Below are 56,811 nucleotides of genomic sequence, written 5' to 3'. Positions count from 1 at the left end.
TGCTCCAGCTGGGCGGAGAGGTAGAGGTGCTCCCACCCGAGCCCGGCGCTGGTGTACCTGGGCCGCACGCCGGGCAGGCGCAGCATTCCCACCGTGTCGGTCAGTCCGAGCTCTGCCACGGTGCGACCTCCTCGGGCACCATCACGCTAGTTGAATGCTCAATCATAACGCTCGCGGGCGAAGACGGGGAGCGTCGCCGTCGATGCGGGGAGGTACGTCACCATGTCATCGCCCGGTAACGCGGCCCGGGGCGCCCTTCGCGCCGCGAACTCAGGCACCCACGCTCCCGTCGACACCCTCCCGCAGGAAGTCGGCGTGCCCGTTGTGGCGGCCGTACTCCAGGAGCACGTGCACCATCACCCTCCGCAGCGACACCTCCTCGCCCCACCGGGGCTGATACCCGGCAAGGTCCAGGGACGCGGCGGCCCGCTCGATGCGACGCGAGTGTTCCACCTCCGCCTCCCATGCCGCGAACGCCTCCTCCCTTGTCGACGTGCCGGCGTCGTACGCCGCCTGGAAGTCGACCTTGTCGGACCACACCATGGGCGCGTCGTTGTCCTCGAACACCCGGCGGAACCAGGCACGTTCGACCTCCGCCAGGTGCCGTACCAGACCGAGCAGCGAGAGCGTGGACGGCGGCATCGACTGCTGCCGTAGCTCCTCGTCGGTAAGCCCTTCGCACTTCATGGCAAGGGTCGCGCGGTGGTAGTCGAGGAAGGCCCGCAGCATGTCGCGTTCACTGGCAAACATGGGCGGGCCGATGCGACTGTCGATGGCCACTGTGCTACTACCCCTCGTCCGAGCCGACGCCGAAAACCAACTATCCAGCCCCGACGGCTGATCCCGGACGCGGGCCGACCCACCGTCGGGAAGTGATCCCGGGGAAGACCCGCGTCGGCGGCGAGTGCGTGAACCACCACAAAGAGCTCAAGCGGGGTTCCCGGGCTTCCATCCCCAGACGGTGAGCATGCCGGCCGACAGTGACGCGCAGGCGTCGGAGTCCAGGTACCGCACCGCCGCGTCGACTGCCGCGTCGTCGGCGAGGCCGGTGGCGAGCATCGCCGCTCTGCTCCGCTCCCATGTGTCCACCCAGAAGCGGCTGATGGGACTGCCGGGCAGCAGCGGCGGCACATGGATCTCGGCGGCGACGTGTGCGAGCCCCGTCCCCCGCAGCAGTTGCGGGTACGACGGCACCCAGGTGACGTCGGTGCCGATGGTGGCTCGCAGGCCCTGCCACATCGCCCGCATCACCGTGGTGTACGGCGTGCCGGGTGTCCGGTCGCTCGTCAGGTCGACCGCGTCGCTGAGCACCAGCACGCCGCCGGGCGCGACGAGTTCGGCCAGTGCCGTGATCAGGCGGTCCCTTTCGGGCAGGTGCATCAGCACGAAGCGCGCGTGGACGAGCCGGAAGCGCCCGGGGGTGAAGCCCGGGGCCGTGATGTCGGCCTCCAGCACGTCGAGCCCGGGTACGGTCCGCCCGGTGAGGAAGCGTACGTCGCGGTCCACGGCGAGCACGCTCGTCACCCCGGCTTCGGCCAGCAGCCGCCGGGAGACCGTGCCGGTGCCGGCGCCTGCGTCCAGGCAGCGCCATCCCGGGCCTGCCCCGAGCGCACGCAGTCGTGCCAGGGTGATGTCGTCGTAGGCGAGGGCGCCGAAGTCGATGCGTTCGCCTTCGCCCGCCTGTTCGGGACGGAAGACGGCCTCGCCGTAGCGGCCCCCGTCCGAGGCGTCGTGGCGCGGAGCGTCGGTCACGTCGCCGCCGCCGTCACGCCGCGGGCGTCGTCGAGCCCGGCGCGCCGGGCCAGCGGCTCATCGGGACGTTCCATGGGCTGCCTCTTCCCGTGATGGGGCGGCGCCGCGTCGCGGTCCGGATGCCGTGACTCCTTGCAAGCCTATCCGCGCTACCGCCGCGACGCGGCCTCGGACAGGACTTCGGCGGCCGCGGTGAGGATCAGGTCCAGGGCCGCCGGGTAGGAACTGCGCCGCAACGTCGACCGGGCACCGGACTCCTGGCACGTCTGGGCCAACTCGATCATGCTCAGCCAGCTGCGCGGCCGTCCCGGCGGTTCGTACATGTTCACCGACCAGTGGGACGGCTTCCTCGCCGAGCGCAAGGAGGTCCTCGGGCATGTGCAGCGCGCCGGCATGGAGGACCTCGTCGTCCTCACCGGGGACTGGCACCCGGCCCTCGTCGACGACATCCGGCCCGACTTCGACGACGTCTCGTCGCCGGTGATCGGTACGGAGTTCACCGCGCACTCGGTGACCTCGGGCGCCTACTCGGCCGACTGGAACGCAAACAACCGCCCCGTCATGGGCGCGGCCAACCCGCACCTGAAGTACTTCGAGGGCAACCGCTACGGCTGCGACGTCTACGGCGGACACGCAGCCGCTGGAAGGCCTTCCGCGGTACTCGGCCGACGCCAGGGCGGCCGGTGGCCGGACCTTGTCCGGCCCGAGGGGTGGCCGGCCGCGGTCGGTGCCCGGTACGGCCGATTCCTGGTCGCTCGTCGTGAAATCCAGCTCGTCGCGAAATTCGGGAGTGGCGGCTTGTGCCCGGGGGCACACGGGGCGGTGAATCGCTCATGCGGGCAGCTGCTACAAGGGAGGCTCCCCATGCTCATGGCACATCCGGCCGTGTTGAAGAACCTGATCGAGCAGTACGAGACGCTGCGCGATCTGCGTGCCGAGGACGGCAGCGACGCAGTGCGCCGGCGTATGGACGACATCGCCTACACCCTGTGCGTGTCGACCGGCACCCGTGACGTGGACGCGGCGCTCGTCGCCGCACGCCACCAGTTGCCCGGGACCGAGACCGGGGACGACTCCCTCCTGGCCCCCTGACTGCCGCGTCGGCGCGCCCCGGCGTCAAGGTGCCTGGGCCGGGCCCATGCCGGGGACCGGCCGCGGCGGCGCGGCCCGAGCCGACCGGTCCCGGTCAGGACGGACCTTCGTCACCTTCTCCGCGACGCCCTCGTCGATCCGGGTCGGCGCCCGCAGCTCCGCCGGCGTGACGTGGTCGAGGAGCGGCACGCGGACTGCTTCGACGTGACGGGGCAGCGGCCTCGATCATCGCGCGCCCGGCGTCCGTGATCAGCACGAAGGCGCGCCGTGCCCTTCCTTGTGCCACCTTTCCCGGATGACGTGCCACTCTTCCCGGACGACGTGCCACTCTGCCGGACGACCATCCCCCGTCCGGCCCCTCCTCCGGCCCTGCCCTTTGGTTGACATATCAAATACTTTAGCTAAGTATTTGACACGTCAAGCAAATAATCTCAGGAGGGGTCCATGACGGCCACAGGGTTCCAGTTGGGGCTGAACTCGTTCGGAGAGGTCGCCACCGACGGCGACCGGCCGCTGAGCGATGCCGAGACCGTGCGCCTGTTGATCGAGGAGGCCAAGCTCGCCGAAGAGGTGGGTCTTGACGTGTTCAGTGTCGGCGAGCACTACCGAGCGGGCCACAACGACAGCGCCACCCCCGTCCTGCTCGCCGCGATCGCCACCGCGACGGAACGCATCCGGCTCGGCACCTCGGTGACCGTACTGAGCACCAACGACCCCGTACGGCTCTACCACGACTTCTCCACGCTGGACGCCGCCTCGAACGGCCGCGCCCAGCTCGTCCTGGGGCGGGCGTCGGCCACCGAGTCGTTCCCGCTGTTCGGCTACGACCTCGCCGACTACGAGGAACTGTTCGAGGAGAAGCTCGACCTGTTCATGCGCCTCCAGCGAGAGGAGACGGTGACCTGGTCGGGCCGCTTCCGGCCGCCGCTCATCGAGCAGCGACTGCGTCCCCGGATGCCGTCGGGCGGAATCCCCACCTGGATCGGCGTGGGCGGAAGCCCCCAATCCGTCGTCCGCGCGGCCCGTTACGGCCTGCCGCTCATGCTGGCCGTCATCGGTGGACGCCCTCAGCGCTTCGCCGGCCACGTCGAGCTCTACCACCGGACGCTCGAACAGTTCGGGCACTCGCTCCAACCCGTCGCCCAGCACTCGCTCGGGCTCATCGCCGACAGCGACGAGGAGGCGAGGCAGACCTGGTGGCGGTACTGGCAACCGGTCGTCGCCGCACTCGAGCAGGAGCGTGGGTTCTACAAGCCGACCCGGGAGCGCTACCTGGCGGAAGTCGGCAACGGCGCCCTCTTCGTCGGTTCCCCCGAGACCGTCGCACGCAAGATCGCCACGATGGTTCGCGAACTGCGCCTCAGCCGTTTCGATCTCAAGTACGACGTCATGCACCTCCCGCGCGAAGCGCGCGCCCGCACGATCGAGCTGCTGGGCCGCGAAGTCGCCCCGCGCGTGAGGGAACTGCTCGCGAAGGAGCCCGCCCGTGTCTGATCTCACCTTCGGTCTGGACACGTTCGGGGATGTGCCGCTGGACGACTCGGGCACTCCCGTTTCCGATGCGCGAGCCATCCGGCAGGTCCTCGACGAGGCCGTTCTCGCGGAGCAGACAGGCGTGGACGTCCTCGCGCTCGGTGAACATCACCGCCCCGAGTTCGCGATCTCCTCCCCGGAGACCGTGCTGGCCGGCATCGCCACACGTACCAGCCGCATCCGGCTCTCGTCCGGCGTGACCGTGCTGAGCTCGGACGATCCGGTCCGTGTGTTCCAGCGGTTCTCGACCGTGGACGCGCTCTCCCACGGCCGGGCCGAGGTCATCCTCGGGCGCGGTTCCTTCACCGAGTCGTTCCCGCTCTTCGGGTACGACCTGGCCGACTACGACGTGCTGTTCGAGGAGAAGATCGAGCTCTTCGCCAGGCTGCTGGAGGAGAAGCCCGTCACCTGGAGCGGCAGCAAGCGTGCTCCGCTGGACAACGCCGACGTCTTCCCCAAGACCGAGTCAGGGCGCCTGAACACCTGGGTGGGTGTCGGCGGTTCACCCCAGTCGGTCATCCGCACCGCGCGCTACGGCTTCCCTCTCATGATCGCCATCATCGGCGGCAGCCCGGAGCGCTTCGCGCCCTACATCGACCTCTACCGGCGAGCCACGGAGAAGTACGGCACGACCGCGCACCCGGTGGGAATGCACTCACCCGGTTTCATCGCCGACACGGATGAGCAGGCCCGGGAGCTGCACTGGCCGCACTACAAGGTCATCCGTGACCGTATCGGCGCGCTGCGAGGCTGGCCGCCGCTCCGCAAGGAGGAGTACGAGGCCGAGATCGAACACGGCTCGCTCTACATCGGTTCGCCCGAGACCGTCGCCCGCAAGACGGCCCGCGCCGTCAAGGCGCTCGGCGTGGGCCGTTTCGACCTGATCTACACCACGGGGGCACAGGCGATCAGCGGCCGGCTGCGCTCGGTCGAGCTGTACGGCACGCGGGTGCTCCCCATGGTCCGCGACATCCTCGCAGGCTGACGCCATGAACGGAGCAGAAGAGGACAAGACCCGTACCGTGCCTGCGATCGGCATCCTGGGCGCGGGAAAGGTCGGCACCGTGCTGGCGCGCCTCGCCCTGGCAGCCGGCCATCGCGTGCTCATCGCCGGCTCGGGGGACCCCGCCAAGATCGCTCTCACTGTCGAAGTCCTCACCCCCGGAGCCGTCCCGGTCTCCGCGGCGGCTGCCGCGGAGGCGGACGTCGTCGTACTGGCGCTTCCGCTCGGCAAGTTCCGCACGATTCCGGCCGCGGCGCTGCGGGGCAAGCTCGTCGTCGACGCCATGAACTACTGGTGGGAGGTCGACGGCGTCCGGGACGACCTCACCGATCCACTCACCTCGTCCAGCGAGATCGTGCAGGCGCATCTGCCCGGTGCGCGGGTGGTCAAGGCGTTCAACCACATGGGCTACCACGACCTCGAGGACGGCGCCCGGCCCGAGAAGACGCCAGGACGCAAGGCGATCGCGATCGCCGGTGATGCCCCCGCCGACGTCGCCACCGTCGCGCGCCTCGTCACCGCGTTCGGCTTCGACCCGGTCATGGCGGGTTCCCTCGCGGAAGGAGTGCGGCTCGAACCGGGCACCGAGCCTTTCGGCGCCAACGTCGGCGCCGGCGAGCTGCGCGCGATGCTCACCCGCTTCCCGGAGTCGGAGCGTGGACGCGCCGTGATCGGCGCGAGGGAGGCCGACGCGGCGTCGAGGGATCGAGCAGCTCGACACCATGGATTGCCGGCGCCTGCCACCGCCCTCGTGGCCTCGCGAGCCGGAGGGGAGCCGAGCATCGGCCTCGCATCGCACCACCCGTCCGGTCAGGCGCATCTCGTACACCGGGACGAGCCGCTCTTCCGGCACACCGGTACACCCGCTCCATGCGCCGACCGTGTGCCAGCCGGTGACGAACGCACCGGGGTTGAGCTCGGGCGGAACCGTTGAAGTCCGCGACGCGCGTCCCCAGCACCCGATCGATCGCGGTGCGGCGGACGTCGCGCCAGGCAGGCATGGGAGCGGCGCTCGCAGTCCGTTCCCGTCGTCCACCGGGCCCAGCGAGCACCATCAGGCGCTCGCTGGGCCCGCCCCGTACCCGGCTCACCGCTCGCTGATCGTTCCGTCGCTGTGAGGGTCACGGGACTGAAGAGCGCCACGCGGTGCAGGTCGCCCGCGTGTGCGGCGACGGGTGGTCAGCACCAGCCTCCGCCGAGGTGGGAGAACGCCTTCCAGGCGGCCTTGGTCTTGGTCCCGGCGACACCGTCGATGCCGCCCGTGTCGTACCCGATGTAGGTGAGGAAGCGCTGGAGGCCCCGGATGGTGTTGGGGCCGACGACGCCGTCCACCGTTCCCGCGTTGAATCCGCGGTCGTTGAGGAAACGCTGCCATGCCTTCCAGCTGTTGGTGCCGAGCTGGCCGTCGATCGCGCCGGGGCTGAACCCGGCGTCGCGCACGTAGCACTGGGCGCTCTTGGCTTCGGTGGTGGTGAGTCCGAGGTTGTTGTAGGCCTGGATGGCGACGGTCCGGGTGGTGACCTGCTGGGCGGGCGCGGCGCTTGCCGCGGGCGCCAAGGCGACGCCCGAGGCGAAGATCCCGGCCGCGGTCGCGGCGGCGACGACGGCGGCTTTCCAGCGTGCGTGTGTCATGTTGTCCCCCTGTGCTGTGGCGCCATCCGCCGGACGCGGATGGTCGGGTCAGGACATGCGCCATGCGCGGCGCATCTGTTGTCGGCCCGATCCTTCTCGGGAGTTGTCGGCATGGGGAAGAGCAGCGCGTGCCACACGCTTAGCGGTGCGCGCCACCGTCTTGGCGCAGGATTCCGTGGCGGTACTCGCTGGGCGTGGAGCCGTAGTGGGCGCGGAAGGCACGGGTGAAGTCCGCGGGGCGGGGAAAGCCCCAGCGGGCGGCGATCGCGTGGACAGGTCGCGTGGACAGGCGTGGGTCGGCCAGGTCGCGTTGCGCGCGGGCGAGGCGCTGCCGGCGGATGTATGCGGCGACCGTGGTGCCGTGGGTGTGATGGTGGAACAGGCGGTGCAGGGTCCGCAGCGAGATGTGGTGAGCGGCGGCGACGGTGGCGGGTGAGAGGTCCGTGTCTCCCAGATGCCGGCCGATGAAGTCCTGGATCTCCAGGAACTGCAGGTGCTGGCGGGTTTCGACGGGCGTCTGGTCCAGGGAATCGACGAGGTGGGCCAGCCATGCGGTGATCAGGCCGACGAGGACGCCGCCGAGCCTGTGACGGTCGGCGGCCCGGCAGGGCACGGTGTCGGTCGCCACGTGGGTGAGGAAGCCGGCGAGCAGACCGCCGACACCTTCGCTTCCTGACATCCGGATAGCCAGTAGTCGGTCCACGCGGTTCGACGGCACCGGGACGATCGCCCGGGGGATCTGCACCACCACGGAGGCCGCCGTCTCCCGCCCGGACTCGACGACCGCTGTGTACGGGCGGGAGGTCGAGTACACCACGAGATCGCCCGCTCCGAGGGATGTCTCACGCCGGTCCTGGGCGATGACCTGCCGCCCGCGAAGGATGAGCCCCACCGCGTACATCTCGGGATCGGACTGGCGGATCAGCTGCGTCGTCCTTCGTGACGTCATGGACGCGTAGGTCAGGGCGGTCACCTGTGCCCCACCCAGGTCCGCGGTCTTCAACGAGGCCTGGAATTCGGCCACGTGGTCGATGCTGAACTCATTGGGTATCAGAGCGCTCGCCGTGATGTCGCGCCACGCCTCCACCCGGTCCGGCACCGGCAAGCACTGACTGTCGAACACGTTCTCCAGCATTGACGACGTCCCCCTCTGTCCGGCCTGTTGTGCGGTCGCTTGCACTCTGACTGACGCGAACCTGCCAGAACAGTCGGGCGTCGGACACAGCTTCGATCCGTTCGCCGGTGGTCGAGGTGGCGCGGTCGTCTCGCGCGACCGGGTCGTCGGTGGTTCTGACGGCGGTGGACGAGGCCGGCGATGCGGCCGCGACCAGGTGGCGGGCGGGGCACGACCGGGACGTGATCGCGCGTGTGCCTGCGGCGGTGACGAACGTGGCGATCGATTGCGCTAACGCGTACCAAAGGGCGCGGTCGTGGAGCGAGGTGACCGGCCCCCCGCTGGATCCCGAGGACGAACGAGGCGACGCCGAGACCGGGATCATGCTCCCCGGCGCCCCGCTCTCCGTGCGTGCGCACGGTCAGACGACGGCTGGTCATGAGCGCCGGCGTGCTCCATCCGGACCGGTACGGGCCGATCCTGAGCGACAGCTTCACCGCGTGGACGGATCTGCTCGCGTCGGTCTTCCGCGACTTCGGCATGGACCGGGCCCGGGCCGCGACCCAGGCCACGCTCCTGACCGACGCGGTGTTCGGCCTTCCGGTCGCCCCGTTGGTGGACGACCACGGGATCGGGCCGACGCGGCCTTCGCGGCACTCCTCGACAGCCTGGAACCCGGATGGCACCCCGCGACGGCAGAACCCGTCCCGGCGCGACCGACCGCCGGCCCGCCGCCGACAGCGCGGTGACGAGGGCCCGGCACAGCAATCGGCCCGCCCGGCCGCGGCGTGACCAGGGGGATGCGGCTGCGCAGCGCCCGGCCGGCGGAGGTGACGCGGTGCCAGGGCTGCCGTCACCGCGCACGGGGGAACATCCGCGGTCGCGGCGCGGTTGTTCCGGCAGCACAGGAGGAAGGCGGAGCCGTGCACGGTGAGTACAAGGTTCCCGGCGGCAAGCTCGTCGTGGTGGACGTCGACGTGGAACACGGCGTGCTGCGGCACGTACGGGTCGCGGGCGACTTCTTCCTCGAACCGGACGAGGCGCTCGACGCCGTCAACCACGCCCTGGGCGGCGCCCCGGCCGACATCGACGCGGCCGGACTGGCGGCGCGGATCGACGCGGCGCTCCCCGAGGGGACCGTCATGTACGGGCTGACCTCGGAGGGCATCGGCATCGCGGTGCGGCGTGCCCTCGCGCACGCCACCGACTGGACCGACTACGACTGGCAGCTGATCCGCGAGGGCCCGCTGGCTCCGGCGCTGCACATGGCCCTGGACGAGGTCCTCACGGCCGAGGTCGCCGCCGGAATCCGGCCGCCGACACTCAGGGTGTGGGAGTGGGGCGCCCCCGCGGTCGTCATCGGCAGCTTCCAGTCCCTGCGCAACGAGGTCGACCCCGCGGGCGCGGACCGGCACGGCATCGAGGTGGTGCGCCGCATCTCCGGCGGCGGGGCCATGTTCGTCGAGCCCGGCAACACGATCACCTACTCGCTGTCGGTGCCGGAGGCGCTGGTGCAGGGCCTGTCCTTCCAGGACAGCTACGCCTACCTCGACGACTGGGTGCTCGGTGCCCTCGGCGACATGGGGATCAGCGCCTGGTACCAGCCGCTGAACGACATCGCCACCGACCAGGGCAAGATCACCGGCGCCGCGCAGAAGCGCGTCGTGGGTCCCGACGGCGGACCCGGTGCCGTGCTGCACCACGTGACCATGGCCTACGACATCGACGCGGACAAGATGCTCGACGTGCTGCGCATCGGGCGGGAGAAACTGTCCGGCAAGGGCACCGGCAGTGCGAAGAAGCGGGTGGACCCGCTGCGCCGGCAGACCGGTCTGGCGCGGGAGGCCGTGATCGAGCGGATGATCGACTCGTTCCGGCTCCGGTACGGACTCACCGACGGCAAAGTGACCGATGAGGAACTGGACCGGGCACGGGAGCCGGCGCGGACGAAGTTCACCTCGCCGGAGTGGACCGCCCGGGTGCCCTGACGAGGGCAGGTGACCCCGACGCCGGCCGGGGCCGGGAAACGCCCGGAAGCGAGAACCACGCCGCTGTCCCGGCCCCGACGGCCGCATGCCGGATGCGTGTTGCCTCCGCGACTGAACCGGCGGCCCCCCGACCCACCCCACGGCCGCCTGCCCCGACCACCGCGGTCCGAGGCGCCCTCAGTGCAGCACACGCAGCGCTTTGGGCAGGACCCTGGCCGTGACGGGAAGGACCGCCTCGACCTCGCCGTCCGCGCCGTAGGGGACGGGCCGGTCGGCTTCGATGCGTATCTCCTTGCCTCGGAGGACCTGCACCTGGGGCCTGTGGATGTGGGCGCCGGTGTCGAGTTCCTTCATCAGGGCGAAGAACAGCCGACGGGGCGCGTCGCGGATCAGCACGACGTCCAGCAGGCCGTCGTCGAGCCGGGCACCGGGGGCGATGTGGCGGGCGAAGCCGTAGTAGCCGGAGTTGGCGGCCACCGCGGTGTAGCCGGTGTACGTGTGTTCCTCGCCGTCGACGGTGACCCGGTAGGCGGCCGGGCGCCACGTGCTGATGGCGCGCAGGGCTCCGGCGTAGTAGGAGGCGGTGCCCCGCAGCAGCCGGGAGCGATTGGCGTGGCGGTTGGCGAGCGCGTCGACCCCGGCGTAGACGCTGCCGAGAACGACGGTGCGGTCGTGGACGGCCGAGCTGACCTCGATGGTGTCGACGGCCTGCGGCACGCCGTCGAGCAGGATCCTGGCCAGGGCGTCGGGGTCGCCCGGCAGACCCAGGGCCCGGGCGAAATCGTTGCCCCGGCCGGCCGGGATGACGCCGAACACGGCGCCGGTCCCGCTCAGCGCACCCCCGATGCCTCCGGTGATGCCGTCGCCGCCGACGGCCAGCACCACCCGGCCCTGCTCTCCGGCCCGCCGGGCGAGTTCGCAGGCGTGGGCGAGGCTGCGGCTGTACTCGGTCTCCAGTCCGGCGCCGGCCTCCCGCAGCACCCGGGCCACCCTCAGCAGCGCCGCAGCGCCCGTGGCTCCGCCGGCGGTGGGGTTGACGACGGCGGTGAACTGTCGCATCGATGTGCCTCCGGGGCTGACGGTGGTACCGGGCTGGTGTCGGGGGTTGCCCGATGAGGGTGCGGGCAGGGGGCGAAGGGGCGCGGCCGGGTCAGTCCGCCGGCAGCAGGACCCCCGGGTTCAGCAGGCCGTGCGGGTCGAGTCGCCGCTTGACGGCCCGCAGCGCCGCGACGCCCAGGTCGCCGGCCTCCCGTACGTACCACTCGCGGTGGTCGGTGCCCACTCCGTGGTGGTGCGTGATGGTGCCGCCCGCGTCGAGGATCGCGTCGTTCGCGGCGTGCTTGGCCCGCGTCCAGTGCGCCACCGGGTCCTCGCCCTGCGCGGAGACGACGGTGAAGTACAGCGAGGCGCCGTTCTCGTAGACGTGCGAGATGTGGCACATGACCAGCGCAGGAGTGCCGGCCTCGGTGAGGGTGCGGGTCAGCGCGTCGCGGACGGCGGCGTACAGACCCGGCAGCCGTGACCAGTAGGCGGCGGTTTCGAGCGTCTCGGCGAACGCGCCCGCTTCGAGGAGGGAGTCACGCAGGTACGGCGCCGAGTAGCGGCCGTGCGCCCAGCGCTCCCCGGGTTCCGGGCCCGCGAAGGTACCGCCGCACTCCGCGAGGACGGCTGCGGCGCCCTCCCGGCGCTGTGCGGTGTCGTCCTCGGTGCCCTCGAATCCGACGACGGCCAGGCACCCGGCGTTGTGCGCTTCCACGGACGAGCCGATGGCGTCCGGCTGGGCGAGGCCGATCAGCGTCTCGGTCTCGTCGGACAGGCGCAGCACCGTGGGGCGCGGCCCGTCCTGGGCCAGCCGGCGCAGGGCGGCGGCACCGGCGTCGAAGGAGGCGAAGCGCCAGCCCTCGTAGTGGCGTGTCCGCGGGGTGGGCCGGATGCGGACGGTCACGGCGGTGATGACGCCGAAGGCGCCCTCCGAGCCCAGCAGCAGCTGACGCAGGTCGGGGCCGGCGGCCGAGCGCGGTACCCGGCCGGTGTCCAGGGTGCCCTCGGGGGTGGCGAGGGTCAGGCCCAGCACCATCTCGTCGAAGCGGCCGTAGCCCGCGGAGGCCTGTCCACTGGAGCGGGTCGCGGCGAAGCCGCCGATGGTGGCCCACTCGTAGGACTGGGGGAAGTGGCCGAGGGTGAAGCCGTGTTCGGCCAGCAGTGCCTCGGCCTCGGGGGCGCGCAGGCCCGGTTCGAGCGTGGCGGTGCGGGAGACCGGATCGAGGTCGAGCAGCCGGTTCATCTGCCGCAGGTCCAGGGCGACGAACGGTGTCCGGCGGCCGGGGGCCAGCCCGCCGACCACCGAGGTGCCGCCGCCGAAGGGGACGAGGGACAGGCCGTGCTTCGCGCAGGCGCGGAGCACGGCGAGCACCTCGTCGTGGCTCTGCGCGAGGACGACGGCGGCCGGCGCGTCGGTGGTGTCGCCGGCGCGGATGCGCAGCAGATCCGGGGTGGACTTGCCGCGCGTGTGCCGCACACGGGTCTCGGTGTCGGTGCGGACCCGGTCCGTCCGGTCGCCGACCGCGGCCAGCAGTGCCCGCCGTGCCGCGTCGTCCAGCGCGGGCGCGGCGATCTCGACGTCCTCCAGCGATGCCGGGGCGGCGGGCCGCGGTGTGACGCCGAGCCAGTCGCGCAGCAGCCCGGTCACCGTCTCGGGCAGCGGCGTCGCCCTGGCCGGGTCGCCCCAGCCGTTCCACAGCATGTCCATGCCTTGTCGTCCTCACACGGGTTCGAGGGTTTGCCGCCGGAGCGGGTCCGGGCGTTACACTGTTACACATGACGCCTAATCGTCACAACAGATCGGCTCCGCAGAACTCGTCCGACAGCGACGCGGTGCTCGACGCCGTGCGGGACTGTGTCCTCGGGGTCGGCGTCCGCCGCACGACCATGACCGACGTGGCCCGCCGCGCGGGCGTCTCCCGGATGACGCTCTACCGGCGCTGGCCCGACGTGCGCTCCCTCGTCGGCGATCTGATGACCCGGGAATGGATCGCCGTGGCGATGGGTGCCATGCCGGAGAGCCGGCCCGCGGCGGGCACGCGCGCACCGCTGGTCGACGGCCTGGTGGCGGGGGTGAAGGCGTTCCGGGCCCATCCGCTCTTCCAGAAGATCGTCGACGTCGATCCCGAACTCCTCCTGCCCTACATGCTGGACCGGCGCGGCGCGAGCCAGGAGGCACTCCTCGAACTGCTCGCCGACGCGCTGCGCAAGGGGCACGCCGACGGTTCGGTGCGCCAGGCCCCCGCCGAACGCCAGGCCCGGACCGTCCTGCTGATCCTGCAGTCCTTCGCCCTGTCACTGCGCACCATGACCGACGAGGACGACGCCGATCTGACCACCGCGGCGTTCCTGGCCGAACTGCGCACCGTTCTGGAGAGGACCCTCACCCCATGAGCCCGACCAGCAGCCCCGCCGCCGGAACCTCCCTGTCCGCCGCCCGGCGCGTCCGCGATCTGGCCGAGGCAACCGACGGCCGAGTCGTGGACGTGCTCGTCGTCGGCCTCGGCGCGACCGGTGCCGGAGCGGCCCTCGACGCCGCCGCCCGCGGCCTGGACGTCGTCGCCGTCGACGCCCACGACCTGGCATTCGGCACCTCGCGCTGGAGCTCCAAGCTCATCCACGGCGGGCTGCGCTACCTGGCGTCCGGGCAACTCGACGTGGCCCACGAGAGCGCGGTCGAACGCGGCGTGCTGATGGAGCGTACGGCGCCCCACCTGGTACGCGCCCAGCCGTTCGTGCTGCCCTTGACCACCCTCGTCTCCCGAGGGCAGGCCGGTCTTGCCTGGGCCGGGCTCCGGGCAGGCGACGGCCTGCGCCTGACCGCCCGCACGGCCCGCGCCACGCTGCCCGCCCCGCGCCGGCTGACCGCGGTGGAGACCCGGCACATGGCCCCGGCCCTGCGCACCGACGGGCTGCGCGGCGGGCTGCTGTCCTGGGACGGCAAGCTCACCGACGACGCCCGCCTCGTGACCGCGCTGGCCCGCACCGCCGCCGCGCGCGGCGCCCGCGTCCTGACCCGCGTCCGGGCCGTGGAACTGACCGCGTCCGGCGCCCGGATCCGCGACGAACTCACCGGCGAGGAGGGCGAGATACGCGCCCGCGCCGTGATCAACGCCTCCGGCGTGTGGGCGGGCGATCTCGTGGACGGCATCCGCATCCGCCCCTCGCGAGGCACCCACCTCGTCCTGCGCTCCGAGCACCTGGGCCCGCTCCCCGCAGGCCTGCACGTCCCGATCCCCGGTGAGACGAACCGCTTCGTCCTCGTACTGCCCCAGGACGACGGCCGGGTCTACGTCGGCCTCACCGACGAACCCCTGGACGGCCCCGTCCCCGACGTCCCGGAGGTACCCGAGACCGACATCGGCTTCCTGCTCGACGTGCTCGGCTCGGTGCTGGACGCCCCCGTCGGGCGGGACGACGTCGTCGGCGCCTTCGCCGGGCTGCGTCCCCTGCTGGACACCTCGGCGACACCCGGCACAGCCGCACGCACGGCGGACATCTCCCGCCGGCACGCCGTACTGACCTCACCGGACGGCGTGGTCAGCGTCGTGGGCGGCAAGCTCACCACCTACCGCCGGATGGCCGAGCACGCGGTGAACGCCGCGCTCGCCGCCCGCGGTCTGTCCGCCGGCCCGTGCCCGACCCCAACACTGCCGCTCGTGGGCGCCGCCGCGCCGCGCACGCTCGCCGACCTGCGGGCGCCACGCCGCCTCGTCCAGCGGTACGGCACCGAGGCACCGGCGGTGCATGCCCTGGCCCTGGGGGATCGGCGGCTGGGCGAGCCGGTCCTGCCGGGCCACCCCGTGACCGGCGCCGAACTGCTGTGGGGACTGCGGCACGAGGGCGCCCTGGACGAGGCCGATCTGCTCGACCGGCGTACGCGCATCGGACTGGTCCCGGCAGACCGGGCCGAAGCACTGGATGCCGTGCGGGGGCTCGTCGGGGAGGCGTTGGCACTGGGCAACTGATGCCATGCGGGCGTGCCTCGCACCAGCCGGGCGGGAACCCGCGAAGGCCATGGGCCGGCCTCGGTGACGCCGAGTGCCGCCGAAACCCGCGGGCGCAGGCACGGGAGGAAGGCTGTGATCGCAGGCGGCCCCCTCCCCGGCCCGGGGAGGGGGCCGCGCTCACGGCCGCGGGTGACTCCGGACGCGGGGGTACCGGCAAGGGACTCGTCGGCATGCGGGAGCGCGTCGTCGTGTGCGGCGGCAGCCTGACGCTCGACGTCGCCGCCGGATTCACCGTACGGGTGTCGCTCCCGCTCGCGGTGGGGGCCGCGGCGTGATCCGGGTCGTGGTCGCCGACGACGAGATGCTGATCCGGCACGGGCTCGCCGCCATACTCTCCTCAGAGCCGGACATCGAGGTGGTGGCGGAGGCCGCCGACGGGGTCGAGGCACTCGGCGAGGTGCGGCGTACCGATCCCGACGTCGTGCTCTCTGCTGGAGGAGTTCCTCAGTGGCCCGCCACCGGGAGCGGCCGTTCAGCCCGCCCTGGACGACCCGACCCAGCGGGAGCTGGACGTTCTGCGTCTGGTCGGGCGGGACATGTCCAACACCGAGATCGCGACGGTGCTCTGCCTGGCCGAGAGCACCGTCAAGACCCATGTGGGCAACCTGCTCGCCGAGCGGGGGCTTCGGGACCGGGCACAACTCGTCGTCCTCGCCTACGAGTCGGGACTGCTCCGCCCGGGACGCTGACGCATCGACCCGGTTGTCCGGTTCGGATCCAAGCTGCACCTTCTAACCGGCTTACACGCGGCGCCTGTTGGACGGCGGCCGGTGAGGCCGGCCTCCTTGTGCCCCGGCGGTCGGCGCCGGAAGTCCGCCATGGAATGGGTGACTTGGGGATCGCAGCGGCGCCACCGGGCCGGTTCGCCGCATCGATCTGTCACACAGCACGAGGCTGTCTTGTCCTCGCTGGGACAGTCCCTGTTCTGGAGGACGCATGAGCGCTGAACACGCACACCTGCCCCCTGGCGTCGAGGTGATCACGACCCTGCCGGAGGCGGCGGCCCGGATCCCGGCCGGCGCCGAGGCCAGGACCATCCGGGTCACCCTGCCGCCCGGCGATCCCGGCGCGCCGCCGCACCGGCACCCCGGTCCGCTCTTCGGCTACGTGACCCAGGGCGAGATCCTCTTCGAGCTCGAGGGGCAGCCGCCGCGGGTACTCAAGGCCGGTGACGCCCTGTTCGAGCCAGGGGGCGACGTGATCCACTACCAGGGCGCCAACAACCTTCCGGACACGCAGTCACAGCTGGTGGTGACGATGTTCGCGCCGCCGGGAAGCCCGGTCCTGACCGTGGTCGGCGCCGAGGAGCTGGCCCAGCGACGGCACCTGCGGGCCGACCAGCCCTCATGACGGCCTGCACGGGAGCCGCCGCCTTCCCGAGCTGATCGGACGCCATACCGACGGGCCGCGCATGGGGCGTCCGGGCGAAAGGCCGTATCCGCACAGCCAGCAGCGCGTTGGGCAGCACAGCCGTCCAGGCGGGACGGGTGCTCCTCCCGCCGGGGCGGCACCCGGGGCCGCCGCCCGGGGGTGGTCCGCACATGGCGGTGTGGCCGGGCCGGCGCGCCCCCGTCGTCGCCGCGGTCGCGGGAGTGCGCGTATCACCTCGCGGGGAAATGGACAACACGAGGCGCAGGCGTCGCCGGGCTCGCGGTTGTCCAGGCGCACGGCAGGGCCGGGCACCCGGGTGAGGGCCGGCCGAGGTCGTCCCCCGGTGCACGAACGAGCAGAGCGCAGTTGCCCTCCACGGCCACCCGGGCTGCCCCGCCACGTGCACGGCCGCCGTTGATGCGACGCTTGCCGGCTCTCTAGGCTCGTGGGGGCCGCGTTTGCGTGAGTTGCCGGGCCGCCGTGCGAGAGGTACGCCACCGATCAAGGGGAGTGTCTGCTGTGCGTGTGCGCCAGGGGCAACAGGAGGCCGAGACCGCCGGACACCTGACCCGGCGGCCCCGGCTCGGGCGATGGCCCTTCAGCGCAGTGCGGGCAACGCGGCGGTGAGCCGCATGATCGCGCAGAGCAGAGGGGCGGAGCCGAAGGTCCCCTTTGCCGCGCCGAGTACGCGTTCGAAGCGGACCCAGCAGGAGTCCGGCATCGAGCGGGGCGAAAGCCCGCCGCAGCAACAGCAACGCGTCGAGAAGGATCAGCAGGCGACCAGGGCCACGCGCAGCGGGAAGGCCGGGACGTCGGTGAAGGGCAAGGAGAAGGCGGAGGAGCCGGAGGAGATCGGCAACCCGACCCTCCGCTTCACTTCCCGCTACGACGGTCCCACGGAGCAGTCGCTCGGCGGCAGCCAGGCGATCGGCTTCGAACAGGTGGCGACGTTGCGACGAGCGGACGGGATGACGACGCGGGCGGAGGACGCGTACGACTTCTGGCAGGAAGTCACCGACGAGAACCGTCAGATCACGCCGGAGGCGGTGAACTACCGTCCCAAGAAGTCCAAACGCCCGTGGGTCGTGGACGGCCCCTTCCGCCCGCCGTACAACGCGGACGACGGAACCGTCGTCAACGCGGCTGATCATATTTCCTTCAACGACAGCCCCGGATTCTCGGGCGGCATGAGGATGACCAACGGCTACTGGCTCTCCTCCTACGAAATCAGGTTCCGCTGGAAGGTCCGCCGCAAGCTGGGCGGCCGGTTCACCAAGAACGAACCGTTCTGGACCAGTGGCGAAATGGTCCACCGGGTGGAGTCGGTGTTCGACCCCGACAACCCCGAGGCGTCGGCGCCGATCACCGCCACCGCGGCGGGCACCCGCACCTGGAACGTCGAGCTGTCCAACTGAGCGGCCCGGCTCCCTCCTTGGTCACCTCCGGCCGTCCACCGTGCCGGCCCCGTCCGTCCGCCCCCGTCAGACGGAGTCCTGACCCGCCTCCCGCTGCAACCGCACGAGCAGAGCCATGAAGTCCAGCTCGCCCAGACCTGTGGACATACAGCGCTCCAGCAGATGGAGCACGAGGCTGGTGACCGGCAGCGGCACCTTGCCGGCTTCCGCCGCGTCGAGGGCCATGTCCAGATCCTTGTGCATCAGCCGCGCGCTGAACGTCGACGTGTAGTCGTCCTTCAGCAGGGGACCGATCTTGTACTTCACCAAGGGCGACGCGACCGCCGAGGCGCCGACGATCTCCAGAAGCCTGTCCCGCCGTACGTCGTGTGCCTCCGCCAGGGCCACGCACTCCGCGAGCAGTTCGGCCGTCCCGGCGACCATGAGGTTGAGCGCCAGCTTGATGACCCGCGCGGTCTCCGCCTCGCCGGCATGGAACACATGGGGGCCGATGTCGCGCAGCAGACTCTCGACGGATGCGAAGACGGCCTCCTCGCCCGAGGCGATGACCGTGAGGTTCCCCGCACGCACGACACCCGGATTCCCACTGACCGGAGCGCGTAGGTAGCGGATCCCGCCGGCCTCCGCCGCGGCGGCCACGTCACGGGAGACCTCGACCGAGACCGTGCTCATGTCGATCAGCGTCCGTCCCCTGCCGGACGCGGCGTGGACGAGCCCTCCGCCGGGAGTGAGGGCCAGCTCGGCCAGGGCGGGAGAGTCCGCGACCATCGTGACGCAGACCTCCGACCTCTCCCATGCCTCGGAGGGCGTGTCCAGCTCGAACGCGCCCAGGGCCACCAGATCGTCCGCCCTGCCCTTCGACCGGTTCCAGACACTGACGTCATGGCCTGCGCCGATGAGTCGTTCGGCTATGGCGGATCCCATCTGACCGAGACCCAGCACGGATACGTCCACGTTCATCTCCTGGGGACACGTTGCGCGACGTGCGCAAAGGGTTGTTGATGTCATGCGGGGCGGCCTGCGTCACGCGCCGACGCGCCGGGCCGGCCGGGCGCCTCGACCGGGCGGCCCTTCTACAGTGAGGCGGAGAGCTGCCAGTCGTAGGCGAGTCGGGCATGCGAGTCGAGATCGCAGAGGCTGCCGAACTTCCCGCCGAAGTACACGAGCGGGTCGGAGCCGACGGAGTAGCCACAACTGACCACCTCACCGATGAAGATGGTGTGGTCGCCCCCGGCGAGCTCCTGCTCCACGGTGCACGAGAAGTGCGCCACGGCGCCTTCGATGACGGGAAGGTCGAGTTCTGTCCGCAGCCCGACACCAGCGAACTTGTCCTCGCACCGGCTCGCGAACCGAAGCGCCGTCCGGTCCTGCCCCTGTGCGAGGACACTGACCGCGAAGACTCCGGAGCCGGAGATCGCTTCCCGCGTCGCGAGGGTGTTGCCCACGCACACCAGCAGCATCAGCGGGTCCAGCGAAAGAGACGCAACAGCGCTGGCGGTCATTCCCGCCGGGCCGTTGGGCGTCCTGGTGGTGATGATCGTGACACCGGTCGTGAACCGCGACATCGCCTGACGGTAGGTGGCACGCATTTCCTGCGCGGTCGATGCACCCATCATGCCCTCCGTTGCCTGTAACGAAATGGCTTGAGCGTTTGCTGAACTCAGGTGGACCGAGTGTGACCGGTTACCTGTTTACCGAGGCGAAATCGGCTCGGACCTACCGGCGCAACTGCACGACGAGACGACGTACCTCGTCGGACGGCGGCACGCCGAGATCCCGCATCCGGACCACGTAGCGCTGGTACAGCGCGAGCACGGCGTCGTCGCTGCCGCTGGCGTGGGCGAGCCGGATGGCGAGCTGCCAGGCCTGCTCGCGGTACGGATCCTCGCGAAGGACCTGGTCGACCAGTCCCTTTGCCTCGCGATAGCGGTTCATGCGATACGCGAGCCTGGCTGCGTCGATGCGAGCCGAAAGGAAGGTCTCGGCCAGGACGGCGCGCCGCTCGGTGACCCACTCACTCGACACCGTGGCCAGGTAGGGGCCCTTCTCGGCACTGCTCAGGGCGCGCAACAGCGTCTGCAGACGGGTCTCTCCGTCCTGCCTCCCGGCCTGCGCGACCAGGTCCACCGCCTGTTGCGCCGACCCCATGGCCAGGCCGGGGCCGACCAGCTGGAAGACATCGCCGTCCTGCGCGGGGCCCAGTCCGTCGGGCAGCACCTCGCGGAGGCGGTAGAGCGCCTGCCGCAGATAGCTGCGGCCGGCGGCATCGTTGCGGCCGCCGAAGAGCGCCCCGAGAAGTTCCTCGCGGGAAGCCCTGCGCTCCGGTGCCCGGAGCAGGTAGCTGAGGAGCTCCACGCTTTTCGTGAGCCGGGGCTGGGTCAGGCCTCCGTCGACCGTGAGGGTCGGCTCGCCGAACTCCTCGAGCACCAGCCGGGGCGTACTCACGTTCACACGTACGGGGTATTGACCCGAAAGCACGGCAAGGATCTCATGCCAGGCCGACATGCGGCTCGACTTGGTGTCCGCGGCTCTGGCCGCGACCGACGGCACGTCCGCCAGGGCCGTCAGCAGCAGGTGCTGTGTTCCATGCGTCGACGCGGAGACGAGCGCAAGGTCGGCCGTGGCGTCGGACTCGTCCTCGCGGCCGAGACGCCATTGCGCCTCGGCCAGGTACGCGGCGGCGATCGGAAGATCGAGGTGGCGATCTCCCTTCTGCATGCTGCGCAGGCATTCGGCGAGGTACTCGTGCGCTTCGGCATCTCTGTTCTGCCGAAGCATCGACAGCCCCGACCACATCAGCCAGGCCTCCCGTGTGATGGTGTACTCCAAGGCGCGGTTGGCGGTCGCCTCCGCCAGCACCTGGTCGGCACGTCGGGTGTCGTGCTCAAGGCGCAGACACATCTTGGCTTCGATGAGCAGGCTCATGTTCTTGTACACCTGCGATCCGGTCGACGCGATGAGCTCTCTGCCTCGCTCCATGGACGCGCGGGCTTCATCGCCGCGGCCGAGGTCGAGCATGAGATCGACGGCGTCGACGGCATGCAACCAGACCGGCTGCGAGGAACCGCGGCGAGGTTCGAACATCGCCATCGCCGCATCGAGCCGCCCGGTGGCGCGCAGTGCGGCGACGGTCCAGGGGCCGCCGACTATCGTCCGCCACGGATCGAGCAGCCCCGGGTCGTCGAGCCCTTCGAGGCGACCGCGCAGGAAGGCGAGCCGCATCAGCAACCCGTCGAGCGGGCCGGACGGCGTCGTCGAGTACTCGGGGAAGGACGGTGGCTCCTCACCGGTGGCCAGCGCGATCAACGTGTGCGCGATGAGCCGGTTCCGGCTCGGTGGCAGCCGGTCGGCGAGGGACCGCGCCTCGTCGATGCGACCGGAGTGCCACAGGCACCAGCAGGCCAGGACGTGTGCCTCCTCGAAGTCGGCGGTCCCCGGAGCCGGAAGCCAGCCGTACCCATGGCGTTCGACTAGTTCCACCCCCCGATCACACTGCTCGAGGGCGAACGCGACACGCAGGATGACCGAACCGAGCTCCGGGGTCAGCGTCCTGACCGACGATCCCAGGGCATCGAGCCATCGTGCCGCCGGCGCGAAGTCCATGCGCGCGACGAGACTGGGGAGGGCCACGGCAGCCAGCCGCCCGGCCGCCTCCAGGTCCCCGAGCCGGAGCAACTCGTCGACGGCTTCCTCCAGTTCGCCGCCGGCGATCAGGACCTCGGCGTGTCTGCGCCGAACCGCCGCCAGCGTCCTCGCGTCCTCCCGTTCCAGAGCCGTGCGCAGGCAGTCGCGGAAGACCGGGTGCGGTGTCATGCGCGAACCGTCCGAGGCCCACGTCACCGGGAGATGCCGGGGACGCAGGTCCGCCATGACCTGCGCGGCGTTCTCCTGCCCCAGGGCCCGGGCACCCTCGACCGACACCTCCTCCAGGAGGCTGGTATGAAGGAGGAACGTTCTCTCGACCGGGGAGAGCGAGTTGAAGACGTTCGCTGCCACATAGGACCGCAGCGAGTCGGGGTCCAGCTCGCGGGACCGCATGTGACGCCAGCCCTCGAACAGGACGCCGGTGACCCAGCCCCCGGTGGCCGCCACAGCCTGGGCTGGATCCACGTCGACGTGGCCGACGGTCCGCAGCGCCGCGGCGGCTTCCTGGACGTCGAAGGAGAGATCGCTCTCGATGAGCCGGCCCACCCGGTCGCGCTCGCTCGTCGAGCCCGGATCGAGGCGGACGTCGACGCGCGAGACCAGCACCAGGTTCACGCCGGACGGCAGGTAGCGGGCGAAGGACGACAGCACGGCGATGCACGTCTCGTCGGGCGCGATCCGTTCCACGTTGTCGCACACGATGATGAGCCGGCTCCCCTGGAGGCTCTCGGCCAGCAGCCCGGCCGCCTCACCGATGTGGAGGCTGCTGCTCAGGGCATCGGTCGCCACATCGGCCGCGGCGGGGACAGCGCCCGCGACCGCCGCCTCCAGATACACGAGGAGGCGGCCCGCCGCCTGCTCCGTGCCGTCGAGTGACAGCCAGGAAACGGGCCTGTCGTGATCCCTGACAGCCAGAGCCACCGCAGTGGTCTTGCCGGCCCCGGCTGTCGCGAAGACATTCACCACGGTGTGACGGTCGAGCAACTCCCTCAACCGCTGGGTGAGCCTGTCGCGAACGACAATGTCCTTCCCCGGGGCGGGCACTGCCAGCTTTCGCCTGATGATCGCACGATGCTGTCGACCTGGCGCCGTGGTCACGCTCGGTCGAACGGGGGCCGAGTCACCCATCGATCCTCGCGCCCTCCGTGCGCCTCAGTGCTCTTCCGGGAGCTTACGCCAGTCGTCAGGGAAGAAGAACCCGTCCGACGTGGGGGGTATCGGCGACTGCACCTCGATCCAACGGGCCGGTTCGTCCCGCTCGTTGACGAACCCATGGGTGCCGTTGGTGCCGGCCCACACCAGGTCGCCCGTCTCGACGATCTCCTCCTTGCCGTCGAGTGTCCCGCGCATCCCGCCGGAGGTGAAGTAGTAGATCTCCTCGAAGGGGTGGTAGTGGACCTTGGCCGCCTGGCCCGGCCCGGACTGCGGCGCGATCTCACACACGAACACGGTGTGGTGCTGTGCACCCACGAGTTGGTCGACCATCATCCTGAGGCTGATGTTCTTGACGTTGGGACCGTGGTAGCCGGGCATCGACAGCTGCGCGTACGGAGCCATGTCCGAGTCCTCGAAGTGCCCGACGAAGCGGTGCCGGGGGTCCGTCTCGGACGGCCGGCCGAGATTCTCGCCCGGGGACGGCTTGGCGGCGATGCTGTTCCGGGCACCGTCGAACGTCGGCGGCTTCGGTGCGCGGACTCCGAGCCACGTGAGTCCTTCGTCACCGGCGGACAGCGCGTGGGCGACGCCGACGGGCGCGACACCGTAGTCGCCGGAACCGAGTTCGTAGCGCAGACCGGCGAAGGCGGCCTCGCCGGTTCCGCCGGTGATGAACCACGACTCCTCGAACGGGCAGCGGGCCCAGCCCGTGGTCGCCCCGGGAGCCAGCTCGTACAGGCTCACCTCCAGGTGAGCAGCGCCCTGCTCGTGCCCGACCAGCAGGGCCTGCCGAAGGCCCGGCACCCCCTCGACGTCGATGAACTTCCGATCCGCGGCGCGTGCGATGTAGTAAGCCATGTCTGTCTCTCCGTCCTCACGCGAGGATGCCGGGGCCGGCAGCCCTCGCCCGGTTGTTGCTGATCAGCGGTTCTTGTTCTTCCAGGCCGCGGTGAGCACGGGTGGTTCGTGGCCGCCGTCAGCCACCAACCACCCGTGCCGTCCTCGGCTCAGCGAGCCACTGAGCCCTCGGCCCGTGCTCCGTCGAGGCGTCGGGCGTACTCGGCCTGCTCCGTGTAAGACGTGACCTCGGGAACGTCGGGCTCCTGAAGGCCGCAGACCTTGCGGGCAAGCGCGGTGAGTGGCCCGGAGGGTGACAGCTCCGAGCGCTTCATCGTGAGCATCCGAGTGGCGAGCATCGGGGTCCCGTTGAACTGCTCGAAGGTGCTCACCCGGTCGCCGAAGTCGGAGACGAAGAGGTCACGGATGACGCGCGAGATGCGCAGACGGTCGTAGGGCTCGCCGATCGCACCCGCCTGCAGCGGTGCCAGCCAGTCGTGAAGCTCGGGGTTGTTCCACTGCTCCTCGGTGGGGAACAGCAGCGAGGCACGGCCGGCGAGGTCGATCACCTCGTGCCTCATCTCGTGGTACCGCTCCAGGTAGTACGAGCGGCCGAAGTCGAACAGCAGGACGTTCGGCTTGTAGAGACCCGACGGCGAGATGAACCCTTCCGCCTCGGACGCGATCACGTGGGCGCGTATCGTCTGGTAGAACTCGATGAGACGCGCCAGGCGCGCCTGGACCGGCGGAAGCTGGTAGGTGCCGAGGTGCTCGGTTATCAGCAGCGCGAGTCCGGCCATGAGTTCGGCCCGGACCATCGTCCGGACGAGCGCCTCGTAGTGCAGCCAGTCGAAGATGCGCTGCGGGTACAGCGCAGCGTGCTCGGTGTTTCCCATGTGGAAGACGTGGTCCCACGGAATGAACACGTTGTCGAAGATGACGGTGCATTCGAGCTCGTCGCCGGCCGAGGAGATCGGGTGGTTGTCCGGGTCGTCACGCACCGTCGCCTCGCGGGAGACCATCGCGACGCCCGGCGCGTTGGCCGGACAGGCACCGTAGAGGACCTGTTCGCTCTCCATTCCCGGGCGGAAGAAGACGCCGATGTGAATGTAGTCGGCGAAGGGCGTGCCGGTGCTCACGGCCTTGACGCCGTTGACCACGATGCCGTCGTCGCGGGTCTCCACGATACGCAGCGCGCTTTTGGCCGAGTGTGTCCTGGACCGGTCGATCTGAGGGTCGATGAAGGCGAAGGCGCAGTTGAGATCGCCCTCCTTCACGAACTCCAGGAAATTCATGATGCCCACGGTCAGGTCGCGCCCGCCGGTGCCCACGGACTGGTCGCTCCACGGCTTGGGGTCCTCTTCGTAGGTGACCAGGCCGTAGTTGTTCGCGCACGGCGTCCGTCCGACCGATCCGCCGTCGAGCTCCCGGATCACGGTCTCCAGATAGATGCGCTTGCGCCGCAGGCCCTCGGCGTCCCCGTGCTTGAACCACATCATCGAACGACGCACTCCGTCGTCGTCGACGAAGGTCATGGTGTCCTGCAGCTCCGGCTTGTGGTGCAGGTCGTAGAACTTGGCAAAGGTCTTGGCCGCTGCCCTGGTCTTCGGGTGGGTCGTGATGTCGTCGATCCGCTCACCTCCGACCCAGACAACGCGCCCGTCCCTGAGAGACTCCAAGTACTGGTCGCCCGTTCGCATCAGATGCACCTCTCCACTTCACCCTGCTCGGACTCTTCGTGCCGGCTTGTGATACGAGTTCCACCCGACAGAACGTCCTCGGGAACTGCAGCGAATCGTTTTGTGGCCTGACCTCGGCGTGTCAGAGGCTGGAAATTCCGTGCCACATTCGGCCGGCAATTTGAGCTGTACAATTCAAAGCGACGGATCAGATCCCGTCCGACGAGGGAACTCGTTCGGCCGCTGATTTCGTTGAAGTCTAGCTATGAGGTGTTAGTGGGGTGTTAACCCGATGAGAGACGCCGTTAGTGAAAGCGTTAGGCGTCCCGTCCAGTCGGGCGACGTCCCTGCCGGCCGTGGCGGTGTCGGCCCCGCGCCGGAGACAACCGCCTCCCAGGGGTGCGTAACTGCCGCATCTCATGGCACTCCCGCCCCTGCAACAGTGTGAGGCCGGCCAGGTTCCTGCCTGGTCGGCCTCACCGTCCTGCGCGCTGTCAGAGCTGGGCTTCCACCGGTGCGGGCGGCTCCGGCATGTCCAGCTCGAAAGCCATGACACGGTGGAATCGTGACAGGGCATTCCACATGCTGATGCACATGACCAGCTCGACCAGCTGGGCCGCGTCGAACACCCGCTGCACGTCGTGCAGCACGCTCCCCGAAACGCCCGTGATGCCCTTCGCCACGGAGACCGTGGGAAGAGAGAGCGTCATCTCCTCGGCCAGCTGGAGCGCCAGCTGTTCCTGCTCGGAGAAGCCTTCGAGCTTGCCGCTCGCAACGGCCCCGAGCTCGTCGACCTCCACACCTTTGGCCAGCGCGGACGTGCAGCGGTGACTCGCTGTGTAGCGGCAGTGGTTGAGCACGGCGACGCGTACGGCGACCAGGTCCTTCAGGCGCCCCGCCAACGCACCCGGGCCGTTGAGCTTTCCGAGGAACGGCAGGTAGGTGGCGAGCAGGCCGGGACTGTTCCCGATGGCCGCCCAGGTGTTCAGTACTTCGCCGTAGGTGTTCACGCCCTGGGTGAGAGCGGGTTGGTCGGCCGGGGAGAACTGGTCGGACGTGAGTATCGGCACCAGTGACATGCGAACTACCTTTCGACGGGGCCTGCCTGTAAGCGGCCGGCTCGGGGTGGGAGTGGGGCAGAGTCCGGGGGAGAGGCCGTATCCGCGGGCTCGGCCGGGCAACGGGGCGCGTCGCCAGGATTCCGCAGGCCGATCGCGATTCCCACCGTGGCGTTGAACCACGGCACGAGGAAGGTCAGGGCGATGCGGGTCGCCAGCACCCACGTGAACGGGCCATCCCGGACCTGCGAGTACAGGTTGACCATGAACAGCGTGGACCCGACCAGCAAGGCGGCCGTGGTGGACTGCGCCAGCGACCTGCCTCGGACGGCACCACGCAGCGCCTCGCTCCAGGCCACACCCTTGTGATGCGTGGGTGACGGCCGGCTGCCGGTGGGGCGCCGCAGGTTCTCGCACCCCTCGGCATCGCAGGGCGTCCGCACCTTGGGACCGGCGTCACACCGTGGCGGGCAGCGACAGGTGCACACCGGTGGACGGGCACTCACAGCAGGATCCGCAGCGGGTGCTCCAGCACGTCCACGAACGCCTTCATCCACTCGGCCGCGACGGCGCCGTCCACCGAGCGGTGGTCGACCGCGAGCGTCAGGCGCAGAACCGACGCGATGTCGACCGCGCCGTCCTCGACGACCGCCTCCTGCCGCACCGCGCCGACGGCCAGGATCGCGGCCTGTGGGGGATTGATGATCGCTGCGAAGTCCTCGGTGCCGTACATGCCGAGGTTCGTGATCGTGATCGTGCCGCCCTCCAGTTCGTCCTGCCGGAGCCGGCGCTCCTTGGCACGGGCGATGAGATCCTTCGTCGCCGCGGCGACCCCGTTCATCGACAGGGCGTCGACGCCGCGGACCACCGGGGTCACCAGACCTCCTTCGGTGGCGACGGCCACCGAGATGTCGATGTCCGAGAAGTGGCGGACGGAGGTGTCGTTCCACTGCACGTTCATCGCGGGAACGAGTGCATGGGCGGACGCGACGGCCTTGACGAGCAGGTCGTTGACGGACACCTTCACGCCGTGGCCGGCGTTGATCTGCTGACGCAGTTCGAGCAGCGCATCGACGCGTGCGCTCGCGCGCAGATAGAAGTGGGGCGTGTTCTGCTTGCTCTGCGTCAGCCGGCGGGCGATGGCCGACCGCATGCGCGTATGGGGTACGTCCTTGAACCGTCGATCCGCTGCCGGAGCGCCGGTGCTCAGGACCTCCGCCGGCACGTCGGCCGTCGGCGTCTCCTCCTGCTGAGCAGGCTTCGCCAGGGCCGCCTCGATGTCGGACCGCCGGATCCGGCCGTTCGGGCCGGTCCCCACCACCGCGTTCAGATCGACGCCGGACTCGCGAGCCAGTCGTCGCGCCAGCGGGCTGGCGAAGACGCGTTCGCTCCCGTCCGGTGCCGCGGCGGCCGGGCCCGCAGGCGCCGCCGGGTACTCCGGTGCCGCCGCAGGAGCGACGGAAGCCGTCTCCGGCGCGTCTGCGGTGCCAAGCGACGCCACCAGGGCGTCCACCTCGGAGGGCGACTCGCCGGGCTTCCCCCAGATCGCGATCGGTGTGCCCACCGCCACCGTCGCGCCGGGATCCACCAGGAGGCGCAGCAGTACGCCGTCGCTCTCGGCCTCCACCTCGACCACGGCCTTCTCGGTCTCCACCGTGAAGATCCGATCGCCCTTGCCGTAGGGGGAGTTCACACCCGCGTTCCAGGACTCCAGGATCGCCTCCGTGGTGTTGGCGGCGACCTCGGGCATGCGCAGAATCTCAGCCATTGCTCTGCTCCCGCGCGATCTCACGGAGCTTGGCGACGACTTCCTCCGTCGAGGCGTACGCGGCCCGCTCCAGCACCTTGCTGATGCTCGGTGACGCCTCGCCGCCGGTCACGCGCTCGATCGGGGAGTCGAGCCAGTCGAACAGCCGTCGCTGGATCTCGTCGGCGAGCCAGCCGCCGTAGGAGGTGCCGAGTGCTCCCTGTTCGGCGATGAGTACGTTGTTGGTCTTGCGCACCGAGCGGGTGATGGTGTCCCAGTCCAGACTTGCCCGGTCCAGCCAGCGCAGGTCGATGACTTCGGCGTCCACTCCCGTCTGCTCGACCGCCTCCAGTACGGCCGGCGTCATCGCCAGATAGGTGAGGACGGTCAGGGCCGCGCCGTCACGGCGCACGGCGGCCTTGCCGACCGGCAGGTAGTGGTCGTAGTCGTTCGGCAGTCCGGGGCCGGTCGAGTTGTACAGATCCACGTGTTCCAGGACCACCACCGGGTCGTCGCAGGCCAGCGCCGTGTTCATCAGGCCGACGTAGTCGAACGGCGTAGACGGTGCGACGATGCGCCAGCCGGCCGCCGTCGCGAAGACGCCGGCCGGATCCATCGAGTGCTGCGATCCGTAGCCGGTACCCGTCGCGACCTTGCTCCGCAGGACGAACGGCACCTTTCCTTCGCCGCCGAACATGTGCCGGGCCTTGCCGATCTGGTTGAACAGCTGGTCGGCCGCGACCCACATGAAGTCGGCGTACATGAACTCGACGACCGGGCGGAAGCGGCCGTCCAGCGCGATGCCGCCACCGAGGCCGGCGAACGCGTTCTCCGAGATCGGCGTACCGAGCACGCGGCCGGGGAACGCCTGACTCAGGCCACGGGTGGCGCCGTTGGTGCCGCCGTTGAGCCGGTGGACGTCCTCGCCCATCACCACGACGCGTGGGTCGGTCTCCAGACGGCGCCCCATCACTGCGGCGACGGCACCGATGAACTTGACGTCGGTGAGGTCGCCGGCGAAGTCCTCGGTGTCGGTGAACTCGATCCCTGCCAGCTCCGACAGGTCGCCCCGGACGCCTTCGTCGACGAACGCGGGGTCCGGCCACTCCGAGGGCACGATGCGCCGCTCACCCGGCTTGCCGCCCGGGCGCGATTGCAGGATCTCTCCGCCGAGTCCGGCCATGAGTGCCTTGGCGCGCTCGATCGTCTCCGCGGCCGCCTTCTTGGTGACGATCCTGCGCCGTACCAGGTGTTTCACCATGGTGTCGATCGGGTCGCGGGCGCGCCACCGGGCTTCCTCGTCCTTGGTGCGGTACCGGAACGCCGAACCGGCGAAGGGGCCGTTCTGGTGGAAGTAGCGGTACACATCGGCTTCGATCAGCGTGGGCCCGTGTCCGGCGCGCATGTGCGCGAGGGCCTGCTGCGTCACGAGGTGGACGGCCAGCGGATCCATGCCGTCGACCTTCCAGCTCCGGATGCCGAATCCCGGGCCACGGCCGGACAGTCTTGGCTCGGCGGTGACTTCGGCTATGTGGGTGGAGACGGCGTACAGGTTGTTCTCGACGAAGAAGCAGACGGGCAGCGACCACGCCGCCGCGAGATTCAGCGTCTCCAGTGTGGATCCGATGTTGGCCGCGCCGTCACCGAAGAACGTGAAGGCCACCGCGTCGGTGCCGGACTGCTTGTGGGCCCACGCGGATCCGGCCGCGAGCGGTACCCCGCCGCCGACGATCGCGTTGGTACCGATGGCGCCGGCCTCGTGCCACTGCAGGTGCATGCTGCCGCCCCGACCGTGGCTGAAGCCCTGGTCGAGGCCGCAGATCTCGCGCAGAGTGCGCAGCAGCACGGCCCGGACGTCCTCGGGGAAGGGCTTCGTCGGGTCGAGGCCCTTCGGGTACAGATGGGCGAGCACCTTGGCGAGGAACTGGTGATGGCCACGATGTGACCCGTTGACGGTGTCGTCCGAGGCCAGGGTGAAGCAGGCACCGACCGCGCCGCCCTCCTGGCCGATGCTGGAGTGCGCGGGGCCGTGGATGAGCCCGTCCGCGGCCAGTTCCAGCACGTACTCCTCGAAGGTCCTGATCAGCACCAGCTGGCTGAACATGCCCTTCAGCAGGTCCGGATCCGCGGCGTCCCAGTCGTCCTGGGTCACGACGAACTCCGACCACGCGGCCTTCGCTTCGAGTGTGTTTTCCGCAGGCAACGGGAGCCCCCTTCAGTCGACCGGAATACCTTGACCCTGCCACAGTGTTGGATCCAATCACAAGACTCTGCTCGACTGATTGCCGATTCGGGGTCATCATGTCTGGCAATGTTGGATCCAAAGGAGGAGACATGGCTCTACCCGGCCTCAAGCGCCTCGATCACATCGGATTCACGGTGCCGGACCTGGACCAGGCGCACCGCTGGCTCGTGGACGTCCTGGGCTGTGAGTACATGTACTCGCTCGGCCCCTTCGGCTCGGCGGACGAGACGGACGACTGGATGCCGGAGCACCTGAACGTGGACGCGCGCACCGTCATGCGGCAGCTGCGCTTCTACCGGTGCGGTGAGCAGGCCGTGTTCGAGGTCTTCGAGTACCGGGCCGACGGGCAGCGGACGGTGGTCCCGCGCAACAGCGACGTCGGCGGGCACCATGTCGCGCTGTACGTCGACGACCTGGACGAGGCCGTGTCGTTCCTGCGGCACAGGGGTGTTCCCGTGCTGGGGGAGCCGACCGTCAGCGCGGGGCCCTCCGAGGGGCAGCGCTGGGTCTACTTCCTCTCGCCGTGGGGAATGCAGTTCGAGCTCGTGTCCTATCCTGACGGCAAGGCCTACGACCGCGACCCGTCCCAGTTCAGAGGTGACCGCACTTGAGTCCTGCGCACGTCCGGGAGCCGCGCGGGTCGGACGGTGTGAGGAGTCGGCACATCGCCGGCATCCTCCGCGACGAGATCCTCGCCGGCGAGCTGACCCCCGGCACCTGGCTGCGCCAGGACGAGCTCGCGGCGCGCCTCGGCGCGAGTCGTATCCCGGTCCGTGAAGCGCTGCGCATCCTGGAGTCCGAGGGCCTCACCGAGTCGTTCCCGAACCGCGGCGCGCGGGTTCCCGTGCTCAGCCTCGAGGACGTGCACACGTACTACCGGATGCGCGAGCGGCTCGAACCGCTGACTCTGACCGAGAGCCTCTCGCATCTCACCGATGACCACCTCGCCCGTCTGGAGCGCATCCAGGAGGAGATCGAGAGTCAGGGCGATGTCAATCGGTTCCTTCTGCTGGACCGTGACTTCCACATGACGACCTACTCGGCGTGCCCCAGCGGCCATCTGCTGGCCATGACCGAGCGGCTGTGGAACTGCACCCAGCACTATCGCCGCGCGTTCATGGTGCTGGCGGACCCCGACAGGGCGACGATCGTCAACGCCGAGCACCGGCTGATCCTCGACGCCGTGCGGCGCGGCGACCCCGAGGACTGCGAGCGATACCTCGTGGGCCACATCCGTCGCACCCGGGTCGAACTCACCGCCCATCCGGAGCTGTTCGTCGAAGGTGACAGCGAGGACGCCTGACCGAGGCCGGTGCGTGTGACAGCCGTGTGGCGTTCACGGCTGCTCCGCCGTGCGCGTCCGACACTGCTCCCGGATGATGCGCGTGCTCGATTTGTATCCAACCCGTACTCAAAGAGGGGTGATTGCCCTGTCGGTGACCTGGCGTAGCCTCATGTGGGCCCCTACGATGGATCCAATCCCCGCTTACTCAGCATCTTCCTCGGGAGGAGAGCGCCGTGCCCATCGCCACCGTGAACCCCGCAACCGGTGAACTCGTCGAAGAGTTCACCGCCCTCACGAAGGACCAGATCGACCAGTGCCTGGCGCGAGCGGAAGCCGCGGTCGCGACGCTGCGCGCAACCGACTTCGGCACCCGCGCCCGGTGGATGCGGGCAGCCGCGGACCTGGTCGAGGACGAGACCGACCGGACCGCGCGCATGCTCACGATCGAGATGGGCAAACCGATCGCCCAGGCCCGCGCCGAGGTGCTCAAGTGCGCGTACGCGATGCGGTTCTACGCCGACAACACCGAGAGCATGCTGGCCGACCAGCCACTCGCCGACCCGGGCGCGGTCAACGCGTCCGCTGCCTACACCACCTATGAGCCGCTCGGCGTCGTTCTGGCCGTGATGCCGTGGAACTTCCCCCTGTGGCAGGTGATCCGCTTCGCCGCGCCCGCGCTGATGGCCGGCAACGTCGGCCTGCTCAAGCATGCCTCGAACGTGCCGCAGTCCGCGATGTACCTCGACAAGCTCTTCGAACGGGCGGGCTTCCCCCTCGGGGCGTTCCAGACGCTCCTCGTCGGAGCGGCCGACGTCGAGGCAGTGCTCCGCGACCGGCGCGTCGCCGCCGCGACGCTGACCGGTTCGGAGCCGGCCGGGCGATCCGTCGCCGCCGTCGCCGGCTCCGAGGTCAAGAAGGTCGTACTGGAACTGGGTGGCTCCGACCCCTTCATCGTGCTGCCCTCCGCCGATGTGCGCGCGGCCGCCCGCACCGCCGTGACCGCTCGCACGATCAACAACGGGCAGTCCTGCGTCGCGGCCAAGCGCTTCATCGTCCACACCGATGTGTACGAGGAGTTCGTCGAGGCCTTTGTCGCGGGTACGAAGGCGCTGACCGTCGGCGATCCGCTCGACGAGGAGACCGACATCGGGCCGATCGCCACGGAGTCGGGGCGGCGCGAACTCGTCGACCTGGTGAGCGACGCCGTCGCGAAGGGTGCCGTCCTGCGGTGCGGTGGGTCGGCGGTCGGAACCCAGGGGTGGTTCTTCGAGCCGGCCGTGCTGGAGGAGGTCACCACCGCGATGCGGGTGTACCGGGAGGAGGCCTTCGGCCCGCTGGCGGTGGTGCACCGGGTCGAGGACGTCGAGCAGGCCGTGCAGCTCGCCAACGACACGCCCTTCGGCCTGAGTTCGTCGGTGTGGACCACCGACCCCGACGAGGAGCGGTTCCTGATCAGCCGTCTCGCGGCCGGTGCCGTCTTCGTCAACGGCATGACCGTCTCCTACCCTCACCTGCCCTTCGGTGGCATCAAGGACTCCGGTATCGGCCGCGAACTGGCCGCGGAAGGCATCCGTGAGTTCTGCAACCTCAAGACGGTCTGGAAGAGCTGACGACAGCCGTCGGCTTCCTCTGGCCCGGTGCGAGGGGCTCGGCCGCTGCAGGCCGGCTCCTCGCGCACGGTTGCCCGGTCATGGGCCGGGAGCTCCCGGCGCCGCTCGCCGAGCCGGCCGCCGACGAGATGTGAGGAGCCGCGTCGCCGGGGGAGAGGCGCGCGGCGACGGTGTCCTCCTCGGTGCCCGCCGCCGACCTGCCCGAGGTGAGCGACCCTCAGACCGGGCCCCGGGGACCGTGTGCAGCAGCCGAGGCCGCCCCGCATCCCCGAACCACGCCGTGCCGGCAGATCGCGTGGATGCGGTGGCCGTCTGTGCGGCATCCCACGAGCGGGGTGTCGCACAGACGGCTCCGTCATGACCCGCCCCGGGCCTCAGCACCTGGCCGGACAGGGGCGATGTTCCACTCCGAAGGACTCAGTGGCCGAAGAGCTTGATGAAGCGCGGCAGCGAGGCGTCGAACGCCTCGTCGTACGTCATGGACGCGAACTCGTAGAGGGAACGGCGGCCGGGAGCACCGGCGCCCCCCGCCCTCAGTGCCTTGCCGAGCCACTCCTTGGCGACTCCCGCCGCTCGGCCGGGCTCGACCACGGCCTGCACGAGGCCGACCTCGCGGGCCCGCTCCGCGGTGAACGGCTCGCCGGAACCTATGTTCTCCATCGCCAGACGCGGTCCAAGCCGGTGGATGATGGGTACTTGCGCGATCATCGGCCACATTCCGGCGGCGACCTCCATCGTGCCGATGCGCGCGCTGTCCACCGCGACGGCGAAGTCGCAGGCGGCCACGAACGAGGCGCCCCCGGCGAGCGCGTCGCCGTTGACGGCGGCCGCGACGGGCACACCCAGACGAGGGAAGATCCGCAGGGTCTCCAGCAACGCCTTGCCGAACAGTGCGGGGTCCGCACCCGCCTTGATGGGAGCGATGTCCAGGCCGCCGCAGAAGGCCTCACCCGCGCCGGTGAGCAGGACCGCGCGGATGTCGGGGTCGTCGTCGCACTCCTGCAGCAGGAAGCGGATGTCGGTGAGGATGCCTGGGTTCAGCAGGTTCCGCTCGCCGTTGCGAATGGTCAGGACGCTGATGGCACCGACCACCTCTTGCTCCACGCCGCCGTCCCAGGCGCCGTCCACGCTGGTCATCATCCAGTCCTCCCACTTCGTTGCGGTCTGTTGCCGTCGACAACGGCGCACCCGGCTGCTGACATGGCAGCCGGGGTGCGTTCGCGATGCGTTGCTGCGGGCGTCCTCGCCGCCCGGGTGTCAGAGGACCCGGAGGATCTCCTCGACGCGGTCCTTGGCGTCGCCGAAGAGCATGGCGGAGTTCTCACGGTAGAAGAGCGGGTTCTGGACGCCGGCGTAACCGGAGGCCATGGAGCGCTTGAAGACGATGACGTTCTCGGCGTTCCAGACCTGCAGGACGGGCATGCCGGCGATGGGTGAGCCCGGGTCCTCCGCGGCGGCGGGGTTGACGGTGTCGTTGGCGCCGAGGACGAGGACGACGGCGGTCCCGTCGAAGTCGTCGTTGATCTCGTCCATCTCCAGCACGATGTCGTAGGGGACCTTGGCCTCGGCGAGCAGGACGTTCATGTGGCCGGGCAGCCGGCCCGCGACCGGGTGGATGCCGAAGCGGACGTCGACGTCGCGGTCCCTGAGTCTGCGGGTCAGCTCGGCGACGCCGTACTGGGCCTGGGCCACGGCCATGCCGTAGCCGGGAGTGATGATCACCGAGTCGGCCGTCCCGAGGAGCTCGGCGACCCCCTCCGCCGTGATCTCGCGGTGCTCGCCGTAGTCCTTCTCGTCGGCCGGGCGGGCCTCGATACCGAACCCGCCGGTGATCACGGAGAGGAAGGACCGGTTCATCGCCTTGCACATGACGGAGGAAAGGTAGGCACCCGAGGAGCCGACCAGGGCGCCCGTGATGATCAGCAGGTCGTTCTCCAGCAGGAATCCCGACGCCGCGGCCGCCCAGCCCGAGTAGGAGTTCAGCATCGAGACCACGACCGGCATGTCACCACCGCCGATCGAGGCGACCAGGTGCCAGCCCAGGGCCAGCGCGAGGAGCGTGACCGCGATCAGCGACCACAGCGCCGGGTCGATCACGAACCACGTGGTCAGCACCACGAAGCCGGCCAGGGCACCGAGGTTGAGGTGGTTCTTGCCGGGCAGCATCAGCGGGGACGACTTGATCCGGGCCGAGAGCTTGAGGAACGCCACGACCGAACCGGTGAAGGTGACCGCGCCGATGAAGACGCCGATGAACACCTCGGCCGAATGGATCCCGAGCAGCTGCTGACTCTCCAGCACCCTGGCCTCGGCACTGACGGGGCCGTCCAGCGTGGCCTCGACGTGCAGGTAGCCGTTCCAGCCGACCAGCACCGCGGCCAGACCGACGAAGGAGTGCAGCAGGGCGATCAGTTCGGGTATCTGCGTCATCTCCACCACGCGAGCCCGCCACAGCCCTATGGCGGCACCGACCGCCATGGCGCCGATCAGCAGTGCGAGACCGGCTCCGGAGAGGTGATGGTGGAGCGCCAGCGCGATCGTCGCGGCCATGGCCACCGCCATGCCGCCGATGCCGAAGGACTGGCCGGCCTTGGCTGTCTCGTGCTGGGAGAGCCCGGCGAGCGCCAGGATGAAGAGCAGGGCCGCGACGATGTAGGCGGCCGCAGCGGCTGTCTCGACAGTCATCAGATCGGACACGACAGGGCCCTTCAGTTTCTCGAGAACATGGAGAGCATCCGCCGGGTCACCGCGAAGCCGCCGAAGATGTTGACCGAGGCCAGCAGGATCGCGACCGTCGACAGCGCGGTGACCACCACGCCGTTCGGGGTCCCGGCGTGCCCGATCTGCAGCAGGGCACCGACCACGATGATTCCTGAGATCGCGTTGGTCACGCTCATCAGAGGTGTGTGCAGTGCGTGGTGCACGTGCCCGATGACGTAGTAGCCGATCACGATCGCCAGTGCGAACACCGTCAGGTGTCCCAGCAGTGCCGGCGGGGACAGGGCCGCGAGCAGGAACAGCAGCGTGGCGCCGGCCCCGGCCACCGTGAACCGCCGCTGGTTCGACACCGGCGATGTGGTCCGGCGGCCGGCTTGCCGCGCCCCGGGGGGTGCGGACGCGGTGGCGGCCGCGGGCGCGGCGGACACCTGGACCGGTGGCGGCGGCCATGTCGACTCGCCGTCGCGCACCACGGTCATCGACCGCTGCACCACGTCGTCGAAGTCCAGCACCAACCGCCCGTCCTTGCCCGGGGTCATCAGCCTGACGAGGTTGACCAGGTTGGTGCCGTAGAGCTGGGACGCCTGGGCAGGCAGCCGGCCGGGCAGGTCCGTGTAGCCGATGATCGTCACGCCGTTGGCCGTGACCACCGCCTCGTTCCTGACGACGCCCTCGACGTTGCCGCCGCTCGCGGCGGCCATGTCCACGATCACGCTGCCGGACCTCATCGACGCGACCATCTCGGCGGTGATCAGCGTCGGCGCCGGCCTGCCCGGGATCTGTGCCGTCGTGATCACGATGTCCATCTCGGTGATCCGGTCCCTGTACAGCTCGGCAGCGCGGGCGTTGTAGTCCGTGGACATCTCCTTGGCGTAGCCCGTGGCGGACACCTCCGCCTCGCCGGGGTCCCCGGCCTCGACCGAGAGGTACTCGCCGCCCAGCGACCTGACCTGATCGGCCACTTCCGGACGCGGATCGGTGGCGTACACGATGGCACCCAGGCTGCCCGCGGCACCGATCGCGGCCAGACCGGCAACTCCCGCACCGCACACCAGGACCTTGGCCGGCGGCACCTTGCCCGCAGCCGTCACCTGACCGGTGAAGAAGCGGCCGAAGGCGTGAGCGGCCTCCACCACGGCCCGGTAGCCGGCGATGTTCGCCATCGAGGACAGCACGTCCAGGGACTGGGCCCGCGAGATACGAGGCACCGCGTCCATCGCCAGCGCCGTGATCGGGCGCGCCGCCAGATCCTCCACCAACGCGGGGTTCGACGCCGGGTTCATGATGCCCATCACCGTCGTGCCCGGTTTCAGCGCGTCCAACTGCTCGGGCGACAGGACGTTCACCCCGAGCACGACGTCCGCCGCGAGCGGGTCACCGATGCGCGCACCGGCCCCGGCGTACGCCTCGTCCGGGAAACTCGACGCCGCACCGGCATCCGGCTCCACCACGACGTCGTACCCCAGCTTCACCAGCTGGGCCACCGTGGCGGGAGTCGCGGCAACGCGCGTCTCACCGCGACGGGCTTCGCTCACGATTCCGATCAGCATTACCACTCCAGGGGTCGGTGGGAGCGTCAGGCGCATGTGAGTCGACACACCGGGCAACGCCGTCCAGGGGGGGAGCGGACCTGGGACGGCGCTGCCCGGGGCTGTGATCAGGCGACGGGCTTCGTCAGCCCACCGTCGACGCGCAGCACCTGACCGGTCAGGTACGAAGCGTCGTCGGACGCCAGGAACGCCGCGGCGGCGCCGATCTCGGCGGGCTCGGCCCAGCGGCCGAGGCGAATGCCGAGTCCCTGAACCATGCCGGCCCGGACCTCCTCGGCGCTCTTGCCCTGCTGCTTGCCCATGGCCTCGGTCTTGGTGAGCCAGCCCTCGGTCTTCGTCATTCCGGGCGAGATCGCGTTGACCCGGATGTTGCCGGGAGCCGCCTCGGCTGCCAGGTAGCTCGTGAGCGCCACCGCGCCGGCGTTCACGATGGCCGTGGCACCGGTGTTGGGAATCAGCGCGTGCGCGGTCGCGCCGACGACGTTGACGATGCTGCCGCTGCCGGTCCGGCTCAGGAACGGCAGAGCGGCCCGCGAGACGCGGAGGAACCCGAGCAGCTTGGTGTCGAAGGCCGACGCGACACTGTTCTCGTCGACCTTCTCCAGCGGGGAGGGCATGAGCTGCGGCCCCGCGTTGTTCACGACGATGTCGAGGCCCCCCTGCCAGGCGTGCACCTCCGCCAGCACGCTGTTGACGGAGTCCGCGTCGGTGACGTCCGCGACGACGGGGAGTACGCCCTGCGCGTCCGATCCAGCGGTGAGACGACCGGCCGCGGCCTTGACGGCCCCCTCGTCCCTGGCGGCGATCGCCACCTTGGCGCCACGCTCGAGCAGCGCCTGCGCGATGGCGAAGCCCAGGCCTCGACTACCACCGGTCACGAAGGCCGTACGGCCCTCCAAGTTCCACCCTGCAGCCATGCTCGGCTCCTCCAGTCATCGGTCCGTTGCTCTTGCTGCCGAGAGTGGATCCGAAGCGCCGAGGCCGGTGCAAGCGTGGTTAACGCGGGGTTCACAGGCGGGCCGTGGGGCCGTCCCGCGCCTCGCCCACGGCTAACGGGGCGCGGTTCATACTGCCTGCGCGCAAGCCTGCTCCGAGGGTGAAGGAGGGATGGCCGATGGAGGTCCTGAGTCTCGAGGAACCCCGTGGAAGAGGGGCCGTGGGTGGGCGCCGGCTCCCCACAGGAGCCGGCTCGCACGCCAGGGTCGCGATCGGGACCTTCGACGGTGTTCACCTCGGTCACCGTCAGGTTCTCGACGGGTGCGACACGGTACTCACCTTTGATCCTCACCCCCTGCAGGTGCTCGCGCCCCGCCGGGCGCCGGGTCTGCTGAGCGACCACCGGCACAAGCTCCGCAAGCTCGCGTCCCTGGGGATCCGGCGGGTGGCGGTCGTCCCGTTCGACCATGCCTGGTCACGCGTCCCGGCCGAGGAGTTCGTCGAAGCGGTCGTCATCGACCGCCTCGGAGCGGGCTTCGTCAGTGTGGGCCAGGGCTTCCGGTTCGGTGCGTGGGGCGCCGGGACGACAGCCACCTTCGCCCGGTATCCGCAGCTGAGCACCCGGATCGTGCCGCTCGTCACCCGGGGCCTGACCGGTGAGGCCATCTCGTCGACGCGGATCCGGCGGCTGATCTGCGACGGTGACGTCGCATCGGCCGCCGACCTGCTGGGTGCCCCCTTCGCGCTTCCGGCAGTCGTCGGCGGGCAGGGCCGGATACTCATCTCACCGACGTTCGCGCGCCCCGCCCCCGGGTGTTATCTCGGGTCCGTCGACGGTCACCCCTGCGGGCTCCGCGTGCGCGAGGACCAGACGGTCGCGGTCACTGGCACGGCACTGACCGGCACAGTTGTCGAGGTGACGTTCGTGAGGCGAGCCTCGTAGACCGATCCGGCGCCCGGCCACTCCCTCATCAGGTCTTCGCGTACCGCGGTCCAGCCGCGGTTCGGCACCGGCACGCAGACCCGGCAGTCCCACTGCGAGCGGCGCACAACCCCGACATGTGTGTTTAGCATTACTGAACACCGGACTTCGGTAACGTTCGACCCCGATCAGCGACTGCCCGCAGATCTCCTGCCGGACCGAGGAGGGGACGGACCCGTGGACCCCGCAGCACGCGCTCGCCTGCGCACCGCTCGCACCGAGGCCAAGCTCAGCGTTCGTGAGTTGAGCCGCCGCGTCGGCATCTCACCGAGCATGTTGTCCCAGATCGAGAACGGGCACTCCGAGCCCTCGGTCGCCACCCTCTACTCCCTGGTGTCCGCGCTCTCGGTCTCGCTGGACCAACTCCTCGCCGGCCCCGGCGTCGAGCGAGGACCCGGCCCCCTGGCGGCCCCCGCGCCCCCTGTCGTGACGCCCGGCGAGCGGGCCGAGCTCGTGATGGACAGTGGCGTCACCTGGGAGAGGCTTACGCCCGGACCTGACCCGCTCGTCAGCGCACTGCTGGTGACCTACCCACCCGGCAGCAGCTCCTCCACGAACGGAGGGCTGATGAGTCATCAGGGCCGGGAGTACGGCTTCTTGATGTCCGGACGCCTGATCGTCCGCCTCGGGTTCGAGACCTACAGCCTCGAACCCGGCTCGTCCATCAGCTTCGACTCCGCGGTTCCCCACCTGTACGTGAACGAGAGCGACGAGCCGGCGAGCGGGCTGTGGCATGTGGTCGCTGTCGGCGGCGCGTCGGGAGCGGAGGGCCCGGTACCCGCCTGGCGCTGCACCGGCACACGGCGAGAGGGCGACTCGTAACGGAGCTCGTGCGCATCGGCAGTTGACGTCACCCACGCGCGGGTGTTCAGTAATAGTGAACGCTTTGCTCCCGCGCCCTGCTGAGTGCAAGCGGCGCGCAGGGGGCTTCATTCATCCGTAGCTGTCCGCTCGGCAAAGGACTTGTGATGGCGATTCCGACGTTTGGGCCGAACTCGGTCGACTGGGAGACCCGCATCGACATGGGCAGGCTCCGTGACGAGCGGCTGGCCCGCCTGCGCAAGTCGTTGGAGCAGTCCGACGTCGGCGCGGTCCTGGCCTTCGACTTCGCCAACATCCGTTACATGACCTCGACCCACATCGGCACCTGGGCGATCGACAAGATGATCCGGTTCTCCCTGCTGGTCAGGGGAGGCGAGCCGATCGTCTGGGACTTCGGTTCGGCCGCCAAGCACCACCAGCTGTACAACCCGTGGCTCGACTACTCAGGGGCCCACCCGGACGGCGATCCGCACGGAGCCCACCACGGAGCCGACGCCCGCAACCCGAGCGGCGCCCGCGCCGGCATCTCGACACTGCGCGGCGCCATCAACCCCCTGGTCGGCATGGCCGACAGCGTCGCCCAGAAGATCAAGCGCGAACTCGAACTCTACGGGCTCCTGGACGAGCCGCTCGGCGTCGACGTCATCGAACTCCCCGTCCTTGCTGCCCTGCAGAACGCGGGCATCACCGTCGTCGACGGCCAGCAGGTGTTCCTGGAAGCCAGGCGTATCAAGACACCCGACGAGATCCAGCTGCTCACCCACGCCTGCTCGATGGTCGACGCCGCCTACGAGAACCTCTACGACTTCCTCCGGCCGGGCGTGCGGGAGAACGAGTGCGTGGGTGTGGTGGCCAAGACTCTCTACGACCTCGGCTCGGAGTTCGTCGAAGGCGTCAACGCGATCTCCGGGGAGCGCTGCGCACCCCACCCGCACGTCTTCTCGGACCGTATCGTGCGGCCCGGGGATCCCGCCTTCTTCGACATCCTGCACAGCTACAACGGCTACCGCACCTGCTACTACCGGACGTTCGCCGTCGGCAGTGCCTCGTCCGCCCAACGCGACGCCTACACGCGGTGCCGTGAGTACATGGACGAAGCGATCAGCCTCGTCCGCCCCGGTGCCACGACCGCCGACATCGTCTCGGTGTGGCCGACGGCGCAGGAGTTCGGATTCCCCGACGAGGAGGCGGCCTTCGCGCTTCAGTACGGCCATGGTGTCGGGCTGTCGATCTGGGAGAAGCCGGTGTTCTCCCGGCTGGTGTCCCTCGAGCACCCCGAGGTGCTGGAGGAGGGCATGGTGTTCGCCCTCGAGACCTACTGGCCGTCCAAGGACGGCTGGGGCGCGGCCCGGATCGAGGAGGAACTCGTGGTCACCGCGGACGGGTGCGAGGTGATCACGAAGTTCCCCGCGGAGGAGCTGCTCGTCGCCGGCCGGCGCTACTTCGCCGTGTCGGGCCCGTTGACCACCGAGCGCGACTCCCAGTCGCATCTGAACACGGCAGCCGGGACCCGGTCCGGCCTCCGCGGCGACTCGTCCGGCCGCTGACCGCAACGCCGGCCCACGCCCGTCGACCCATGCGGGCGTGGGCCGCCCACGACATGCCGGAGTCGGTCACGTGAGGGCCCCCGGCACCGACGCGCCCGATGCCCGTACCGCTGTCGGCGCGCAGGTCCGGCCAGGAGACGAGCTCGACTTCTCGGAGAACTCCGACACCAGGGCCGCGGCGCCACCTCGATGACGGCACCGGCGCTCGCGGCGGGCGTTCAGGCCACGCGAGGACGCAGGCATTGCTCCTCACCGCCCTCCCCGGTTGCTGCGATCGGGCGACGCCCGGCATGTGGAACGCCGGCCGCCGAAGCCCCGGCACCATGCTGTACGGCATGCCTCCACAGCTGGACCGGGTGTCGCCGTGCCGCCCTGGTCACCCGTTCCCGTGCATCCCGGCCGGTGGCCCGTCACACCGCGAGTCCTGGACCGGCCGGGCCGTCGTCGCCTCGCTCCTCGGCCTGCTCGTCGTCCTTGCCCCCGCCCTCACCCCGGTCGGTTCCACCGCCCGGCCGGCGTACGGCGCACCCGCCGCCGCAGCGGTCTCCGTCGGCGACGACTCCGCCAGGGCGCTGGCAGGGTTCATGATCCAGTCGACCGCCCGGGTCAAGGACCCGGCGGCCGAGGTGTCCAGCCCCGGCTATCCGACGAAGGGCTGGTACCAGGCCGGCCCCCGCTCCACCGTGCTCGCCGCCTTGCTGGCGGCCGGCGTCCACCCCGACCCGTTCCACTCCACGAACCAGAAGCTGATCCCGGCCGCCGACTTCACGGTCCCGTGGTGGTACCGCTCCGACTTCTCGGTCGACGACGGCCGGACCGGTCGAACCCATCTCGACTTCAGCGGGGTGACCTCCGCCGCCGACGTCTACGTCAACGGCCGTCGGATCTCGACGGCGAAGAAGGTCGCGGGCACCTACACCCGGCACGAGCTGGACATCACCGACCTGATCAGGCCGGGCACCAACACGGTCGCCTTCCGCGTCCAGCCGAACGACCCGCGCAAGCACCTCACCGTGGGCTGGCTCGACTGGCTGCAGCCGCCACCCGACCGGAACATGGGCATCGTCCGCGACGTCGTCGTCCGCCGCACCGGCCCGGTGGTGCTCCGTGACGCCCATGTCGTCACCGACCTGGCCGTGCCGTCGCTGGCCTCAGCCGACCTGACCGTCAAGGCCCGCCTGCGCAACGACTCACCCGGCACCGTCACCGTGCTCCTGTCCGGCACGGCCGGCCCCGCGCAGCTCAGCAGGCGGGTGACGCTGGCACCAGGGGAGAGCCGGACCGTGGTCTTCTCCCCGGCCGACCACCCCGGACTCCACGTGCCCTCGCCACGCGTGTGGTGGCCCGCCGGTATGGGCGGGCAGCCCCTCTACGACCTCGACCTGGCCGTGGCGGTGGACGGGGTCACCTCCGACACCGCACACACCCCCTTCGGCATCCGCGACGTGCAGGCACCCATCAACGCGGACGGCGCACGCCAGTACCGCATCAACGGCCGCCCGCTGCTGATCAAGGGCGCGGGCTGGTCCCCCGACGAGTTCCTGCGCTGGGACCCCACCTACGCCGAGGACCGCCTGCGGTACGTCCGTGACCTGGGCCTGAACACACTGCGCCTGGAAGGCCACCTCGAGCCCGACGAGTTCTTCGACCTCGCCGACCGGTACGGGATCCTCACCATCGCGGGCTGGGAGTGCTGCAACAAGTGGGAAGGGGAGGTCAACCCCGCGGAGTCCGGGGAGAAGTGGGACGCCGCCGATCACGCGGTGGCCCAGGCGTCGATGGCCGCCGAGGCGGCCCGGCTGCGCCACCACCCCAGCGTGATCTCGTTCCTGATCGGCAGCGACGCCGCGCCCAACGCAAAGATCGAGTCGGGATACCTGAAGGCGCTGCGGGCGGCCGACTGGAAGGTGCCCGTGATTCCCTCCGCCTCCGGGAAGCCGACACCCGTCACCGGCCGTTCCGGGATGCGGATGACGGGCCCCTACGACTGGGTGCCGCCGGGCTACTGGTACGACAAGCGTGAGGGAGGAGCCACCGGCTTCAACTCCGAGACCAGCGCCGGCCCGAGCATCCCCACCCTCGACACCTTGCGGCGGATGCTGACCCCGGGCGAGCTGGAGACGCTCTGGAAGCAGCCCGCCGCTCCCCAGTTCCACCGCTCGCCGTCACCCACGTTCTCCACGCTCGAGCTGTACAACGCCGCGCTCGCCGGCCGTTACGGACGCCCGAAGGACCTCGGCGACTACGTGCGCAAGGCCCAGCTGGCGCAGTACGAGAACGTCCGGGCGCAGTTCGAGGCGTACTCCCGCAACGCCAAGGACACCACCGCCCCCGCGACCGGCGTCATCTACTGGATGCTCAACAGTGGCTGGACCTCCCTCCACTGGCAGCTCATCGACCGCTATCTCGACCAGAACGGGGCCTACTTCGGCGCGAAGAAGGCGAACGAACCCCTCCACGTCCAGTACGGCTACGACAACCGCAAGGTCAGCATCGTCAACGACCGCGCCACCGCCGCCTCAGGGCTGAACGCCCGGGTCACGCTCTTCAACCCCGACGGGACCGAGAAGTACGACCGCACCGTGACCGGTGTCGACGTGGCGGCCCGCGGCGTGACCACCACCTCGCTGACCCTCCCGGCCACGGTCCCCGGCCTGGCGAAGACGTACCTCGCCCGACTCTCGCTCACCGACACCACCGGCCGGGAACTGGACCGCAACGTCTACTGGCTCTCCACCCGCAACGACGTCCTGGACTACGCCAAGACCGACTGGTACTACACCCCGACCACCTCCTACGCCGATCTGACGGGACTCACCTCGATGCCGCAGGTCGCCTTGGACGTCACGGCCGGGACGAAGGTGACCAGGGCCGGCACTTCGACGACGACCGTGACCCTCCGTCACCCGGGCACCACGAAAGCTCCCGTGCTGCTCACCGACGTCGACCTGGTCTCCGCGGACGGGAGCACGCCCCAGCTCCCCATCCGCTGGAGCGACAACCACATCAGCCTGTGGCCGGGCGAATCAGTGACTCTGGTGGCCTCCCATCGCACAGTCGATCCGGGCCGCACCCCACGCGTCCGTGTCTCCGGATGGAACGCCCGGGCCGTCACCGTCCCGTCCGGCTGACGGCGCAGGCCCCGCGCCGCATCAGGCGACGGCGGTCCCCTCCGGGTCGACCAACAGGGCGGGGATCGCCGGCCGTGCCTTGCCGTCTCTTCGAGGAGGCCGACGGACGGCCGGCTGCGCCGGCAGGTGACCTTGCAGGACGCACGACACGCCGACCGGACGCCGTGACAGCGCGCCACTGACGCGGAAGCCCTGGCTCCGCTGTGGTTGCGCACGGCACCGCGTGACCGCGCGGCCGCGATTGCCACCTGCTACGCAGTCATTTGAGGCCGCTGAGCATCACACCGCGGATGTAGTACTTCTGCAGCAGCAGAAAGAGGATCAGGACGGGCAGGACGCTCAGGACGAGACCGGCCATCAGGATCGGCATGGTGCGGGTCGGATCCACGTAGTCCTGAAGGAACTGGATGCCGACGGGCAGGGTCATCACGTCAGGGTTGGCGGTCGAGATGAGCAGCGCCCAGATGTACTCGTTCCACGCATTGACGAAGGTCAGCAGACCGAGCGTCAGCACCACCGGTGTGGTCTGCGGGACGACGATCCGCCACCACACGCAGAACTCGCCGGCACCGTCGATGCGGGCGGCCTCCAGGACCTCGTCCGGGATCGAGACCATGAACTGGCGCATCAGGAAGATCCCGAAGCCGTTGACGAGGAACGGCATGACGAGCGCGGCGATGCTCACGGTCAGGCCGGCGCCGCCGCGCCCGAACAGGTCGTTGCCGCCCGCAAGCGGCCAGTGCACCAGGATCAAAAAGTGCGGGATGAAGAAGAGGAACGGAGGGAACATCATCGTGGACAGCACGAGTCGGAAGATCAAGTTCCGTCCGGGAAAGCGGAGCTTGGCGAGCGCGTAGCCGGCGAGTGACGACGTGACCAGGACCGACCCGGTGATCACGGCGGTCGCGACGACGCTGTTGCGGAAGAGCACCGGCAGGTCGAGCTGCTCGATCGCCGCCCGGTAGTTGGACAGGTCGAACGCCTTGGGCAGGAACTGGTACGGCAGCGAGCCGGCCTCACCGGCCCCCTTGAACGACGTCATCACCATGTCGAGGAACGGCACCACCGTGAGCACGGCGCCGGTCACGACCACCAGGTACGACAGCCACGGGAAACGGCGGCGGATCATACGTCCTCCTCCTTGCGCCGGAAGATCCACAGCTGCACCAGGGTGACCGCGAGGACCACCACGAACAGCACGAAGGCCGCGGCGCTCGCAGGGCCCCAGTGGCCGTACGAGAAGGCCTGCCGGTACATCTCCAGAGCGGCCACATCGGTCGCGTCACCCGGCCCGCCCTTGGTCATCACGGTGATCAGCGCGAACGACTGCAGGCCGCTGATGAGCTGGGTGACGCACACCAGCAGCAGGGACGGCCGCAGCAGCGGCAGGGTGATCCGCCAGAAGACGGTGACCGGCCCGGCGCCGTCGAGCGCCGCGGCCTCGTAGTACGACCCGGGAATGGACTTCAGCCCGGCCGTCAGGACGAGGATCGCCGAGCCCACCGAGGCCCAGGCGTGCACGACCACGACCGACGGCAGCGCGGTGTCCGGGTCCTGGAGGAACGCCACCGAGCCGAGCCCGAGGGCGTTGAGCACGCCGTTGACGAGACCACCCGGCTCGTACATGTACTTCCACACGTTGCCGACGGCGACGACGGTCGTCACGATCGGCAGGAAGTACAGGGTGCGCCACAGACCCTGGAACCGCAGGTTGTCGATGCACGTGGCGACCAGCACGGAGCCGGCGAGCGCAAGGACCACGGTGCCCAGGGCGAACAGCAGGGTGTTGGTGAGGATCGGCGCCAGGAACGCCGATCCGTCCGTGAAGAGACCCGCGAAGTTGTCCGTGCCGACCAGATGGATGCCACCGAGTTCGAACCCTGACCAGCGGGACAGCGACAGCAGCAGCGCGAAACCGAGCGGCAGGATCAGGAACACGGCGAAGAACAGCAACGTCGGTGCGAGGAAGAGATAGGCGACGACCGCCTGGTGGCGCCGGGTCCGGGCACGGCCGTCGACGGCTCGCCCGGCGGAGCGCGTGCTCGGCGGCACCCGCTCGGCCGTCGCCGTCGTGAGTGCGTTCACCATGCGCGCGACACCTCCCGATCGACCTCACGCCGGGTGGTGCGCAGCGCCTGGGCGGCCGACTGCTGACCGGTCCACAGCGCCTCGATGTTCTTGCGCAGCAGCGACTTGGCCTGTTGGGCGCCAGGCACGTTCGGTTCCGGCACCGCGTACGCCAACGCGTCCAAAAAGGGGCGCAGGTTCGGATCGCTGTGCGCGCCGAGGAGCGTGCGCATGTCGTCGGCGCGGCCGGTCAGGGAGCCCGCCGACACCTGCAGGGAGCTCATGCGGGTCACCTCTCCGTCCACCTCGGCGCTCCCGGCGCGCACTTTCTCGGTGTTGAGCCAGCGCAGGAACTCCCAGGCCGCGTGCGGGTGCTTGCTGGCCGCGTTGACCCCCAGCATGAAACCGGTGGAGAGCGTGGCACGCCTGCCGTCCGCCTCGGGGAGAGGCAGCGGCGCGACACCGACGTCGCGGTAGTCCTTGCCCATCAGCGTCTTCAGGCTCCCCGTCCACCAGCCGGCGCTGACCACCATGGCCACCTGCCCGGACCGGAACGCCTTGTAGACGTTGACGCCGGGGGCGCTCGCACCCTTGGTGACGAGACGGTGCTCCAGATCGAACACGGCCCGTCCGGCGGGTGAGTCGATGGCGGTGCTCCTGCCGTCCCCGGCGACGAACCTGCCGCCGGCGGCGTGGAGAAGGGCGAGCGTCTGGCCGACGGTGGTGGAGTCGTCAGCGGTCGACAGCCCGAAGCCCTGGACCAGGGTGTTGCCGTACCGGTCACGTCTGGCGGTGCGGTAGGCGGTCTCCTCCAGCTCCCGCCAGGTGCGTGGCGGGCCGTCGACACCGGCTTCGCGCAGCAGCCGCTTGTTGTAGTAGAGCGCGTACGTCTGTACCTCGGTGGGGTAGCCGTAGACCTGGCCGCCCACCGAGGCGGCGTCGACCGCGGCTTCGCTGTAGCCGCGTGCGATCTCCTCGGCGTGCTCCCGGGGAGCGGCGCGCAGGACGCCGGCCTGGACCAGCTGGCCGTTCCACAGGCAGTACGGGTGGAGGATGTCGGTGCCCTGGCCCGCGGCCTGCCGGACCATGAACGTGGTCAGCAGGTCGGTGAACTCGACGGCCTTGGTCTGCACCTTGACCCGGTCGTGGCCGGCGTTCCACTCGTCGACCGGGCCCTGCAGGGCCTCCTTGAGCACCCCGCTCGCGTAGTGCGTGAGAAGGGTGAGGACGATCGGGTCGCCGGGCCGCCCGGTGCCCTGGTGCGGTGCGGCGCATCCGGAGGCGAGCAGCGCCGAGGGGAGCGCCAGCGCGAAGTGGCGCCGGCTCAGACCGCCGCTGCGGGGGGCGGGCGTCATCGAGCGGCCTCACGGCGCATCACACGGAACACGCGGGTCGTGGTGAAGCCGGTCTTGCGGTACATGTGGCCCGCCGGGGACTGCGCGCCGGTCCACAGGAACCACGCGGAGTGCGCGCGGCGCGCCCGCATCCTCTCCAGGACCAGGTGCAGGAGGATCTCGCCGAGTCCGCTGCCGCGCATCTCCTCCAGCACGCCGATCGGGCCGAACCGCTCGTCCACCGCGTCGAACGCGCCGTGCATCGCCCAGCCGGCCATCCGGCCCGAAGGGTCCCGGCAGACGACGATCCGGTCGAGCGGCGTACCCGCGGCCAGCGCCGCCCGGATCGTGCACGCCCAGTCCGGACCGAAGTGGCTCCCGGCGAGCGCCAGCAGATCCACCAGGTCGTCGTCCGACGGGGTGGCGAACCGGTGTCCCCGCGCCCTGAGTTCCTCCACGCGGCGGGCGACATCCTCCGGGACGCGATAGCCCACCAGGCCCAGGTCCATCGCCTCCGCCTCGTACAGCGTGCGAAAGCCCAGGGACTCCAGGAGCTTGGCCGCTTCGGGGTAGGCCTCGGAGTCCAGGCCGGGCAGGACGTAGTTCGGGGTGTACGAGGAGAAGTCCACGCGGATACGGCCGTGGCCGTGCAGCCAGTCGAGTGCGCCGGTCAGCAGCCGGCGGCCGAGACCGCGCCCGCGTGCGGCCGGGTCGACGAAGAAGAACGGGATCCAGCCTTGCTCCGGCTCCAGGTCGGTGCCGGCCATCGGCGTCAGACGGCGCACCGCGTAGGCCGCACCGACGACACGGTCCCCCTCGACGGCGATCCGAAGACCCTCCGGATCGAAGTTGGCGTCGAGCAGCACAAGGGAGCGGAAGCGGTCCGCGGTGACGGAGTCGGCCGGCGCGCTGCGCCGCCAGACCTCCACCACCTGCGGTCCGTCGCCCGCGCGAAAGCCGCGGATGTCGGTCCGGGGTGTCGTGCGATCGGTCATCGGCGAGGTTGTCCTTCGTTACGCAGGTCAGGGACGGTGTCGTGCGTCGCCCGCAGGACTGCTGCGGTCCGGTGGGGATGCGCTGCGCCACGGCGATCAGGTTTCGGTCCAAGAGGGCGCATGGGCGGTGCGAGGCCCGCGCCCGGCTGCCCGGCGGGGGACGGGCGGCCCGGGGTCGTACCTGCTCACCTTTTGGCCCGTCAGCCCGTGACATCTGAAAGCCACAGCAGGGAATTTACGTGTATGTCCGGTAATTAAGCAATTACTTACCGTCGGGTCGCCTCAATCAGAGAGTGATACCCGTGCGTGGCAGCCCTCGGAGACCCTCCGGATCGGGGCGGCGGCGGTCCCGCCGCCCGGCTACGCCTCTTGTGGGGAGCGGCCGATCTGGAGGAGGACGGGCCCGGGGTGCCGTGGCGATTCGTCGCGGCCCGCCGTGTTGTGGAGCAGGGCGCGGGCGATGGCGTGGGCCTTGGTGACGGCGCGTTCCGCCACGGGGCCCTCGTACCGGCGGTGGACGGCCGCTGTCCACAGGTGCAGCCAGCGTTCGAAGTGATCGGCGCGCAGGGGGCTCGCGGCGTGCAGTTCGCGGTGTGCGCGCAGGGCGTTGCCGCGGTAGACGCCCGGAGTGAGCAGGGCGCTCTCCCAGAAGTCGGCCATGAGGGTGAGGTGGTGCGCGACATCGATGCGCGCGACCTCGGTGAAGAGCGGACCGATCAGGCGGTCCTCGAGGACCTCGCCGTAGAACGCCGCGACAAGTCCTTCGACATCCGCACGGTCACGGATGTCGGGTCGTTCGCCGGCCGGGCCGTCCGGGTCGCGCGGCGCGTCGTCTGTCACGTCGTCTGTCACGTCATCGGTCATGTCGTCCGTCACGTCGTCGGTCACCTCGTGGGTCACGGCTTGTCGGTCACGTCATCGGTCACCGGAAGCCTCCGAAGGCGAGCACGGCTCCCGCCACGCCGCCCGTCTCAGTACCTCTGTCAGAGCGTCAGCACGCGGCCGCGGGGTGGGCAGGGCGCCGCCGCACCGAGCACCCGGTACACGAGGGCAGGCGCCGGCGCGGCGTCCGTCGCGCACTGCGTCTACTTGCTGAGCCACAAGTCGGGGCCGAAGACCTCGTAGTGGATGGCGGACGGGTGGAGCCCCCGGGCCAGCAGTTGACCGCGCACCTCGCGCATGAACGGCAGCGGGCCGCAGAGATAGGCGGTGGTGTCGCGCGCGATGTCCAGGCGGTCGAGTGCGGTCCGGCCGGCGTGGACCTGGGGGCCCGTCACGTGGTGGGCGTCGTTCTCGTACCAGAAGTGGACGTCCGCACGGGGCAGTCGGCCGGCCAGATCCGTCTGCTCGGCACGGCGGACGTGGTGATCGGGCCCGCGGTCGGCGTGGACGACCGTGACGGGGCGGGTGGAGGCGGTGCGGACGAGGTGGTCGAGCATCGACAGCATGGGTGTGATGCCGATGCCGGCGGAAGCGAGCAGGAGCGGGCTGCCGGCCTCGGGAAGAAGGAGGTCACCGGAGGGCAGCGAGACGTCCAGCACGTACCCCTCCTTCGCGTACCGGTGCAGCCAGCAGGAGACCTCTCCGTCCGGAACGGTCCCGTCGGCGGCCCTCTCCCGCTTCACGGTGATGCGCCAGGTGTCCCGTCCGGGCGCGGTGGAGAGGCTGTACTGCCGGATCTGACGTGCGCCGTCGGGCAGTTCGACGCGGACACTGACGTACTGTCCGGGCCGGAACGGCCTCGTGGGGCGGCCTCCCGTGGGGCTCAGGACGAGCGAGACGGCGTCGGCGGACTCCTCGATGCGTGAGGTGACGATCATCTGCCGCCACACGTCACCGTCGGCCACGTCAGCCGCGGCGTACAGCCGGGCCTCGGCCGCGATCAGCGCGTTGGCCATGAGCCAGTACACCTCGTCCCACGCGGCGGCGACCTCCGGCGTGACGGCGCCGCCCAGCACCTCCGCGACCGCCGCGAGCAAGTGGCGGCCGACGAGCGGGTACATGTCGGCGGTGATGCCGAGCGAGACGTGCTTGTGGGCGATACGGGACAGGATGGCGTCCGGCCGTTCGTCCGGCCGTTCGACGAGCAGGGTGGCGAAGGCGGCCACGGCGCCGGCGAGTGCCTCCCGCTGCGAGCCGTTGACCTGGTTGGTCCGGTTGAACAGATTCCGCAGCAGTTCGGGGCGCTCCTCGAACAACCGCTGGTAGAACCGCTCCGTGATGCTGGTCAGAGAGGCTCCCACGGCGGGAAGCGTGGTCTGGATGACGGGGACCGACCGTGCAGAGAGCATCGGACACACTCCTGGTTTCGCGTACCGTGAATTAGTATCTTAGATTCGCATTTAGAGTCGCGGCCGGACACGGATGCGACCCCGGGTTGGTGAGGGCTGAGTGGGTGGGGTGGCGGAGGCTCGCCGGGGACCGGCCGTCGACCGGTCAGGTGGGGGAGCGGCCGAGGGCCAGCAGTACCGGTCCCGTCGGCGACTTGACCAGATCCGCCACGGTCAGGTCGTCGAGTGAGGCGTAGAAGGCCTCCTGCGCCTGCCGCAGTGCGCGCCGGAGCCGGCACGAGCCTGCGAGGGGGCAGGGGGTGTCGCCCTCGCACACGACGACCTCCCGGTCGCCCTCCAGAGTCCTGATCAGTTGACCGACCTCGGTGTTTCGGCCCGCTTCGGTCAGCGACAGCCCTCCGTTGCGTCCGCGTCGAGCCTCGATCACACCCAGGTGCTGCAGCTCGGCGACGGCCTTCGCCATGTGTGTGTAGGGCACCTTCATGGAGTCGGCGATCTGGCGTGTGGTGAGCAACTGGTCGCCGTCCATCACGGCCAGCCGCATCACGGCCCGGAGCGCGAGATCTGTGTATCTGGTCAGCCTCACGAGTGAACCGTAGCATTGTTGCATCTGAGATTCGTATTTAAGCGGTGTGAGCCGGATCTCACGGTCCTCCGGGAAGAGCCTTCGCCGAGACCAGGGCACGCTGTGGGGTCCGCCCCGGGCCGTGATGGGTGTCGGGTGGGCTGGATAGGCTGGTGGCCACCGACCCAGGAGATGCCCCGTGCCCGGCCGCCCCAGCGTTCTGTTCGTCACTGACCTCGCCTACCAGGCCCAGGGGCGGCGCTACTGCGACGAGGACATCTTCCTGTCGTCGCGCCTGCGGAACGACTTCGGCATCGCATTGTGCAATCCGCTGGACGCCGCAGCCCTCATGGACGCCTTCGACGCGGTCGTGGTCCGCAACAGTGGACCCGTGCTGCACTACCGGAGGGAGTACGACGCCTTCCGGGACAAGGCCGCGGCGCTGGGCACACGGCTCTACAACCCGCTGTCCGGCCGGGCCGACATGGCCGGCAAGCAGTACCTGCTGGACCTGACGGCTGACGGATACCCGGTCATCCCGACCATTGACCGACCCGAGTCCCTCGGCTTGCTGCCTGAGACCGACCAGTACGTGGTCAAGCCGAAGGCAGGGGCGGACTCCATCGGCCTGGACTTCGTCTCCCGGGACCAACTGGACCGCCTCGCCTACGCCGGCATCCTGGTCCAGCCCCGCATCGACTTCCGCTACGAGGTCTCGTTCTACTACATCGACGACGCCTTCCAGTACGCGCTTCACGCTCCCGACCCCGACCGGCGTTGGGTCCTCGAGCCCTACCACCCCACCGAAGCCGATCTCGACTTCGCCCACCGCTTCATCGACTGGAACACGCTCGATCACGGCATCCAGCGCGTGGACGCCTGCCGTACACAAGAGGGCGACCTTCTGCTGGTCGAGCTGGAGGACCTCAACCCGTACCTGTCCTTGGAGCGTGTCGACGAGACGACCCGTGACGCCTTCGTCGCCGGCATGACGACCTCTCTGCACCGGCTTCTGGGTATCTCCACCCGCCCCTGAACCGGCACACGCCCGGTCGCTCTCCCTGCGCGCCTCAACGCGTGACCCATGGCTGGGAGAGCACAGCCATGGATCCCTCGGTGAACTCGCCGGTACCGGGGTCGCATTGGGCACGGCGGCTTTCCCGGAGGTGTGACTGGAACGTCGACCGAAGTCCGGGAAGTGGCTCGGGCTGCCGGCAGCGACGGCACACCGGCGCATTCATCGAGAGCTTGCACGCGTGCTGGACCTCCAAGAACACGCGGCGCGGGCAGAAGCGGACCTTGCGCCGGTGCGAGGGCCGCCACGGGAGGGTGCGCCCGTGTCTCGGTACGACGTCCCACGTCGGGTACACCGTCGGTGCGGCTTTACCCCGACCGCGTGCCGTCGATTGTGTCGGCCCGGGACCGCGCAGAGGTCGTCGCCCGTGCGGGAGCGCCCCATGTCGCACGGACGCCGGGATCGCGACGTGAGCCGGCTGGGGCGTGCGCCGCCGGTCGCCGGCGGTCAGTAGTCGAGGTCCGGGTACCAGTCGTCGCGGCCCTTGGGCGTCAGGTCGAGCATGTGCCAGACGGGCGCCATGAGGTCGATGCCGCGCTCATCGATGTCGTCGGCCATGCGCGGGTGCGTGGAGTAGAAGTGGCGGACCGTGCCGGCGCCGTCGCGGGTGAAGACCGAGATGGTGGAGTCCTGCCCGCCGTCCTTGTCCTCACTGCCCAGGTCGTACTTGAACGAGCTGTCGCCGCCGCTCAGGAGCCGAAGCCGGTGCCAGCCGCGGTGGCGGGCGTGCCGGCGCAGGGCCGGCAGGTCGGCGGCAGCGACGACGGCGAAGTCGGCGTTGCGTGCGACGTGGTGCGCGACGCCGTTGAAGCCGTCGATCCACAGGGTGCACATGGGGCAGGGGTCGGTCTGCAGCTTGCCGTACATGAAGTGGTAGACGATCAGCGGGCGGTCCGTGGCCGTGAACAGCTCACTCAGAGTGACCTCGCGGACCGGTGTGTCGCCGGCGGCGAGGTCGGCGGGGCCCTCCAGGAGGACGTAGTCGTCGACCTGTGGTCCCTGCGGGAGCGCCCGCCGCAGGGCCGCGACCCTCTCGCGGTGCCGCATGAGATCGATCTCGGCCAGGCGCAGCTCTTCGCGGGCGTCGAGATAGTCCGCCGATTCGCCGGCCAGTCTGGTGTGCCGCAACATCACGCCCTCCTCGGTGGCCGTCTCCCAGTCCACGGGTCCGGATGACGAGGTCCTGGCACCCGAGCTGCCGGTTCCGCGTCACCGAACCGGTCCTTCGAGTCTATGGAGCGCCCCGCCCTCGCGCCCTGCGGGCGGGGACGGGCCGTCGGGGCTCGCGCTGCGCAGGCCGGGCGCCAGGGTGCTGTGCACGGCACGGTTCGTCCCGGGCGTTCAGAAGGCGTACCGCACGTCCAGCCACGGCGCGTGGCGGCCGATCAGGTCGCGCAGGGTCTGCACCGCTTCCCCCCTTGATCCCGTTGCGGTAGCGCACGTTGCGGGCACCGTTCTCGGAGCGCTTCGCCTGCTGGAGGTCCGGCCGCCACAGGACGTCCTCGGCACGGGGATGCCAGCCGAGGTTGACCTCGTGGAGCTCACGGTTGTGGGTGAGCATGATGACCTCCGCGGCGGCCTGCCGCTTCACCCGCGACGGCAGCACGTCGTCGAGGTGGCTCAGCAACTCCGCCCAGGCGGCTTCCCAGCCGGGGCGGAGGACCACCGGGGAGAGGTTGAAGTGCACCTCGTACCCCGCGTCCAGGAAGTCCGCCGCGGCACCGATGCGTTCGCCGACGGGTGAGGTGCGCACATCCAGCAGCCTGGAGTCCTCCGCCGGCATCAGCGAGAAGCGGACGCGGGTCCGGCCGCGCGGGTCGAGGGCGAGCAGGTCGGGGTTGACGAACTTGGTGGCGAAGGACGCCTTGGCGGTGGGCCACTGCCGGAAGGCGTGCACCAGGTCCGCGGTGTTGTCGCAGATCAGGGCGTCCACCGAGCAGTCGCCGTTCTCGCCGATGTCGTAGACCCAGCAGATGGGGTCGCACTGGTTCGGCTCGGGCTTGGGTCCTTGCCGGGCGACGTGCCGGGCGACGTGGGCGACGATCCGGTCGATGTTGGTGAAGACGGTGACGGGATTGGCGGACCCCTTCCGCCGCGGTACGTAGCAGTACGCGCAGGCCATCGCGCACCCGTTGGAGGCGCTTGGGGCGATCCAGTCGGCCGAGCGGCCGTTGGGGCGCGTGACCAGGGATTTCTTCTCGCCCAGCACCAGCGTCCCGCCTTTGACGCGCACCCAGCGCTCGACGTTGCCCTCGTTGCCGTGCAGCCCGGGAATGCGCCAGTGGGACTCGACCGGCGTCACCCGCGCCTCGGGGAAGCGGGCGATGATCTGCCGTCCGCGCGGGGACGCGGCCGCCGCGGGCTCAGCGTGGATCTCCCGTACCGGCAGCAGCCGACGGGCGGCGGCGGAGGTCCGGAAGGAGGAGGGGCGCTCCTCTGCCGCGGCAGGTCCGGGACCGAGGGCGTCGAGCCCGAACAGAGTGCCCGAGTCGTTGTCGTCCGGGCTGCCGGACGGGTGGTGCATGAGTGCTCCCGTGCGGGGTGGTGCGAGGGGCCGGAGAGACCGTCGTTCCACTGTACGGGGCACATACCCGCCGCCGTTTACTCGCGTGCCCCGGGGTGCGTGCGGGGGCCGCCCGGGGGCATACGCGTTGCACGCACCACCGGCGGCCGACATGGCCCTGACCCCGTCATTTCCGTGTTACGTCCCTCTCAAGGAGGCACATCGTGCTGGGCATCATCGCGGCGGTCCTGTTCTTCATCGCCTTCCTCATCAACGCGGCGGACATCTCGACCAACGAGGTCTTCGCCTCGACCAATGTCATGCTGATCGGTCTCATGCTGCTCGCCCTGCACGTCGCGGGCGTCGGAGGCGGCTGGGCGGGGCGCGGCCGCAGGCGCTGACGCGGGCAGGGGCGCGCGACGGGCAGGGAGGACCGTTGGGGGCAGCCAGAGTGAGTGAGGCGCGGCCAACGAGCTCCCTCGTGGGAAGTTGAACGCGTTCAAAACATCTGGGAGGGTGTGCCCGCCGGCAGTCGCCCGCCGGCCGAAAAGGACGGCCGCCATGACGAGCTCGCTTCTCATGCCGGGCCGACGAGTGCTCCCGGGCTCCGCTCCCACCGGCGCGGACTGCCCGGGAGCACCGCGCCCACCCGCATCCTGGACTGGCGGCACCCTCGCGTCACGGCGCTGATGGGCACCATCGGCGCCGCGCCGGACGGCCAGGGCGCCTGGACGCGGCCCGCCGGGCAGCTGGCGACCCTGCGGCGGGCCCATCGGGCCGTCACCGGGGCGGTGCGCCCGGTGTACTCGGTACAGGACGAGAGGCCCGTGTCCGAAGTGCTGCGCCGCGGCCGTGGCTCGTGCAGCCAGCGGCTCGCCGTCCTGGAGGCCGTCGCACGGGCCGACGGCATTCCCACCCGGGTGCGCGGCCTGCTGGTCGACGTGGGGTGGGGGGGGGGGGGGGGGGGGCGGCCCCGCCCCCCCCCCCCCCCCCCGCGGGCCCCGGCGGGGGGGCCCCCCCCCCCCCCGCCCCGGCCCCCCCCCCCCCCCGGACCGGGGCGAAGACACCACCACCCCCCCCCCC

50 protein-coding genes and 2 pseudogenes (1 of these 52 cut by a window edge) are annotated in these 56,811 nt (G+C 70.2%); 22 read left to right on the top strand and 30 right to left on the bottom strand.

From position 1 onward, the window contains the following. The 4 genes from ACGF8A_RS13145 to ACGF8A_RS13130 form a co-directional block, all read right to left on the bottom strand. On the bottom strand, positions 1 to 119 hold the 5' end (the start) of the coding sequence (locus ACGF8A_RS13145; RefSeq protein ID WP_393107338.1) for a helix-turn-helix domain-containing protein. Its footprint begins 751 nt before the window's first position; only the first 119 of its 870 coding nucleotides appear in the window; its start codon is at positions 117 to 119; its stop codon lies beyond the left edge, outside the window. A 151-nt stretch (positions 120 to 270) separates the two neighbouring features. Continuing rightward, a complete protein-coding gene (locus tag ACGF8A_RS13140) occupies positions 271 to 750 on the bottom strand; it encodes a DinB family protein (protein WP_393107336.1) in 480 nt (159 codons plus the stop codon). Positions 751 to 927: 177 nt separating this feature from the next. Continuing rightward, positions 928 to 1,752 (bottom strand): class I SAM-dependent methyltransferase, encoded by an 825-nt coding sequence (locus ACGF8A_RS13135; RefSeq protein WP_393107334.1) that lies wholly within the window; start codon positions 1,750 to 1,752, stop codon positions 928 to 930. A gap of 149 nt (positions 1,753 to 1,901) precedes the next feature. Beyond that, the gene (locus tag ACGF8A_RS13130) at positions 1,902 to 2,036 is read right to left on the bottom strand and encodes a hypothetical protein (protein ID WP_393107332.1); all 135 of its coding nucleotides are present in this window, start codon (positions 2,034 to 2,036) and stop codon (positions 1,902 to 1,904) included. Here ACGF8A_RS13130 and ACGF8A_RS13125 point away from each other — a divergent pair. After that, positions 1,993 to 2,376, top strand: a pseudogene (locus tag ACGF8A_RS13125) (alkaline phosphatase D family protein); the annotation flags it as partial. The gene ACGF8A_RS13130 and the pseudogene ACGF8A_RS13125 sit on opposite strands and share 44 nt — an antisense overlap. A 240-nt stretch (positions 2,377 to 2,616) precedes the next feature. Next, positions 2,617 to 2,844, top strand: a complete 228-nt coding sequence (locus tag ACGF8A_RS13120) for a DUF5133 domain-containing protein (RefSeq protein WP_393107658.1) — start codon at positions 2,617 to 2,619, stop codon at positions 2,842 to 2,844. 24 nt (positions 2,845 to 2,868) lie between these two features. Here the strand turns inward: ACGF8A_RS13120 and ACGF8A_RS13115 are convergent, their stop codons facing one another. Continuing rightward, positions 2,869 to 3,033 (bottom strand): hypothetical protein, encoded by a 165-nt coding sequence (locus ACGF8A_RS13115; protein ID WP_393107330.1) that lies wholly within the window; start codon positions 3,031 to 3,033, stop codon positions 2,869 to 2,871. A 255-nt stretch (positions 3,034 to 3,288) separates the two neighbouring features. On the opposite strand from ACGF8A_RS13115, the gene ACGF8A_RS13110 reads away from it, so the two are divergent. The 3 genes from ACGF8A_RS13110 to ACGF8A_RS13100 are packed head-to-tail and all read left to right on the top strand — an operon-like array spanning position 3,289 to position 6,314. Beyond that, complete coding sequence (locus tag ACGF8A_RS13110; RefSeq protein ID WP_393107328.1) at positions 3,289 to 4,338, top strand: LLM class flavin-dependent oxidoreductase; 1,050 nt, start codon at positions 3,289 to 3,291, stop codon at positions 4,336 to 4,338. Continuing rightward, positions 4,331 to 5,362, top strand: a complete 1,032-nt coding sequence (locus tag ACGF8A_RS13105; protein ID WP_393107326.1) for an LLM class flavin-dependent oxidoreductase — start codon at positions 4,331 to 4,333, stop codon at positions 5,360 to 5,362. Before ACGF8A_RS13110 ends, ACGF8A_RS13105 begins: the two co-directional genes overlap by 8 nt. A gap of 4 nt (positions 5,363 to 5,366) precedes the next feature. Next, entirely contained in the window at positions 5,367 to 6,314 is a 948-nt protein-coding gene (locus ACGF8A_RS13100) for an NADPH-dependent F420 reductase (protein WP_393107324.1), read from the top strand. Positions 6,315 to 6,559: 245 nt separating this feature from the next. Here ACGF8A_RS13100 and ACGF8A_RS13095 read toward each other — a convergent pair whose 3' ends face one another. Both ACGF8A_RS13095 and ACGF8A_RS13090 read right to left on the bottom strand, forming a co-directional pair. Next, the gene (locus ACGF8A_RS13095) at positions 6,560 to 7,012 is read right to left on the bottom strand and encodes a peptidoglycan-binding protein (RefSeq protein WP_393107322.1); all 453 of its coding nucleotides are present in this window, start codon (positions 7,010 to 7,012) and stop codon (positions 6,560 to 6,562) included. 139 nt (positions 7,013 to 7,151) lie between these two features. Beyond that, positions 7,152 to 8,147: a helix-turn-helix domain-containing protein gene (locus ACGF8A_RS13090; RefSeq protein WP_393107320.1), complete on the bottom strand. Its 996-nt coding sequence runs from the start codon at positions 8,145 to 8,147 to the stop codon at positions 7,152 to 7,154. A gap of 417 nt (positions 8,148 to 8,564) precedes the next feature. On the opposite strand from ACGF8A_RS13090, the gene ACGF8A_RS13085 reads away from it, so the two are divergent. Both ACGF8A_RS13085 and ACGF8A_RS13080 read left to right on the top strand, forming a co-directional pair. Beyond that, entirely contained in the window at positions 8,565 to 8,918 is a 354-nt protein-coding gene (locus ACGF8A_RS13085) for a hypothetical protein (RefSeq protein ID WP_393107318.1), read from the top strand. Positions 8,919 to 9,049: 131 nt separating this feature from the next. Further along, positions 9,050 to 10,114, top strand: a complete 1,065-nt coding sequence (locus tag ACGF8A_RS13080) for a biotin/lipoate A/B protein ligase family protein (RefSeq protein WP_393107316.1) — start codon at positions 9,050 to 9,052, stop codon at positions 10,112 to 10,114. A gap of 177 nt (positions 10,115 to 10,291) precedes the next feature. Here the strand turns inward: ACGF8A_RS13080 and ACGF8A_RS13075 are convergent, their stop codons facing one another. Further along, positions 10,292 to 11,173: a YegS/Rv2252/BmrU family lipid kinase gene (locus ACGF8A_RS13075; RefSeq protein ID WP_393107314.1), complete on the bottom strand. Its 882-nt coding sequence runs from the start codon at positions 11,171 to 11,173 to the stop codon at positions 10,292 to 10,294. A 91-nt stretch (positions 11,174 to 11,264) separates the two neighbouring features. After that, positions 11,265 to 12,863, bottom strand: a complete 1,599-nt coding sequence (locus ACGF8A_RS13070) for an FAD-binding oxidoreductase (protein ID WP_393107312.1) — start codon at positions 12,861 to 12,863, stop codon at positions 11,265 to 11,267. A 68-nt stretch (positions 12,864 to 12,931) separates the two neighbouring features. Here ACGF8A_RS13070 and ACGF8A_RS13065 point away from each other — a divergent pair, with 68 nt between their 5' ends. From ACGF8A_RS13065 to ACGF8A_RS13045, 5 genes are all read left to right on the top strand, one after another. Beyond that, positions 12,932 to 13,549, top strand: coding sequence for a TetR/AcrR family transcriptional regulator (locus tag ACGF8A_RS13065; RefSeq protein WP_393107310.1), 618 nt, complete (start codon positions 12,932 to 12,934; stop codon positions 13,547 to 13,549). Further along, positions 13,546 to 15,123, top strand: a complete 1,578-nt coding sequence (locus ACGF8A_RS13060) for a glycerol-3-phosphate dehydrogenase/oxidase (RefSeq protein WP_393107308.1) — start codon at positions 13,546 to 13,548, stop codon at positions 15,121 to 15,123. Before ACGF8A_RS13065 ends, ACGF8A_RS13060 begins: the two co-directional genes overlap by 4 nt. A 578-nt stretch (positions 15,124 to 15,701) precedes the next feature. Then, entirely contained in the window at positions 15,702 to 15,854 is a 153-nt protein-coding gene (locus ACGF8A_RS13055; RefSeq protein WP_393107306.1) for a response regulator transcription factor, read from the top strand. Positions 15,855 to 16,101: 247 nt separating this feature from the next. Next, the gene (locus tag ACGF8A_RS13050; RefSeq protein WP_393107304.1) at positions 16,102 to 16,515 is read left to right on the top strand and encodes a cupin domain-containing protein; all 414 of its coding nucleotides are present in this window, start codon (positions 16,102 to 16,104) and stop codon (positions 16,513 to 16,515) included. A gap of 611 nt (positions 16,516 to 17,126) precedes the next feature. Continuing rightward, on the top strand, positions 17,127 to 17,951 hold the full coding sequence (locus ACGF8A_RS13045; protein WP_393107302.1) for a hypothetical protein: 825 nt from the start codon (positions 17,127 to 17,129) through the stop codon (positions 17,949 to 17,951). A gap of 66 nt (positions 17,952 to 18,017) precedes the next feature. On the opposite strand, the gene ACGF8A_RS13040 is transcribed toward ACGF8A_RS13045, so the two are convergent. From ACGF8A_RS13040 to ACGF8A_RS13005, 8 genes are all read right to left on the bottom strand, one after another. Beyond that, entirely contained in the window at positions 18,018 to 18,905 is an 888-nt protein-coding gene (locus tag ACGF8A_RS13040) for an NAD(P)-dependent oxidoreductase (protein WP_393107300.1), read from the bottom strand. A 119-nt stretch (positions 18,906 to 19,024) separates the two neighbouring features. After that, positions 19,025 to 19,516, bottom strand: a complete 492-nt coding sequence (locus ACGF8A_RS13035) for a flavin reductase family protein (RefSeq protein ID WP_393107297.1) — start codon at positions 19,514 to 19,516, stop codon at positions 19,025 to 19,027. A 151-nt stretch (positions 19,517 to 19,667) separates the two neighbouring features. Continuing rightward, positions 19,668 to 22,562 (bottom strand): BTAD domain-containing putative transcriptional regulator, encoded by a 2,895-nt coding sequence (locus tag ACGF8A_RS13030; protein WP_393107294.1) that lies wholly within the window; start codon positions 22,560 to 22,562, stop codon positions 19,668 to 19,670. A 186-nt stretch (positions 22,563 to 22,748) separates the two neighbouring features. Beyond that, positions 22,749 to 23,609, bottom strand: a complete 861-nt coding sequence (locus ACGF8A_RS13025; protein ID WP_393107291.1) for a cupin domain-containing protein — start codon at positions 23,607 to 23,609, stop codon at positions 22,749 to 22,751. Between the two features lie 149 nt (positions 23,610 to 23,758). Next, positions 23,759 to 25,288, bottom strand: a complete 1,530-nt coding sequence (locus tag ACGF8A_RS13020; protein WP_393107288.1) for a 4-hydroxyphenylacetate 3-hydroxylase family protein — start codon at positions 25,286 to 25,288, stop codon at positions 23,759 to 23,761. A 473-nt stretch (positions 25,289 to 25,761) separates the two neighbouring features. Continuing rightward, complete coding sequence (locus tag ACGF8A_RS13015; protein WP_393107286.1) at positions 25,762 to 26,346, bottom strand: carboxymuconolactone decarboxylase family protein; 585 nt, start codon at positions 26,344 to 26,346, stop codon at positions 25,762 to 25,764. Between the two features lie 481 nt (positions 26,347 to 26,827). Then, positions 26,828 to 28,093, bottom strand: coding sequence for a dihydrolipoamide acetyltransferase family protein (locus tag ACGF8A_RS13010; protein ID WP_393107284.1), 1,266 nt, complete (start codon positions 28,091 to 28,093; stop codon positions 26,828 to 26,830). Further along, positions 28,086 to 30,275: a thiamine pyrophosphate-dependent enzyme gene (locus ACGF8A_RS13005; protein WP_393107282.1), complete on the bottom strand. Its 2,190-nt coding sequence runs from the start codon at positions 30,273 to 30,275 to the stop codon at positions 28,086 to 28,088. Before ACGF8A_RS13005 ends, ACGF8A_RS13010 begins: the two co-directional genes overlap by 8 nt. Before the next feature lie 131 nt (positions 30,276 to 30,406). Here ACGF8A_RS13005 and ACGF8A_RS13000 point away from each other — a divergent pair, with 131 nt between their 5' ends. From ACGF8A_RS13000 to ACGF8A_RS12990, 3 genes are all read left to right on the top strand, one after another. Continuing rightward, positions 30,407 to 30,928 (top strand): VOC family protein, encoded by a 522-nt coding sequence (locus tag ACGF8A_RS13000; RefSeq protein WP_393107280.1) that lies wholly within the window; start codon positions 30,407 to 30,409, stop codon positions 30,926 to 30,928. Then, positions 30,925 to 31,620, top strand: coding sequence for a GntR family transcriptional regulator (locus ACGF8A_RS12995; protein ID WP_393107278.1), 696 nt, complete (start codon positions 30,925 to 30,927; stop codon positions 31,618 to 31,620). The genes ACGF8A_RS13000 and ACGF8A_RS12995 overlap by 4 nt, the downstream gene beginning before the upstream one ends. 215 nt (positions 31,621 to 31,835) lie before the next feature. Then, positions 31,836 to 33,212 carry an NADP-dependent succinic semialdehyde dehydrogenase gene (locus tag ACGF8A_RS12990; RefSeq protein ID WP_393107275.1) on the top strand — a complete coding sequence of 459 codons (1,377 nt, stop codon included), beginning with the start codon at positions 31,836 to 31,838 and terminating at the stop codon, positions 33,210 to 33,212. 417 nt (positions 33,213 to 33,629) lie between these two features. On the opposite strand, the gene ACGF8A_RS12985 is transcribed toward ACGF8A_RS12990, so the two are convergent. From ACGF8A_RS12985 to ACGF8A_RS12970, 4 genes are all read right to left on the bottom strand, one after another. Next, complete coding sequence (locus ACGF8A_RS12985; protein WP_393107273.1) at positions 33,630 to 34,352, bottom strand: enoyl-CoA hydratase/isomerase family protein; 723 nt, start codon at positions 34,350 to 34,352, stop codon at positions 33,630 to 33,632. A 117-nt stretch (positions 34,353 to 34,469) separates the two neighbouring features. Further along, positions 34,470 to 35,897: a Re/Si-specific NAD(P)(+) transhydrogenase subunit beta gene (gene pntB / locus ACGF8A_RS12980; RefSeq protein WP_393107271.1), complete on the bottom strand. Its 1,428-nt coding sequence runs from the start codon at positions 35,895 to 35,897 to the stop codon at positions 34,470 to 34,472. Positions 35,898 to 35,920: 23 nt separating this feature from the next. Then, the gene (locus ACGF8A_RS12975; RefSeq protein ID WP_393107269.1) at positions 35,921 to 37,480 is read right to left on the bottom strand and encodes a Re/Si-specific NAD(P)(+) transhydrogenase subunit alpha; all 1,560 of its coding nucleotides are present in this window, start codon (positions 37,478 to 37,480) and stop codon (positions 35,921 to 35,923) included. Between the two features lie 107 nt (positions 37,481 to 37,587). After that, positions 37,588 to 38,397 carry an SDR family NAD(P)-dependent oxidoreductase gene (locus ACGF8A_RS12970; RefSeq protein WP_393107267.1) on the bottom strand — a complete coding sequence of 270 codons (810 nt, stop codon included), beginning with the start codon at positions 38,395 to 38,397 and terminating at the stop codon, positions 37,588 to 37,590. A gap of 197 nt (positions 38,398 to 38,594) precedes the next feature. Between ACGF8A_RS12970 and ACGF8A_RS12965 the strand changes: the two genes are divergently transcribed. From ACGF8A_RS12965 to ACGF8A_RS12950, 4 genes are all read left to right on the top strand, one after another. After that, the gene (locus ACGF8A_RS12965) at positions 38,595 to 39,359 is read left to right on the top strand and encodes an FAD synthetase (protein ID WP_393107265.1); all 765 of its coding nucleotides are present in this window, start codon (positions 38,595 to 38,597) and stop codon (positions 39,357 to 39,359) included. A 216-nt stretch (positions 39,360 to 39,575) separates the two neighbouring features. Then, positions 39,576 to 40,220 carry a helix-turn-helix domain-containing protein gene (locus tag ACGF8A_RS12960; RefSeq protein WP_393107263.1) on the top strand — a complete coding sequence of 215 codons (645 nt, stop codon included), beginning with the start codon at positions 39,576 to 39,578 and terminating at the stop codon, positions 40,218 to 40,220. 146 nt (positions 40,221 to 40,366) lie between these two features. After that, positions 40,367 to 41,767: a M24 family metallopeptidase gene (locus tag ACGF8A_RS12955; protein WP_393107261.1), complete on the top strand. Its 1,401-nt coding sequence runs from the start codon at positions 40,367 to 40,369 to the stop codon at positions 41,765 to 41,767. Positions 41,768 to 42,102: 335 nt separating this feature from the next. Continuing rightward, complete coding sequence (locus ACGF8A_RS12950) at positions 42,103 to 44,898, top strand: sugar-binding domain-containing protein (RefSeq protein WP_393107259.1); 2,796 nt, start codon at positions 42,103 to 42,105, stop codon at positions 44,896 to 44,898. 259 nt (positions 44,899 to 45,157) lie between these two features. Here the strand turns inward: ACGF8A_RS12950 and ACGF8A_RS12945 are convergent, their stop codons facing one another. The 7 genes from ACGF8A_RS12945 to ACGF8A_RS12915 form a co-directional block, all read right to left on the bottom strand. After that, positions 45,158 to 46,027, bottom strand: coding sequence for a carbohydrate ABC transporter permease (locus tag ACGF8A_RS12945; protein ID WP_393107257.1), 870 nt, complete (start codon positions 46,025 to 46,027; stop codon positions 45,158 to 45,160). Beyond that, positions 46,024 to 46,986: a carbohydrate ABC transporter permease gene (locus tag ACGF8A_RS12940; RefSeq protein WP_393107255.1), complete on the bottom strand. Its 963-nt coding sequence runs from the start codon at positions 46,984 to 46,986 to the stop codon at positions 46,024 to 46,026. The genes ACGF8A_RS12945 and ACGF8A_RS12940 overlap by 4 nt, the downstream gene beginning before the upstream one ends. Further along, positions 46,980 to 48,320: an ABC transporter substrate-binding protein gene (locus ACGF8A_RS12935; RefSeq protein WP_393107253.1), complete on the bottom strand. Its 1,341-nt coding sequence runs from the start codon at positions 48,318 to 48,320 to the stop codon at positions 46,980 to 46,982. Before ACGF8A_RS12935 ends, ACGF8A_RS12940 begins: the two co-directional genes overlap by 7 nt. After that, a complete protein-coding gene (locus ACGF8A_RS12930) occupies positions 48,317 to 49,294 on the bottom strand; it encodes a GNAT family N-acetyltransferase (protein ID WP_393107251.1) in 978 nt (325 codons plus the stop codon). Before ACGF8A_RS12930 ends, ACGF8A_RS12935 begins: the two co-directional genes overlap by 4 nt. A 360-nt stretch (positions 49,295 to 49,654) precedes the next feature. Beyond that, a complete protein-coding gene (locus ACGF8A_RS12925) occupies positions 49,655 to 50,194 on the bottom strand; it encodes a group III truncated hemoglobin (RefSeq protein WP_393107249.1) in 540 nt (179 codons plus the stop codon). Between the two features lie 185 nt (positions 50,195 to 50,379). Then, on the bottom strand, positions 50,380 to 51,585 hold the full coding sequence (locus tag ACGF8A_RS12920) for a globin domain-containing protein (protein ID WP_393107247.1): 1,206 nt from the start codon (positions 51,583 to 51,585) through the stop codon (positions 50,380 to 50,382). Between the two features lie 145 nt (positions 51,586 to 51,730). Further along, positions 51,731 to 52,171: an RrF2 family transcriptional regulator gene (locus tag ACGF8A_RS12915; protein WP_393107245.1), complete on the bottom strand. Its 441-nt coding sequence runs from the start codon at positions 52,169 to 52,171 to the stop codon at positions 51,731 to 51,733. Positions 52,172 to 52,349: 178 nt separating this feature from the next. Between ACGF8A_RS12915 and ACGF8A_RS12910 the strand changes: the two genes are divergently transcribed. Continuing rightward, positions 52,350 to 53,186 (top strand): hypothetical protein, encoded by an 837-nt coding sequence (locus ACGF8A_RS12910; RefSeq protein WP_393107242.1) that lies wholly within the window; start codon positions 52,350 to 52,352, stop codon positions 53,184 to 53,186. 486 nt (positions 53,187 to 53,672) lie between these two features. On the opposite strand, the gene ACGF8A_RS12905 is transcribed toward ACGF8A_RS12910, so the two are convergent. Together ACGF8A_RS12905 and ACGF8A_RS12900 are read right to left on the bottom strand one after the other, a co-directional pair. Next, on the bottom strand, positions 53,673 to 54,389 hold the full coding sequence (locus ACGF8A_RS12905) for a DUF899 family protein (RefSeq protein ID WP_393107240.1): 717 nt from the start codon (positions 54,387 to 54,389) through the stop codon (positions 53,673 to 53,675). A gap of 177 nt (positions 54,390 to 54,566) precedes the next feature. Continuing rightward, positions 54,567 to 55,749 (bottom strand): annotated as a pseudogene (locus ACGF8A_RS12900) (spore photoproduct lyase family protein). Between the two features lie 203 nt (positions 55,750 to 55,952). On the opposite strand from ACGF8A_RS12900, the gene ACGF8A_RS12895 reads away from it, so the two are divergent. Further along, the gene (locus ACGF8A_RS12895; RefSeq protein ID WP_393107238.1) at positions 55,953 to 56,129 is read left to right on the top strand and encodes a hypothetical protein; all 177 of its coding nucleotides are present in this window, start codon (positions 55,953 to 55,955) and stop codon (positions 56,127 to 56,129) included. A 288-nt stretch (positions 56,130 to 56,417) separates the two neighbouring features. Further along, on the top strand, positions 56,418 to 56,811 hold a 394-nt coding region (locus ACGF8A_RS12890; RefSeq protein WP_393107656.1), incomplete at its 3' end, for a transglutaminase domain-containing protein.

This window comes from Streptomyces sp. NPDC047706, assembly GCF_043204795.1.
GTDB lineage: Bacteria > Actinomycetota > Actinomycetes > Streptomycetales > Streptomycetaceae > Streptomyces.
The sequence above is the reverse complement of the archived record's forward strand: the minus strand, read 5'-3'. Positions and strand labels throughout refer to the sequence as shown.

Coding starts and splice junctions, on each gene's coding strand:
- ACGF8A_RS12955 (WP_393107261.1), top strand. CDS start 40,367: ATGGCGATTCCGACGTTTGGGCCGAACTCGGTCGACTGGGAGACCCGC.
- ACGF8A_RS13020 (WP_393107288.1), bottom strand. CDS start 25,288: ATGCGAACGGGCGACCAGTACTTGGAGTCTCTCAGGGACGGGCGCGTT.
- ACGF8A_RS13050 (WP_393107304.1), top strand. CDS start 16,102: ATGAGCGCTGAACACGCACACCTGCCCCCTGGCGTCGAGGTGATCACG.
- ACGF8A_RS12940 (WP_393107255.1), bottom strand. CDS start 46,986: ATGGTGAACGCACTCACGACGGCGACGGCCGAGCGGGTGCCGCCGAGC.
- ACGF8A_RS13010 (WP_393107284.1), bottom strand. CDS start 28,093: ATGGCTGAGATTCTGCGCATGCCCGAGGTCGCCGCCAACACCACGGAG.
- ACGF8A_RS13070 (WP_393107312.1), bottom strand. CDS start 12,863: ATGGACATGCTGTGGAACGGCTGGGGCGACCCGGCCAGGGCGACGCCG.
- ACGF8A_RS13045 (WP_393107302.1), top strand. CDS start 17,127: ATGGCCCTTCAGCGCAGTGCGGGCAACGCGGCGGTGAGCCGCATGATC.
- ACGF8A_RS12935 (WP_393107253.1), bottom strand. CDS start 48,320: ATGACGCCCGCCCCCCGCAGCGGCGGTCTGAGCCGGCGCCACTTCGCG.
- pntB (WP_393107271.1), bottom strand. CDS start 35,897: ATGACTGTCGAGACAGCCGCTGCGGCCGCCTACATCGTCGCGGCCCTG.
- ACGF8A_RS13075 (WP_393107314.1), bottom strand. CDS start 11,173: ATGCGACAGTTCACCGCCGTCGTCAACCCCACCGCCGGCGGAGCCACG.
- ACGF8A_RS13035 (WP_393107297.1), bottom strand. CDS start 19,516: ATGTCGCGGTTCACGACCGGTGTCACGATCATCACCACCAGGACGCCC.
- ACGF8A_RS12965 (WP_393107265.1), top strand. CDS start 38,595: ATGGAGGTCCTGAGTCTCGAGGAACCCCGTGGAAGAGGGGCCGTGGGT.
- ACGF8A_RS12975 (WP_393107269.1), bottom strand. CDS start 37,480: ATGCTGATCGGAATCGTGAGCGAAGCCCGTCGCGGTGAGACGCGCGTT.
- ACGF8A_RS12945 (WP_393107257.1), bottom strand. CDS start 46,027: ATGATCCGCCGCCGTTTCCCGTGGCTGTCGTACCTGGTGGTCGTGACC.
- ACGF8A_RS13140 (WP_393107336.1), bottom strand. CDS start 750: ATGTTTGCCAGTGAACGCGACATGCTGCGGGCCTTCCTCGACTACCAC.
- ACGF8A_RS13015 (WP_393107286.1), bottom strand. CDS start 26,346: ATGTCACTGGTGCCGATACTCACGTCCGACCAGTTCTCCCCGGCCGAC.
- ACGF8A_RS13000 (WP_393107280.1), top strand. CDS start 30,407: ATGGCTCTACCCGGCCTCAAGCGCCTCGATCACATCGGATTCACGGTG.
- ACGF8A_RS13025 (WP_393107291.1), bottom strand. CDS start 23,609: ATGGCTTACTACATCGCACGCGCCGCGGATCGGAAGTTCATCGACGTC.
- ACGF8A_RS13095 (WP_393107322.1), bottom strand. CDS start 7,012: ATGACACACGCACGCTGGAAAGCCGCCGTCGTCGCCGCCGCGACCGCG.
- ACGF8A_RS13060 (WP_393107308.1), top strand. CDS start 13,546: ATGAGCCCGACCAGCAGCCCCGCCGCCGGAACCTCCCTGTCCGCCGCC.
- ACGF8A_RS13055 (WP_393107306.1), top strand. CDS start 15,702: ATGTCCAACACCGAGATCGCGACGGTGCTCTGCCTGGCCGAGAGCACC.
- ACGF8A_RS12985 (WP_393107273.1), bottom strand. CDS start 34,352: ATGATGACCAGCGTGGACGGCGCCTGGGACGGCGGCGTGGAGCAAGAG.
- ACGF8A_RS13085 (WP_393107318.1), top strand. CDS start 8,565: ATGAGCGCCGGCGTGCTCCATCCGGACCGGTACGGGCCGATCCTGAGC.
- ACGF8A_RS13130 (WP_393107332.1), bottom strand. CDS start 2,036: ATGATCGAGTTGGCCCAGACGTGCCAGGAGTCCGGTGCCCGGTCGACG.
- ACGF8A_RS13090 (WP_393107320.1), bottom strand. CDS start 8,147: ATGCTGGAGAACGTGTTCGACAGTCAGTGCTTGCCGGTGCCGGACCGG.
- ACGF8A_RS12930 (WP_393107251.1), bottom strand. CDS start 49,294: ATGACCGATCGCACGACACCCCGGACCGACATCCGCGGCTTTCGCGCG.
- ACGF8A_RS12970 (WP_393107267.1), bottom strand. CDS start 38,397: ATGGCTGCAGGGTGGAACTTGGAGGGCCGTACGGCCTTCGTGACCGGT.
- ACGF8A_RS12920 (WP_393107247.1), bottom strand. CDS start 51,585: ATGCTCTCTGCACGGTCGGTCCCCGTCATCCAGACCACGCTTCCCGCC.
- ACGF8A_RS13065 (WP_393107310.1), top strand. CDS start 12,932: ATGACGCCTAATCGTCACAACAGATCGGCTCCGCAGAACTCGTCCGAC.
- ACGF8A_RS13120 (WP_393107658.1), top strand. CDS start 2,617: ATGCTCATGGCACATCCGGCCGTGTTGAAGAACCTGATCGAGCAGTAC.
- ACGF8A_RS12950 (WP_393107259.1), top strand. CDS start 42,103: ATGCCTCCACAGCTGGACCGGGTGTCGCCGTGCCGCCCTGGTCACCCG.
- ACGF8A_RS13110 (WP_393107328.1), top strand. CDS start 3,289: ATGACGGCCACAGGGTTCCAGTTGGGGCTGAACTCGTTCGGAGAGGTC.
- ACGF8A_RS13100 (WP_393107324.1), top strand. CDS start 5,367: ATGAACGGAGCAGAAGAGGACAAGACCCGTACCGTGCCTGCGATCGGC.